A 55,779-nucleotide genomic window follows, 5' to 3' on the forward strand; every position below is an offset into this window, starting at 1 on the left:
CAGAAAACACAGCGCCTGCTCTTCGGTGTTCATGCGAACGCGGCCTGCCGAGAGCCGCACCATCGCCTGCGGCATAAGGATGCGGGCGGTGGCAATCATCCGAAGCATCTCCCAAATCGACACCCGTGGCTGGTCTTCCAGCGGTGTTCCTTCGACCGGCACTAAGGCGTTCACTGGCACCGATTCGGGATGCTGGGGCAACGTTGCCAGTGTATGCAGCATACCAATCCGGTCCTGGTCGGTCTCGCCCATGCCGATGATACCACCGGAGCAAACTGAAATACCGGCTTTGCGGGCGTGGCCGAGGGTGTCTAATCGGTCGTCGTAGGTGCGGGTGCTGATGATGTCGCCGTAGAATTCTTCACTGGTATCGAGGTTGTGATTGTAGGCATACAGCCCGGCATCTTTCAGTCTCTGCGCCTGACTTTCGGTGAGCATCCCAAGCGTACAGCACACCTCCAGGCCCATCTCATTCACACCCTGCACCATATCGAGCACCTTGTCGAAATCGCGGTTATCGCGCACCTCGCGCCAGGCTGCACCCATGCAGAAGCGCGTGCTGCCGGTGTCCTTCGCCCGTTGCGCGGCTGTCAGGACCTCGTCTACTTCCATCAGTTTATGCACCGCCACGGCGGTATGGTAGCGGGCGGCCTGCGGGCAATAGGCGCAGTCTTCGGGGCAACCTCCCGTCTTGACCGACAGCAGCGTACACACCTGCACTTCCTGCGGGTCGTGGTGCTGGCGATGGACGGTGGCTGCCCGAAAAATCAGGTCCAGAACGGGTGAATGATAAATCCCGGCAATTTCGGCGCGGGTCCAGTCGGTACGAAGCATGATGTTGGGCAATTGGTCAACCATTAATTTTATCGAATTCAGAACGTACGCAAAACACCCTCAAATTCCCTGAAGGAAACTCAACTCACCCGCAAGAAGCTCCTTTAGGGGTTGTGGGTTACAATTGCGTAAGTTCTGGGATTATCTCCCGTTTAGGTTGGCAAAAATGGTTGAAAAAAAGTCAACTTGTATACGGTTAGCAAAGGTTGCCGGTTCTCTGACAATTTTTGTGGAGTTAGGTGCATGGGTCGGTATATTCTCGGCCTGTGCGGACACCATAGCTGTCAGGTTAAGACACAATAGGCTGACGCACGAGCGGTCTGTGTCCTCACAGACCGCTCGTGCGTCAGCCAGATTTGCCTGCCGGATGTGCGGTCTGTGTCCTCACAGACCGTGGAAAAGCTAATCAACTCCTTAACCTGACGGCTATGGTGGGGACACAAACTGAAGATACACCAGCACAACCACAAAAATTGTCAGAGAACCAGGTTGACAACGACTGAGACCAAACAACTTGATTTGCAGGACTGTATTCTCCCGACGGGCAAAACCCACGCTAAACGGGCTGCTTATTTCAGAACAATCAGTCGCCTGCTGGCTTTCCGGGCGCCATCGGCCACCAGGCTATACACGTAGACGCCTGCGGGCAAATCCTCCCGACTGAACTGATAGCTCCCTTCCCGATTGGCCGACACGTCGATGCTTCGCACCAATTCGCCCTGTAGGTTGTGAATCTGGAGCAGGCAGTGCCGGGCTTGTGCGGGCAATTGAAAGGTAATCGTGGTTTTCTGACCGAACGGATTCGGATAGTTAGCCAGCAACAGACTCGCTGGTCTGGCTTCTGCCGCCCGGCGGGCCGCCGATTTGAACGTCAGCTTCCAGAGCTGATTAGTGCCTCCGGTAGCTGTCCGGCTAACCACGCTGGCGCCATACGTTGTGGCGGCACCCAACACGTCAAGCCGATTGCCGGGGGCACACTGGGGTTCGAGTTCGAAGGTATTGTTTCCTTTATCGATGAGTTTCCAACGCTGGGCGGTCGATAAATTACCCGGCCAGAGTTGAACTTTGGCGCCATCGGCCGGGCTGCTGCCGCTTACATCAAGTCGTTTCGACAGCGCATGTTGCGGCTCCAGCTCATAAATACCTCCGCTCACATTGGTCAGTTTCCAGGACTGGGAAGCCGCCCCATTCGCTGTCGCTATCTGAGCCTCCGTGCCATCCTCTATACTTGCCCCGCTAATGGTCAGCCGTTTACCAATCGCGTGCTGGGGTTCGAGTTCATAAATTCCATTCGCCAACGGAGCCGTCGTGGTTGTGCTCTCAGGAACGCTGAAAAGCACAGCAGCGGGAATCGTTTTTTTGGAGATACCTGGCCCTTCATACCCTACGGACAAAATCTGGCCGCCGGTACGTTCAAAAAAAGTGACCTCTATCGCATGCTTTCCGGCCCTTAAATAAGCGGCTCCAGACTTCTCAAGCGTTCCATGAAGGCCATCGTTATCAACGACCGTCGTGTTGCCGATGGCCAGACGGCTTCCATCATCGGATTGCGTAAAAAAGAAGTATTTTCCATCTGTTGGCAAATCGACGTAGCCTTTAAACCGAAAGGCAAAATCATCGTCCCGGTTTCTTGGGCTAAGGTTAAAATCAGGCGTTAGACCTGTTTTTACCGGCGTAAGCGTGGCAAAGGCGGGCAGCGTGGCATAAGCCCCCTCCACATACGTGTAGCTCACCCCGCCGGTCAAACCCGACACGACATCGGCGGAGCGGATATAAGTCGCCGTAATCGTTGTTGTAGCGGCTGGGGTGGTGAGTGTATGCGTGGCGGCTCCCCCATCAGACCAGGCGTAAAATGTATAGGCCGAACCGTTTTTTGACTGATCCAAAGCCTCCAGGCTTCGGGTAACCCCACTCACGCCCGTAAACGTAAACGGTGTGGTTACAAGTGCACCATCAAATTTTACAGTTAACCCGGCGGGCTCAGTGGCTAACGTAATCACCGACCGGATCGGATTCACATCAACGGTGCTGGTACTGGTCGCGCCGTTCGAGTCCGTTACGGTGAGGTAGATTCGGTAAAGCACATTTGGCGAGGTTTCGCCCGATACCGGTATGGTGAAACTTCCTGAACTGATGCCGGTAGTGGCCGCTAAAACCGGGTGAAAATGGCCGGGAGAATCGTAGTGATACAGATCCACTTTCCAGGTAAGCGCACTGGCAGGCAGGGGGTTGCCCTGGGCATCTGTACCCGTCCCGGAAAACTGAATCACATCGCCTGCCGTATAGGTTTTCCCCACCACGGGCGTGGTAATGGTGGCGGTCGGTTTTTGCGTACTCAGCACGGTCAGCGTGGCATTGTTGCTGGTAACACTTCCCGCCGTATTGCTGACCACTACCTTAAAGACAGCTCCGTTATCGCCTGGAGACACGGCTGGGATAACGTAGCTGACCGATGTGGCGCCCGAAATAGCGACTCCATTTCGCTGCCACTGATAGGCTGGCGCGGGTGTGCCGGAGGCCGACACCGAAAAGGTAACCGACTCGCCAACCGATGCGGTTTTGCTTAACGGCTGGGCGGCAATAACCGGCATCCCATTTCCCGTATACGTTACTTTCAGCAGAATTCCGTTATTGCTCGATGTATTGTCGGCATCGGAGCCGCCACCGATGCCAGCCCGCGCAAGGATGTACATACTGCCATCCTGCCCGGTTCGTATGGCTACAGGCCGGTTCAGACCGGTGGCAAAGGTGGCTAAGGACTTTGTGACCGGATCAATGGTTTTTATCCATCCCCCGCAATAATCCGCAAAAAAGTACTTGCCCACATATTGAGCCGGAAACTGAGCAGTCGGCGGGTTGTAGAACTCACCGGCCGTAATTGAACACCCCGAACTGTGGTTATAGGCATAGGCTGGATCCTGATAATTGGCCGGGGGCGTCTGGGTAGTTCTGAACCCTTCAATGCCGGGCCAGCCATAGTTCTTACCGGCTAAGCCCTGGTTGATTTCCTCATAACTGCTTTGGCCCACATCGTTAATAACGATGATTCCTGTACCCGGCTGAACGGCTATCCGGAAGGGGTTACGCAAGCCTAATGCCCAGATTGACCGGTTATTACCCGTTGTCGAACTGTAATACGGGTTGTCTGTCGGGATGCTTCCGTCAGGGTTGAGTCGAAGAATTTTGCCCTTGAGGGTAGTGAACGACTGCGAATTGGCCCCATTGGCATTCTCGCCAACGGTAATCAATAATTTTCCGTCCTTAAAAGCCATGGAGCCGCCGTTGTGGTTACCGGCCGACGATAAAGGGTCGATATTGAGCAGAACAACTTCACTACCGGCCAGGGCCACATCGCCACTGGCCGTAAACCGGCTCACCCGGTTGTTACTAACCGAACCACCGGGCGCTTTGTAGGTATAATACACATACACAAAGTTGTTGGCATTGAAGTTGGGGTCCAGCACAATTCCCTGCAGCCCCCGCTCATTAACATTGTCTACGTTGGGGATTGTAACAAAGGGAGTTGGTAACAACGCCCCATTTTTAACGATTCTGACCTTACCGCTTTTTTCGGTGATGAAAATCCGTCCGTCGGGGGCACTGTCCAGCCCTACCGGATCAAGACCGGTGGCTATCTGAACACTGGCAAAATTGGCCGGGAATGTTTGAGCAGCCGTTCGGTGCCCCGTCAGCAACAGAGCCACTGACATCAGGACTACTGCGAGCGGGTGGAATAAGGAAACCGACTGAACCGGGTAGACCAGCCTAATGCATGTAGAAAATAGAGTTTTCATAGTAACCTGATGTTAGTGAGCCTGTCAGTAAACGTTTAGTGTTAGCCTACGCTGACAACGCAACCCTCCAGATTAGCTTGATAGCTGCCAAAGGTCACCCTTAACGTACCTGTATAGTCGTATTGACCAGCGAGTGACTAAATTGTTACTATTTATCATTAAATAAAAATATTAGTCTTATTAATTATTTATTATTTAAAATTATTTCCTTAAAATTTCATTTTTTTGAATTTCTATTAACACCAACGAGCCTGCTTTGTCGGGTTTTCTGACCACTCCAGCCAAAGCGCCGGCCCAGTCTCTCCTATTTTTTAGAAGCGGCCGGCCGACACTCGGTTGGGGATGGTCAACTTTTTAGGCGTCGGACCTCATCCTGGTAGATTTTGTTGGCTTTAGCCCAAAAAATACCCGCGTCAGTTTAAACGGACGAATCAGGAGCAGGTAAATAGCCACGCAAGCCACTAAGGACGAGAAACTTACAACCAAAAACCCATCGTAAACGCCTAAGTTGGTTCGGGTTAGGACATAATAGCCAATCAGGACGATAACGGTCTGGTGCAGGATGTAGAACGGGTAAACGGCTTCGTTCAAATGCGGCAGAATGGGATGATTTATGTTTAGATATCGATAGCCGTAGGCAATGGTTGCCAGTACCGAAAACCACGTCAGACAGTCTGTATTAATTAGATAAGCGATTTCCCAGGCCAGAACATCAGGCCCTTCCGTATCGTACACCGCCCGAATGCTATAGAGTAGAACTGTGCAGATGAGCGTTCCCGTCAATAAAATCCGTCGCTGGTCGGTCAGGATTTGCCAGAAAGCCGGTCGGCTGATGAAGAGGTAGCCAAGCCAGAAAAGAAGGAGATTTTTGACGAAATATGCCCAGTCGTTAGTCAGTGCGTGGGTTTCATCCGGGAAGTAGGGTTTTAGCGTAATCTGACTGATAAAAATTACCACAGCCCCCAGCCACATTGCCCCGCCTGGTCGGGCAATTAATCGACCAATCCGGTCCGTGAAACGCTGGCCAGCCTCGCTTTTGAGCCAACGGAAAACCGGAATACTCAGCAGCGAGTAGAAAAATAAATAACAAATAAACCACAGGTGATGCCAGCTAAACGCCCCGCCCGTGCCGCCGTCGTGATACGACTGAAACTTGACTACTTCGGGATAAAACTCGGTATAACTCCCGGCAAAGCGGCCCCGAAACAGCCACTCAATGTAAATCTGGGGCGGCACAATCACGAACATGCCAAACACCAACGGCACAAATAACCGCCGGACGCGCTCACCGGCATACGTGCCAAAGGAGCGTTTTCTGAGGGCAAAAAATGTTCCTGCGCCCGAAATAAAAAACAGTAGCGGCATCCGCCAGCGGTGCAGCCAGCGCATGACTTCTTCCATCGGCTGGCTGTGTTCGGCACTTTTGATATGCCAGCCCCACGACACGTAGATCATGCCGGTATGGTAAAAGAGCAGCGTCAGAATGGCGATGACACGCAGCCAGTCGAGGTCGTAGCGTCTTGTGCCAGGAGCAGCGAGTGTGGAACCAGAAATGGGCGAATGGGGTGCAGGCTGCATAAGGTCGTCGTTTGATTTCATACGGCAAAACTGGCCCCAAACTACCCGAAAAGCCCTATTTCCCGATAACCGAGAAGTTCACGCCGACCGGGACGAATCCATTGATACTCAACTGCCAGGCTCTATAGGCTTTTTTCCTACCCTATTAGCCCGAAACTGGGCGGGCGTTTGGTCGGTGATGCGCTTAAACGCCGTATGAAAGGCCGAGGGGGAGTTGTAGCCGACGCGCTCGGCAATCTCGTCGATTTTGAGATGCATGGCCACCGGATTATTCAGCAGAATTTGGGCTTCGGCGATGCGGTAGGTGGCCAGCCAGTCGAAAAAATTTTGGCCCAGCCGGTCGTTGAGCAGTTGGGAGAGGTGGTGCGGGGTTGTATTCAGCCGTTCGGCTAATTTGGGCAGCGACAGGTCGCTTTGCAGGTACGGTTTTTCGGTTTTGAGCAATTGATTGAGTTTGGTCAGCATGGCATCTTCAACCTCTTCGGGCAACGTCGACTTTTCGTATTTTCGTTTCGTTTCGGCGGGTGATTCCGGCGCCACAGCCAGCGGATCGGGTTGAGGGTCAGGTATGGGTTCATTCCGAAAAAAATCGGAGCCGCGCATGACTAAGAAACTCGTCGCATAAATCGTAGCGGCCATGTACGTGGCCAGCAGGTAATCGCCCACATCATGATAAAACTGCGGTTTCACTACAATAATCAGAATCGGGACCAGCGCAAACACCCAGCTTAAAAAACGCATTGACTGGAACCTGGCGGATAACCCTAAGGCCTTATCCCGGCGGCTCGCGCTGCGAATTGCCAGCAGTGCCAGCACCGCATACACCACGCAACTGAGCAGTGTCATCTCATTAATGAAATCACGCAGGCCCGTTAAATCGTCTTCCCAATACGGCTGTTGTGACACATAGGGCAATTCGGGATGCTGAGAACTGACATACGAATTATACTTGAACTCAACCGGTTGATAAAGCCACGTCACTGAATTAAGCAGCCAGATGCCAAACGGCAGGAGGTGCCAGCCCCACCGGCCCGGCAATCGCTGCCAGAGACGACTGAAAACGAAGAAGTAAAACAACGGCCCCAGTACGAAATTGAACGGCTCGGCAAAATCGCCCGTCCAGAGTAGCCGAAACGTGTAGTTCGTGTAGTTCAGAAATATTTCGCCACTCACCGCCGACAGTGCCAGCGTAAACCAGCCCAGACATCGGTTGGCCACACTCCGCCCCCGCTCACCGGTGAGAAAGAAGCCGCCAAGAAAGATACCCTGCGCCACGCCTAAGAAAATTATGAGCGCAAACAGGTCGAGGTGAATGGGAAGAGTCTGCATCAGACGCGAATTGGATTACGCAAGATAAAAAAAAGACCTAAACGGTTTTGAAAACCTTTTAGGTCTAAACACCCGCAAACCAAATTTACTATCGAATATCGACTTCAAACGGCATCCGCATCTGAACGCCTTCCATTGTTTTGAGTTTCTTCAGGTACTTCACATACGGAGCCAGCTCGCCAAGCTGCGCCTGAATTTTCGCTTCCTCATCGCCCCCGAACGAGTTCATCAGTTGCTCGAAAAACTCCTTTTTACGGGGCTGATACCTCAGTTTATAATCGCCTTCTTTGAGCTTAGCCGTCTGAGCTGCCAGGTTGATGGCATCGTCTAAACCACCCAGTTGATCGACCAGCCCGATGGCTTTGCCCTGAGTGCCGGTCCAGACGCGCCCGCCCGCGATGGCCCGGATGCTATCAACCGGCAACTTACGACCGGCAGCCGCCTTGCCCGTAAATTCGGCATAGATTCGCTCTGTTGAGCGTTGGATGACTTGTTTCTGAAACGGTGTCATCTCGTGGGTAGCTGTCGGGAAATCAGCGTTCTCATTGGTTTTCACCCGGTCGTAGGTAACGCCGAGCTTGTCTTTAAAAAAGCCCTCGGTATTGAACAGCAGGGCAAATACGCCGATAGACCCCGTAATGGTGTTCGGCTGCGCGACAATTTTGTTGCAGCCCATGAGCATGTAATAGCCGCCCGAAGCCGCATAGTCGGACATGGAGCCAATAACGGGCTTCGCTTTTTTGGCCAGTTCCACCTCGCGGTACATCACGTCTGACGCCAGCGCGCTGCCTCCGCCCGAGTTGACGCGCAACACGATGGCTTTCACTTTGTCGTCTAAACGGGCTTTGCGGAGTTCGTCCACAATGGTTTCGGAACCGATGCTGTTGTCACCACTCTTGCCGGAGTTAATGTCGCCCGAGGCTATAATTACGGCAATCCGGTTTGAGCCGCTGCCGCTTTCGTCACTGTCTTTCTTTTCGGCGTCGACGTATTTACCCAGCGTCACGTAATTGATTTTTTTCTTTTCCTCAATACCCAACTGCTTGCGAATCAGGGTTTCCAGTTCATCCTGATGGCCCACATTGGTAATAAGTTTTGTTCGCAGGGCATCTTCGGGGGTCTGAATGGTGAGTTTGTCGGCATAGCGCTTGAGCGAATCGACCCGCAGGCCCCGGCTTTGCGCCACCCGCACCAGCATGTGGTCGTTTATCGAATTCAGAAACGAGGTAACCTGCAGGCGGTTGGGGTCGCTCATGTTCTCGCGGATAAACGGCTCAACGGCACTTTTGAAGTCGCCCACTTTAAAGATTTCGGGTTTCAGGCCGAGTTTATCCAGGGTGCCTTTAAAGAACGACAGTTCAGCGTTGAGGCCATTCCACTCTAAATCACCGGCGGGGTTGAGATAAATTTTATCGGCTACCGATGCGATGTAATACCCTTTTTCGTTCATTCCCTCCGCGTAGGCATACACAAACTTCTTCGACTGTTTGAAGTCAATCAGGGCGTTACGAACTTCTTCAAGCGAGGCCCAGCCTGCCATTGGGCCTTCGGTCTGAAGGTAAATACCCTTGATGTTATCGTCGTCTTTAGCTTCTTTGAGCGCTCGTTTTAATTCGACCAGCCCAATGGCATCACCTGTACCGCTCACCGGCCCAAAGCTGCTGAAGGGATTATCGGAACTTCGCTCCTCAATCGGTTTAACCAATTCCAGTTTTAAGACTGTATTTTCCTTAACAGTCGTCTTTTTGTCGGATGAGGACGAGATGGCCGTTCCGATTCCAATGAGCAGCAGAAACCCAATGAAGGAAAACAACAGCAGACCAATGATGGTGGCCAGAACGTATTTAAGAAACTGTCGCATGAATATGAACAAATAAGAATTTTTTTTAACAGGTTATTACAAAAATAGCCCGGAAATCTGTATTCCGGGCTACAAAAGTGTTGAGAGTATGATTAGGTTGATAAGTGGTAGAAAATGCGTGGAGCACGGGGCAGCGAGCAGGGATCCACTGTGTGCTCCACGCACCCCGCTTTTTCTACATCAGTTTATAGTCATTGATGGAGGTTTGAATAACTTCCCAGGCTTCGGACTGCCCGTATACGTTCGCCAGTTCCATCATGGCGGGTTCGTCGGGCAGGGTTTTATAGGTCAGGAAGTAGTGCCGCAACCGTTTCACGACGGCTTCGGGCAGTTGGGCAAGTTCGGTATATTGCCCGTACATGGCATCACCTTTCAGCACGGCAATAATTTTATCGTCGGCCTCGCCCTTGTCGATCATCCGAAAGCCACCGATGGGTATAGCCTGCAAAATCAGATCGCCGTGGGTGATTTCGCGCTCGGTCAGCACACAGATGTCGAGCGGGTCGCCGTCCCCTTTTTCTACCACCCGGCCCGACTTTTCGGTTGCGAGTCTGGCAATCTGGTCACCACAGAAGGTTTGAGGCACAAAGCCATAGAGGGCGGGCAGTACGTTGGAGTACTGCTGGGGGCGGTCAATTTTGAGGTAGCCTGTGGCCTTATCAATTTCGTATTTTACCGTATCGGTGGGTACAATCTCGATAAAGACGGTCACTTGCTTAGGCGCTAAATCGCCAATGGGAATGCCGTGCCAGGGGTGGGCTTTAAAATTACTTTTCATCAGGTTGTAACTAAAGATTTAATTGATTTATGGTAGTTAATTGGTCAAACACGCTTGGGTCTACTTACTCAATTCTTGCCTATACCGGCACTTTTTGTTCGGAAAAACCGACCCGTTCGGCAACGAGCGAATCGCCGGATTTACCCAGCGACTGCCGCACGAGCATTTCGCCAATGAAGCCCGCCAGAAACAACTGAACGCCGAGAATAATGGCAACCAAACCAAAGTAGAACAGCGGGTTTTCGGTCGCATTACGAAACTTGACGCCCTGCGAAATATGAATTAGTTTCTCAACGATAAGGTACACTGCCAGCACCGTACCAACAAAGAACGACAAGGTGCCAAAGGTACCGAAAAAGTGCATGGGCCGCTTGCTGAACCGATGCACAAAGGCAATCACAAGCACGTCTAAAAAACCATTCACAAAGCGTTCGATACCGAATTTAGTGGTGCCGTATTTGCGGGCACGGTGTTGCACAATTTTCTCGCCAATGCGGCTAAACCCGTTCCAGTTGGCCACAATCGGCAGATTCCGGTGCATATCGCCGTAGAGAGCCGGCGCAATGGTTTTCACCACTTTTTGCCGATACGCTTTCAGGCCACAGTTGAAATCGTGGAGTTGGACGCCCGAAATCCAGCGCGAAACCGAGTTAAAGAGTTTGGTTGGCAGCGTTTTGGTAATAGGATCGTATCGTTTCTGTTTCCAGCCCGACACAAGGTCGTATTTTTCCTCGGTAATCATCCGGTACAGTTCCGGTATTTCGTCGGGGCTGTCCTGCAAATCGGCATCCATCGTAATCACTACCTGCCCTCGTGCCGCCTGGAAACCCGTTTGCAGCCCCGCTGTTTTGCCGTTATTGCGGTTGAACCGAATACCGCGTACATGCGGATTCATACTGGCCAGCCGTTCGATAACGGTCCATGAATCGTCGGTACTGCCGTCGTCGACAAACAGGATTTCATAGGTAAACTGATGTTCCAGTACGACCCGAACAATCCAATCGTGCAGTTCGGGCAACGACTCTTCTTCGTTATAGAGTGGAATCAGAACGGTCAGTTGAAGCGTTTCGGTCATGTCTTTCTAAACGCACAGAGCGCAAAGATTATCGCAAAGTAGCGCAAGTTTTCAGAATATCAGGTAAAAGTCGTCGAGCAATGCCCGAAATTCTGCCGTGTAGTTACCGCCCGACTGGTTTTGTCCGTTGATTTCGTGAATGTTCAGTGTTTCTTCCACAACCTGCCTTTTTTCAAACGAAAACCCCGCAATCGTCCGAAAGACGGGCTTTTGGGCATGGTGCCGCACTGAAAGCCGCTGAAAAGGCCACAACCCCGCAGCCTGCGCCAAATCAGCCACTTTCCTGGCTTCGTAGGGTGGCAGCAAAACCCACCATTGCCCGTCGGATTTTAGCAATCGGGTAACAGCGGCAAGAAGCTCCGGGAGTGGCAGATCGTCGGTATGCAGGGCGCGATTCACCGCCGGGTCGGGCGAACGAAGATGGTGGGTGTAGAATGGTGGATTGGTGAGAATTCGGTCGTATAAAACCTCGCTACTAAACGCCTGAATTCGGTCGTGTATTACCCGCACGCGGTTGGTGAACGGGCTGGCGGCTACATTACCGGTAGCCTGGCCAACAGCGTCGTTATCCACCTCCACGGCATCGATTGTTGCCGTTGGATTTCGCTGTGCCGCCATGAGTGCCAGCAGGCCCGTTCCGGTGCCGATATCCAGCACGTTTCCCCCTATACCGACGTCGGCATAGGCACCCAGCACGCAGGCATCGGTGCAGACCTTCATGGCCGTGCGCTCTTGCCGGATGGTGAATTGTTTAAAGGAAAACACGCTTTTTGTGTCACGTTCTATGTATCGAGTTTCAGGTTGCAGACGCACAGTTGACCATAAAACCTGACACGTTGACCTTACTTCCGGCCAAAATCAGCGGGATTTTCACCCCAGACGGTGGTTTCCCATTTCAGAACCGGATTGGCGAATCGGTGGGTTTGAAGCCAGGTTTCGGCCCGGTCGAGGAGGTCGAAGAGTTCGGCATTGTGGGGCGTTTCTTCGAGTTTGGTATTGGCTTTCTTCTTGTTGACCCAGCCGATGGCTGTTCTCGAATCGGAGTAAACGGGAATATTGCTGCCCTTCTGGTGAAGCAAGGCCAATGCGTGAACAATAGCCAGAAACTCACCAATGTTGTTGGTACCGTCGGCATAGGGGCCTTTCAAAAACAGTTTTTGCTTCGTGGCTAAGTAAATCCCCTGGTATTCCATATCGCCGGTAGCGGTGTTCCAGGCCGCATCGACCACTAAACTATCCTGAATGGGGTCGCCCACCAAACCGACCAGTTTTCCCTGTTTACCAGTTGGTTTTGGCGTTTGGCCAATGTGGGTGTGGGGCTTGTCTTTAAAGGCTTTCAGGGCGGCTGGTTTGCTGTCGAACGATTTGAACAATGGTTTAGCGAACCCATCGGTTTGGGCTTTGGCCTCCTCCCAACTGTCGTACACGCCGGGCTTTCGACCCTGCCAGACAACGTAAAATTTAGTTTTTTTCTGGGGCATTGCAGCGTTTCTTTCCGCAAAAATAAACGACATAATCCAGAAGCTGTTTAGGATTCTCATTTTGACTTGCTCTCAGAGGGTGGCGCGTCATGCCGAACCGCACGGGCGGCCCCGTTGTTTCGGCATGACGCGCATGGAAACCACTTTCTGTAATCCTAAACAGCTTCCCATTTTCTGACCTTCGCTCGATGTCAACAAAAAAGGATTGCCGATGTCAGCAATCCTTTTTATCTATTTGTTCTATTTTCATCCCTCACTCATCGTCGCTCCTGGCCGACCAGAGCAAATACAACGCCAGCCCCACGACTACGCTCAACGTCATGATGCGCGCTGCGTGGAACGATACAGGGCTGGGCATATCCACAATCCCGTTCTCATCCGTCACAGCCGCTTGTTTCACATACCGCCCCTCCGACGGTATGGAGCGGGCGTCGAAATCGTGCGCCAGCCGGTTCAGGCCCAGTTCGAGGTCAAGCCCGCGCACCGATACGCCATGACCGGTTCCGGCGGCTGATGGATTGAGATTGTTCAGTTTAAGTACCGATTTTTTTGCGGCCTCCCAGTCGCAGGTGAAGTAAGCCGGTGGCCCATGAAACTCTTCACGCTGTGTCGCTACAGCCGTGAGTGCATTCTGGTTGGTCGTTACGAACGCATCACCCGCCAGAAGTGTGCGGTCTTTATCGCGGAACAGTGAGATGTGGCCCGGTGCATGACCCGGCGTATGAATAGCCCGCCAGTCGGGCAGTTCCGGTATCATGCCATTATCAGGAAGGGCTTTAATGCGGCCGCCAAAATCGTCGGGGCCAATCGGAAACAGAAACGAACTGTAGGCCATAGCCCCCCCGCCGATGGCCGGGTCTGGTGGTGGATAGCTCGACTTACCCGTCAGGTAAGGCAGTTCGAGCCGGTGAGCGTACACGGGCACGTCCCATTCCTTAAGCAGGCTTTTCAACGACCCCGTGTGGTCGAAGTGACCGTGCGTGAGCACAAGAGCCTGAGGTTTGTTGCCAGCGCCAAACAGTTGTTCAGCTTTCTTTTTAATCTGACTGGCATAACCCGGCAAACCGGCATCGACCAGCACCCAGGGATTCCCCTGGCCAGGTTCGCCAATAAAAAAGACGTTAACAAACAGTGTTTTCAGCCCGGCTACGTCGTGCGTTACGCCGTAGGGCGATTTGCTGGCAGTGTCAAGATCAACCGGTTCATCCAGTTCAAGTTCACTTTCCATCAGTGTTGAGTTTTAATGTCATTACTCAACCTACAGGCTGTATGGATTGTTTATTGAATAAGGTAAACGGTTTGATGTTTGATATTTCAGGTTGGCTGGCGCGTCAACAACTCTTGCGTCAGCCAACCTGAAACATCAAACAATAAACAAAATCTACTCATTACGAACGCTCTTCCCAGACCTGGGCTATGTGTACAATCACCTCAACGGCCTTCTGCATATCCTGCACCGACACCCACTCCTGCCGCGAATGAAACGCGTGTTCGCCCGCAAAAATATTAGGGCACGGCAAGCCCATAAACGACAGCCGCGAGCCGTCTGTACCCCCCCGAATGCTCCGTCGTTCAGCCGACAAACCCGCCCGGCGAATGGCTTCGAGGGCGTTTTCGACAACCGCTGGGTGCTGGTCGAGCATGGTTTTCATGTTGCGGTACTGCTCCTTCACGATCAGTTTCGCCGATGAGCCGGGGTAGTTGATTAGTACGTCGTTCAGTTGGTTTTGCAGGTACGTTTCTTTTTCCTGCAAGCCCACTTCGGTAAAGTCGCGGATAATGAATTCGAGTACGGCCTGATCCTGATTGCCTTCCATCCGCGTCGGGTGAACGAATCCTTCTTTAGCGTCCGTCGTTTCGGGCGAGAGGGCGTTTTTGGGCAGCGAAGCCAGTAAATCAGCGGCAATTTTCAGGGCGTTTTCGAGTTTTCCTTTGGCAAAGCCGGGGTGTGTACTAACGCCCTGAATGGTGATTTTAACGGCATCGGCCGAGAAGGTTTCATCTTCGAGCGTGCCGAGCGCTTCGCCATCGATGGTATAGCCAAAATCGGCATCAAGTTTCTGAATATCGACCTTTTCGGTACCGCGCCCCACTTCTTCGTCGGGCGTAAAGAGCAGCCGAATCCGACCGTGTTTGATTTCCGGATGCGTTAGCAGGTAGTGGGTCGCATCCATGATTTCGGCCAGGCCCGCTTTGTTATCGGCCCCCAGCAGCGTGGTGCCGCTGGCCGTAATGATGTCATTTCCAACCTGGCGGGTCAAATCGGGATGGTCGGCCACGCGGATAACCTGGTGGGGTTCATCTGTAGTCTGGCGTTCCGGGAGCCAAATATCCGAGCCATTCCAGTTCTGGTGGATAATGGGTTTCACGCCCGCGCCGGTTACATCGGGCGAGGTGTCGACGTGTGAACAGAAGCAAATCGTTGGTACATTAGTCTTTTCGGTATTGGCTGGAATGGTGGCGTAGACGTAGCCCCATTCATCGAGTTCGGCATCGGCAACGCCCATGTCGAGCAATTCCTGCACCAGCAACCGGCTCAGGGCCTTTTGTTTTTCGGTACTGGGGTTGGCCGTCGATTGCGGGTCCGACTGGGTGTCAATCTGGACGTAGCGCAGCAAGCGGTCAACGGCGCCGGTCCGACCGGTCCGCCAGTGCGGTTCGGTGAAATGGTAGTTTTCCATAGTTCTGTTTAAACACAGAGAAACGGAGGTTTACACGGAGAACATAGAGATTAATTGCTTTCTCTGTGTTCTTCATATAAACCTCCGTTTCTCCGTGTTTATATTAAAATTCCAGCCAAATCCGCCGGGGAGTAATTCACACTTTTGAGCGTTTTGTGGTCGGCATCGCGGTAAACCAGAAACTTGCCATCCGATTCAATAAAATGACACGGAACACCTTTGGCCTGATACTCCGCCACGGTTGCCTCCGCTTCGGCAACACTCCCGCAGGCTTTACTCATGTTCGAACGCTGCACCTCATTGAACAGGGCGTTGAATTTATCGCCCAGACCAAACTCCAGCACCGCCCCCGACAAAACGTACTGCAAATCGCAGAGGGCGTCGGCTACAGCTACAATATCGCCCTCGCCAATGGCCTCGCGCAGTTCATCGAGTTCTTCGGCCAACAGCGACACCCGCAGTTGACACCGGGCTTCGGATGGAATTTGGGGCGTCTCTAAAACAGGCGCATGAAAGGTGCGGTGAAACTCCGCCACCTGGTTTAATGAGTCGGGTTGCTGCATGGGTTAATGATTGAATGATAGAGTGATTGAATGATTGAATAGGTCGCGCATATATCTATTCAATCATTCAATCACCCTATCATTCACAATTAATTCTCTTCTTCGCTGGTGAACGAATAGAGGGTGTTGTCTAACGAAAGGGTATTGGCGTTGAAGTCGCGGATAAACTTTTCAATAACCTCATCGGTAATTTCTTCCACGTTCAGGCAAACGTCTAACGCAATGCCATAGTCGGACTGCATATCGACATCGACGTGTTCCTGTACCTTCACGGTTTCAGTTTCTTCGATCTCTTCGATGATTTCGGTCAGGGCCGTTTCGGCTTCTTCCTCCATCTCAGGCGTAATTTTGTAGCTGGGTTTGCGGTCTTCGGGCGGCACATAGTCCGGGAAAGTTTTCCGCACCTGCTCCAGGGCCATTTCATATACCAAACTGCTGTGGTGCAGCCGGAGCGTATAGACCAGCGTATCGAAAATCACCTCCTGGCCCTGATAGTGCCCCGGAAACTGAATATGAGCACATTCGCCTTCTTCCAGCACATCGAGGTCATCGTCTTCGACATAAACAAACGATTTGCCTTCCTGCCGACACTCGTCTTTGAGTGCGCTGATTTCTTCGGGGTCGAACCCTTCATTCTGGTAGTTTGCCATGCAACAAAAGTAAGGGTTACTAAACAATGTTCCATGCTGTATCGCTCACTTCTGCGGTCGTTTGCTTATCGGGCTGGGGCGATGGTCCGCTTTAGGAGGGCATTCAGGGTCATGTCCATGCTCATTTCCATAAAAATGTAATTGCCTGATACGGCCGAACCGGCCGTATCAGTAGTATGCACAGCCTCGACTATACTGATAAATTGATTCCCTTTTTGGGTGATGGCATCCATACCTGTCACCGTTTGCCGGATTCCAGTTTGGTCGGATTCAGTACTTTTGGCATCGGCAGCATAGAGTTCTTTTTAGCCTCCATTATTTTGAAATCCTCACAGAGTTCATACAAACTACGTCCTGGGGTGTCATGATTCGTTGGTTTTGCATAAACTGGTAGAATCGGGTCGGCAAGTGCTCTAAATTCTTTAGGCTGAGCAACCCCCATTGTATATTTGCCGGTGGCCGAAAAGGTTTTCCTGAGAAGGCAGATGGTTCCCACTGGCTTTAACCCTTGCATTGGAAATGACTTCCCGGTCGGCCAACCGTCTATACATAAACCAGGTAGCCGATAGTCAGCCCCTACCCGTATCCTTAGTATATATGAACTTCATGAAACACCTCACGACTGAGGCTATCCGTCAGTATTTCAATGCCGAAAAAGCGGAGAGCCTTATCTTCTTCGGGATGGGCGTGGCAGCCCTGGGGCTTGGCCTGTATTTTCTGCTGGTGCTAAAACGGCCCTTCACCAACGGCATGGCCTGGCCCCTGATGGCCGTGGCCCTCATTCAGCTCACTGTCGGCACCACCGTTTATCTCCGCAGCCCGAAAGACATTGCCCGCGTAGAAAACTACGTCATAAACGACCGCTCAAAAATCAGCGCCGACGAAATTCCGCGCATGGAAACCGTGATGCAGAGTTTCCAGACCTATAAATACATCGAGCTGGGCCTGATGGGGGTTGGTTTATTATTGGTGTTGTTCCAGCTTGGCCCATTCTGGTCGGGCGTGGGAGCCGGGCTGCTCATTCAGGCAGGGCTGATGCTCCTCGCCGATTATTTCGCCATGAGCCGGGGAACCGCCTATCTGGCTTATTTACATCATTTGGTTCAGTAAACCACTATTCACCACATCCACAGTTACCATGTACATCGGTAAAGATTTCCACCCGAAAATGCTCTGGCATTTTGCCAGAAAAAATTTGTTCCGCACCTTTCTGGTAAGCCTTACCGCCTGCCTGCTTTACAAAGTGGCGGGCCTGGAGTTTATTGGCATATCATTTCTGCCCATCGCCACCATCGGCACGGCGGTGGCGTTTTATGTCGGCTTCAAAAACAACCAGGCCTACGACCGGCTGTGGGAAGCCCGTCGGCTGTGGGGCAGCATCACCAATACCAGCCGAACGCTGGCCGCTATGGTCATCGCCATCATTCCCGACAAGGAAATTCAGCGCGAGTTTATGTATCGCCACATTGCCTGGATAAACATTCTGCGGCTGCAACTCAGAAAAAACATTCCCTGGGCCACCAGCAAAGAAAGCCTGCATCAGGACTACCTGTCGGAAGAAAACGAACTCGAAAAATTCGATGAGGGGCTGCGAAAAGTATTTATGGACATGGGCCGCATGGAATATTACGAATCGATGGCCGGAAAAAGTAATACCGCCATTCACGCCCTGAAAAAGCAAATTCACGAATTCGGCAGGCTGAAAAAAGCGGGCGTTATCGACGATTACGAGCATTCGGACTTTGTGAAGCAAATCGGCGAATTATTCAATCACCAGGGCGGCTGCGAACGCATCAAAACCACGCCCCTTTTCCGGCAATACAGTGTGTTCAGTCGTGTGTTCGTGATTCTGTTCATTTTTCTGCTGCCCTTCGGTCTGCTGAAGGAGATGGATAAATTGGGTGAATACGGCGTGTGGCTCACCATACCGTTTAGTATGCTCATTAGCTGGGTGTTTTTCACAATGGAACAGATTGGCGAATTCAGCGAAAATCCGTTCGATAACTCCGTAAACGACATTCCTATTTCGACCATTTGCCGCACCATCGAAATCGACATCCGCGAATTTCTGGGCGACGAACACATCCCCGAAAAGCTGGAACCCGTGGGAGATATTATGCTATAAAAATGGGGAAGAAATTCAAACAAACTGCTGGCCCCATTCGCAGATGCTGTTGAGTATTGGTAACACAGATTTACCAAAATCAGTCAATGAGTACTCAACCCGCAAAGGCATTTCATTGAACTGTTCCCGCGATATAAGCCCATCCGCTGCCAGCTCTTTCAATTGCTGAGAAAGCACTTTTTTTGAAATCATAGGTACTGTGGCGGCTAATTGCCCAAACCGGCGGCTACCAGTTGACAGGTAAAACAGGATAATGGGCTTCCAGCGTCCGCCTATTTTATCGACAGCAGCCGTTAGTGGACAAGTATAGGGATTTCCCGTAGTCTTCTTTTTTTCTGTGGTTACCATGTGGTAATCAGTATTCACTGGTTTCTAAATGAAACCATAAGACGAAAGTATACCTTTGTCTCATGATGAACAAACCACATTCTGTATTTTTTGCCCTCATCGCTTTTTTTCTGGTTTGCCCGGCCGCTACCGCACAAACGAAAAAAGCCATTGGTTCTACAACCGCCAACAAAAAACTCATGCTCGTAGTCGTGGATGAGTTGTTCAATAAAGGCGATACAACAGTGGCTGACAACTATTTCGTCCCTGAATTTGCCGAAGAAGAAAAGGCATTTACAAACTTAATCCGCACGGCGTTTCCTGACTTAAAAATCACTGTGGATATTATGATAGCCGAAAAAGATAGGGTCGCTGCCCGATGGATAGCGAGCGGCACGCACAAGGGTACATTCATGGGTGTTGGCCCAACGAATAAATCTGTAACCTGGAAAGGCTCCTGGTTCTGGACATTTAAAAACGGAAAAATCACCGACGGCATGGGTAAAGGCAGTTGGGATGCATTAGGTTTATTAAAACAACTTCAATCAAAATAAACAGCATGAACAAAGTCTATTCAGTCATTGAACGAACGGCAAAAAAACCGTTTATTTTCATCTTCATTGGGGCTTTAATTTTAGTCAACATTTTAATGAATACACCGGGGTTGCCCACCAGCACGCCATCGATGCAAAAAATATCGCCCACCTTTACCCCTTTTGACCTTCAGGCTGAAGGCTACACAGCCGAAAGTTTCACAACCGATTTGACTACCCTCGGTGCAGAAGGCAGAGACATTTACAGGAACTTTATGCTCTGCGATATTTTCTTTCCTGCCGTTTATGCGTTTACTTTTTCATCATTGATTTTTTTGGTTTTCCGTTCCAGAAAAAATGGGTTGCGGTGGCTATTTCTCATTCCGTTACTTACCGGCTTTTTCGATTACGTGGAGAACGCCTTTATCGCCATTTCATTTGCCGCTTATCCGTCGCCAGGCAGTTTATCGGTGACAGTGGCGAGTATGGCGACGCAGACAAAAATGGTATTCAACGCCTTATTGATTCTGGCTTTATTGCTCACGCTTGGCACCTGGGTTGCTGGATTGGTTAAAGAAAATAAGCACGAACGCACAACGCTATAACAAAGAACGGCTGAACTTATTTTTCCGAAAAATTATGGCCCTGTATTGAGTCTGAATACTGATTGGCAACGCCTAAATTTATGGCCATCAGTCGTCAATCCAGTCATCCCGACGACATCCCCAGTTCGACCATTTGCCGCACCATCGAAATCGACATTAGCGAATTCCCCGGTAACGAACGCACTCCCGCCAAACTGGAACCCGTGGGTGATATTATGCTGTAAAGAAACCAAACAAGACGATGAAACTAAGCGAGAAACGAGAAATCAATGCGCCCATTGAACAGGTTTACCGGCAGTTGGCCGACCCATTTGAGCAGGTCAGGTGGAACACCCTGTATCTGGACGTAGCCATCGAACCAAAAGGGGAAATCAGGACGGGTACCGTGATGACGGGCACGTTTAAAGGGTCGGGGAAAGCGACCGTGCATTTTGAAAACGTGGTGCTCAATAAAGAATTTACGCACTATTCAAAACTCCTGATTTTCGGCTTCATCAATTTGGGTGAGTTCCGGCATACCTATACCGTTGACCGACTTGGCCCTGACAAAACCCTGTTTACGCAGACCGTGAATTTTGAACCCAAAGGGTTGGGCAAGTTGATGAAAAATGTCGTGATGAATGGGTTCAAAAAGCGGCTTCCCGAAAGCTTTAGTGAGTTTAAACAGTATGCCGAAACAACGCAATCTTAATCGGCCCGCCAAAATCCCAATGTGCGCCTGGATATTAGATAATGTAGGATTTAGTGACTCACAACTGTTCGACCTTCGTTTTGCCCCCAGGCACACATGGCGTTGATTACGGGAATTAAGCTCTCGCCCAATTTGGTTAAACTATATTCAACCTTTGGCGGTACTTCATTAAATTCTTCCCGCTTTATCAGGCCGTAGCCCTCTAATTCTTTCAATTGCTCGGTCAATATTTTTCTTGAAATGGTAGGTATAAATAACGACAACTTGCCAAACCGCAGTTTACCCCCCATCAGGCAGTAAAGTATAATAGGTTTCCACCGGCCGCCAAGAATGCTCATGGTATGCACCACCGGGCAATCGGTTGGATTTTCAAAGATTCTTGATTGTTTCATGTCACTGTTACGTTTGTGTAACCACTTTTTTCGCCTATAATCAGCATTAGTTTCCAAAGGTAACTAATGCTGTATACTTTTGCCTCATCAAACTTTTGAAACTAAGAAAAATGTCAGCAGTAACATCAATTGCAGGTAAGTGGGAAAGTGCTGGGCACGAGGTACGCCCTAACCCCTGGGGCGGTGACTATTTTTTGCACCGGTACTTTTATAACACCGAAACCGAAGCCCACGGCACGTTGGTTTTTTACACCGATGCTACGTACACCGATAAGAACATCACCGTTGAGGTAATCGGGCCTTACCAGTTTTTAGGGCCATCGGCAAGCGTTGCCGGTGCAACAGAAACAGATTTCGACTTTACTAAAATCGCTGTTACGCCCCATTCGCAGGCTATGGTCGATATGCTCAACAGTATGCCCGCCGAGTATCTGCAACCCTGGAGGGCGGGGTTGCGGCAGGAAGTTTCGGTGGCCGGTCAGGGCATTATGGGTATGGTTATCGGCGAGTATAAAGAATATGATTTGACAAAAGTGGCTGGGGATTTATTGTACTACGGCGAACGGCCTGCCGATGGGTCGGCACCTGATACGGCAGCCAAACGCGCGGATTCGCTCCAGGTGCCGCTTAAAAAAGTAAACGAGTTCAGTGTGAATTTTTGAAATTGACCCAATAAGCATGAACAAAGTATTAGTCATTTTAGGTGCCGGTGCCGGCATCAGTCAATCGGTCGCGAAAGCGTTTGGCCGCCAGGGGTTTTCCATCGCCCTGGTTAGCAGAAATGCAGAAAAGCTTAACTCGTTTACCGAGGAGCTAACCAACGAAAACATTGTTTCTCAGGCGTTTACGGGCGATGTCAGCGATGAAGCGGCTATGCAGAAAACAGTGGCCGACATTAAAGCCGCGTTAGGCCGAATAGATGTAGTCCATTACAACGCTGCCGCCATGCGGATGGTGAATGTGCTGGATGAAACCGCCGAAACCCTGATAGCCGATTTTAAGGTAAACGTGGCCGGACTCCAAACGATAGCCTTAGTAACCCAGACTGAACTGGAAGCTAATGCGGGTGCCATCCTCACAACCGGTGGCGGTTTTGCGATGTATCCTTCTGCCGATTTTGCCTCGCTCTCAATCGGCAAAGCCGGGCTTCGTAATTTGTCGGAAAGCCTTTCGCAGGCACTCGGCAAAAAGGGCATTTTTGTTGGCACCCTTACCATAAAGGGCTATGTTACACCCGAATCGGAGGTGCACAATCCGGATAACATTGCCCGCCATTTCTGGAAATTATATGCCGATAGAACCGCCTTTGAAATACAACTCTAATCATGGCGGACCATGCATTTGCAGTAACTACTGTCCTAAAGATAAACTACAAAGAAGGCTGTAAAGATGAATGCGTGCAATGGATGCTGGAAACGGCGTCTATTGCACGCAATTTTGAGGGGTTTGTCGAAAAAAGTATTTGTATTTCGGCAGAAGTTGAAAGAGAATTGGTAAACATTTTCACGTTCAGCAATAATCAATATCTTCAGGCCTGGGAAAATTCAACAGAACGAATTCAGCAAACCAAAAAAGGTGAACGTTTTATTGAAGCGATACAGGCGAAGTCTCAACTTGCCGGATTGGAATTTATGTTTCCGGCGGTCAGGCCACCCAAAAAATGGAAGATGGTGCTGATAACCATTTGTGTTATTTTTATCCTGCTCAACACGCTAATTCCTATTCTTCAACAGGTTTTTGATTGGCTGCATATACCTGCACTTTTAAGAAGTCTTTTTGGTGTTGTGGTCATGGTCAGTCTGATGACGTTTCTACTTTTGCCGTTCCTGACTAAACTGTTCGGTCAATGGTTAGCTCGTTAACGTGATTGTGAAACATACCGTACTGTTAGTCTCACCATAGCGAATGATTAAGTCGGGATAGACGATGCCACCCAACGAATGGCTGAACTTATTTTTCAGAAACATTTATAGCCCTATATTGGGTCTGAATACCGGTTCGAAACGCCTGATTTTATGTCCATCATTCGTAAGTCCAGTAACCCCGACGACATTCCCGCTTACGACAAAGACTACTGGTGGGCAAAAACGCCCCAGGAACGGCTGGCGGCAGCGCTCAAGCTCATCCGGCGGGCCAAAGCCATTTATTATGCGAACCCGGCAAACCCACCGTTAGGCAATGGAAGACAGGTACTTAAATCTGATAAGCCTATTCAACGAGGAAAGCGTTGAGTATGTCGTGCTGGGGGGGCATGCCGTAATTGCCCACGGTTATCTACGCACCACCGCCGATATCGATATTTTCGTGCGGCCAAGTCCCGAAAACGCCGACCGGTTGCTAAAGGCCCTGTATCGGTATGGGTATACAAGTGGCGAGTTTGACCACGAGGACTTCACGAAGGTGCCCAGCTACCTGTCCTTCAACCGGTATGATGAATGGATTGACCTGATGACCTTCACGCTGGGCGTTACCTTCGATGAATGCTACCAGAACCGGGTTGTGCTGTTAATTGAACATGTGCCGACCAACGTAATCAGTCTGCCCGATTTGATTCGTAACAAACGGGCACTCGGCCGCCCACAGGACCTGCGCGATATAGAAAATCTGCCCGTCGACAGAAAATAATTGAATTTTTATTCGCTAAAGTTTGGTAGATGAATTTCTATTCACCTATCTTTGCGCTGTACTTCAACGAAACCGAATGCCACGCGCCAAAGACGACACCAAAATTGAAGCCATTCACGAAGCCGCCCGAACGCTGGTTCTCCGCACGGGTTTCAGCGGGCTGAAAATGGCCGACGTCGCCAAAGAAGCAGGACTGGCAACAGGTACGCTCTATGTGTATTACAACAGCAAGGAGGCCCTTGTAGCTGAGGCTTTTGCTGATACCAAACAGCGAATCGCTACGGGACTGCTGGGCGCGAAAGTCGTAGAGGGTAACTACTACGAATCGTTCCAGAACCTTTGGAAAGCCTATTTCAGCTATTGTTACGCCCATCCCGCCGAAATGCTGTTTGTGGAGCAGTTCATGTACAGCGGTTATCTGCCCGAAGATGCCCGAAAGAAGGCGAACGATTTCTATTTACCTCTTGACCACTTCATTGACGCGGGCAAACAAAGCGGTATCCTGCTCAACACCGATACCGAAATCATCAAAGCGCAACTGATGGGGTCCATCCACGAAATCATTAAATATTCGCTGCATAGTGGCCTGACTATTGACGCGCCACTCATGGAATTGTGTTGCAACATGGCCTGGAATAGTGTGCGTCGCTAATTTTTTTCACCGAAAAATGAATATTTATTCACTTTAGTTAACACATATCAAAAAATGAAAAAAACAGTTTTAATCACGGGTACATCGTCGGGCATTGGCCGGGCTGCCGTTAAAGAATTTTCGGATAAAGGCTGGAACGTAGCCGCTACCCTCCGCACACCCGCCAAAGAGGGCGAAATGCAAACCTGGCCGGGGGTGAAACTCTACGCCCTCGACGTCACCAAAACCGATACCATTCAGGCAGCACTGGCAGCCGTCAAAAAAGACTTTGGCCGTATCGACGTGGTGGTCAACAATGCGGGTTTTGGCGTGGATGGCGTGTTTGAAGCCATGACCGACGAAGTCATTGAAGGTCAGTTCAATACGAACGTGTTTGGCCTGATGCGGGTAACGCGGGAAGCTGCCAAACTGATGCGCGAACAGGGCGGTGGCACCATTGTGCAGATTGCTTCGATGGGCGGGCGGCTGGCGTTTCCACTCTACAGCATCTATCATGGCACCAAATGGGCGGTCGAAGGATTCACCGAAGCCCTACATTATGAACTTGCCCCGTTCAACATCCGGCTGAAACTTATCGAGCCGGGCGCTATTAAAACTGAGTTCTACGGCGCAGGTCGTCAGTTCATAAAACCCGATTACACAAAGGCGTATGACAGTTTCATCGAGAAAGTCGAGAAAGTGAACATGGAAGCGGGGGAAAAAGGCGAATCGCCCCGGAAAGTAGCCGAAGCCATTCTGAAAGCCGCCACCGACAACAATAGCAAACTCCGTTATCCGGTAGGTGCCCCGGCCCCCATGCTGCTCCGCCTGCGGAAACTCCTGCCCGAAAAGCTATTTATCGGCATCGTGAAGAGCAGCTATAAACTCTAAACCCAGCCATGAACCCACCCATCGTTTTTATACACGGCATGTTCATGAATCCCAAAAGCTGGGATAACTGGCGGCAGTATTTTGAAAAGTCAGGCTACGAAACTCACGCCCCGGCCTGGCCGTATCACGAAGGCGACCCCGCTCAGTTGCAGCGGCAAATTCACCCGTTACTCGGCAAACTAACGCTCGATGAAGTGATTAGTGCGATGGAAACGTATCTTGCTAAACTCCCCCAAAAGCCGGTTTTGGTTGGCCATTCGATGGGCGGGCTAATCGTTCAGGTACTGGTTGCCAAAGGGTTAGCTCAGGCCGGTATTTGCATCGACAGTGCCGCGCCCAACGGAATGCTCAGTTTTGAATGGAGTTTTTTAAAAAGCAACCTTCCCGTACTGAACCCACTGGCGGGTGACAAACCGTTCGTCATGGATGAGAGGCATTTCCACTACGCCTTTTGCAATACCCTGACGCCCGACCAGGCCCGGCAGGCGTTGGCCGATTTCGCGGTCCCCGAAAGCCGCAACGTGGCCCGGTCAAGTACGGGCAAAGCGGGCAAAATTGACGTCAGTAAACCACATGCGCCGTTGCTGTTCATCGCCGGGGAGAACGACCACATTGTTCCGGCCAGTTTGAACGAAAAAAACTACCGGGCCTACACCGATAAAACCAGCCGCACCGATTTCAAACTATTCGCCAATCGCGACCACTTCATTTGCGGAGAGCCGGGCTGGCAGGAAGTCGCCGGTTACGTTGCCAACTGGATACCGGAAAGCGCGGCCTAACGAATTAGCTTTCCCTCACTCACTCTTTAGCTATGAAAGCCAATATCTTAGTGTATGTTTCGTCGGCAACTGCCGTACCCTACCGCGAGGGCGGTTCGCACGGCGTAGGCGTTTTCCTGGGCGAACTGACCGAACCACTCGAACCGCTTATCGAAGCCGGGCACCGTATTCAGTTTGTTAGCCCCGACGGGCGCGGGCCACATATCGACAAGTCATCATTCCGGCTTATGTACTGGGGCTTTTCGAGCAAAAAACTCCAGCGTGCTCAGGCATTTTATGAGACGCTGAAACCGCTGGGTATCGAAACGCCCCGCAAACTGAGCGACATACTGGCCAATGCCAGCCTGCTCAATAGCTTCGATGTGCTGTTTGTGCCCGGCGGTCACGCGCCGATGACCGACATTCTGTACAAAAACTGGCTCACTGGCCCCGAACTCAATGCCGAAACGGGCCAGTTACTCCTGCACTTTCACGAAGCACAAAAGCCAACCGCGCTCATTTGCCACGCGCCCGCCGTGTTGGGAGCGGCTCCGGCAATTGACGGTAACTGGCTCTACAAAGGGTATAAAATGACCTGCGTGACGATGCTCAGCGAACGGCTGATTGAAGATATGCCGGGCTTTAAGGTCATGACGGGCCACATTCCCGATTACCCACAGCGGATTCTGGAACGGCTCGGTGCCGACATGCAACAGGTGAACATTCCGATGGTGAGCAACGTAGTCGAAGACCGCGAACTCATCACGGGTCAGGACCCGTATGCCGGTGTCGAACTGGGAAAGCGGTTACTGCCCAAAATTGAGACGTATTTGGCGGGGAAGCCTACCAGAGCTACGCCCCTACAGGGCTTTGTGTGATGGGGAATCCTTTATCAGACTACCAAAGCTGCGCCCCTACAGGGCTTAGCATGGAATGGGGATTCTGTTTATCTACCAAAGTTGCGCCCCTACAGGGCTTTATAGGGGTTGATTATTCCCTGGCTACCAAACCGGTGCCCCTACGGGGCTTGAGGGAACTGACTACAGAAGAGTTACCAATGTCAAATTCATAAAAAGGAATTATCCACCACTAAAGCCCCGTAGGGGCACCGGTTTGGTAGCCTGATAAGAAGCAACCCCATTACACAAAGCCCCGTAGGGGCGCAGGTGTCTGGTAGCCAGCAGAAAACATAATGTCGCACAAAGCCCCGTAGGGGCGTAGGTCTGGTAGCCAATAGAAAACACAAGGTCACACAAAGCCCCGTAGGGGCGCAGGTCTGGTAGAATGGCAATGAAACCCAAAACATTCACCCAAATTCCGATTCACGCCGTCTTTGCCGTAGCCCGTCGTGAAAATATTATCCTTGCACCCTGGCGCGACCGGCTGCACGAATACATAAGTGGCATTCTTGCGTCCGAAACAAATTATGCACTTGCTGTGGGAGGATGGAAAGACCACGTCCACATCTTCTTTGAAATGAAGACCACCCAAACCATCGCGGACGTATTGAAAATTGTAAAAAGCAAAAGCTCAGGCTGGGTCAATGACAATGGCTTTGTGAAGGGCCATTTCAACTGGCAGGATGGGTATGGAGCTTTTGCTCACTCAAGGTTGCAGAGACACAAGGTAATCCAGTATATCATGAATCAGGAAAGCCACCATCGGACGAAGACGTTCCGCGATGAATACATCGGAATGCTGGATGCACATGAGATTGATTATGACGAGCGGTATTTGTTTGAATTTCACGAATGACGTTCGACCAGACCTGCACCCCTACGGGGCTTGCGGGACAACATCTTTTATTGGCTACTACCAGACCTGCGCCCCTACAGGGCTTGGGGAACAAGGTCTTCTTATTGGCTACCAGACCTTCACCCCTACGGGGCTTGGGTTGAAACAAGGTCTTTTTATTAGCTACCAGACCTTCACCCCTACGGGGTTTGGGTGGAAATAACGGCTTTTCATGCACCCAAGCCCCGTAGGGGTGAAGGTCTGGTAGTAGCCAACAGAAAACAGAATGTCACACAAAGCCCCGTAGGGGCGCAGGTCTGGTAGCCAGCAGAAAACATAATGTCGCACAAAGCCCCGTAGGGGTGCAGGTCTGGTAGGTAGCCAGCAGAAAACAGAATGTCACACAAAGCCCCGTAGGGGCGCAGGTCTGGTAGATAAACAGAATCCCCATTCCACACAAAGCCCTGTAGGGGCGCAGGTCTGGTAGATGACAGCCATCCCATTCCACCAAAGCCCTGTAGGGGCTCAGCTTTAATACACGTAAAAAACTAATCATCACCTATTACTTTTTTCACAAATGAACCAGCAACAAATCATTGACGTCGTTCAGAAACAACGCGATTTTTTTAATTCAGGAAAAACCCTGGACGTCAATTTCAGGATTGAACACCTGAAAAAACTCAAAGCGGCTTTCAAAAAATACGAAAGCGAAATGATTGAAGCGGTGAAAACCGATATGGGCCGGGCCGACGTGGAAACCTATTTCATGGAACTGCACATGAATATGGAAGAGTTGGACTACGCGCTGAAACATATCAACGACTGGACCGACGATAAAAAAGTGAAAACGCCGACGTTGTTTTTCATGGCCGAGAGTCGACTGTATCCCGAACCGTATGGTATCGCTCTGATTATCAGTGCCTGGAATTTTCCGCTGTTGCAATTATTTTCGCCCCTCATCGGGGCCATAGCTGCGGGGAACACCGCCATTCTAAAGCCCGCCAGCGATAGCGCGGCCTGTGCGCGGGTAGCCACCAAAATTACCGAAGAATTTTTTTCGCCCGAATACGTCATTTGTCTCGAAGGGAAAAGCGAAATAACGACCATGCTGATGGAGGAAAAATTAGATTATATTTTCTTCACCGGTAGCCCAAAAGTTGGGAAAATTATTCAGGCCGCTGCGAGTAAATATCTGGTTCCCTGCACCCTCGAACTGGGCGGTAAAAGCCCCGCCATTGTTGACGAAACGGCGGACATCGACCAGGCGGCCAAACGAATTATCTGGTGCAAATTATTCAACACGGGGCAGATTTGCGTTACCGTCGACCATGTGTATGTGCATCGCGCAGTCAAGCAGGAATTTATGGCGGCCTGCAGGAAATACATCGTCCAGTTTTTTGGCGAAGATGCCAGCCAGAGCGACGATTACGGCTTTATCATCAACGACCGGAATTTCGACCGGCTGGTCACGTACCTCGGCAATGGTACAACCGTCTATGGTGGTAAATCGGACAAGGCTACGCGTTACATCGAGCCAACCCTACTGGACAATATCGGGGAAGACGACGCGGTGATGCAGGAAGAAATTTTCGGCCCTATTTTGCCCGTACTGGAATTTGACGACTTAGAGGAATTAATCAAAATTCATCAGCACAAAGAGAAGCCACTGGCCCTTTATTTTTTCAGTAAGGATGCCGGGAACAAGGCCAAAATCATTCGTCAGACTTCCTCCGGTGGTATCACCATTAACGATTGCATGGCAGACGGTGGCACCAATTCCCTGCCTTTTGGTGGCGTGGGTAACAGTGGCATGGGCAGCTATCATGGCAAGGCCACCTTCGATGTGTTTACGCATTACAAAGCCGTGATGGAAGCCCCTACCGCTCATATCCTGGACCTGCCGGTAAAATACCCGCCCTATAAAGGCAAGTTTGAGACGATTAAGAAAATGGAGAAATTCCATATTCTGTAAAATATCAATTCACTAATTATTAGTTAGTTAACGAAAATTTCAACAATGAAAACCAATCCCCAAATTACCCGCCTGCTGCTGGGCGCAGCTCTTTTATTTACTACGTCGCTCTCGTTCGGTCAGTCGGCGGATGCCATTCTGGGCAACTGGATGTCCGAAAAAAAGGACGCCAAAATAGAAATATACAAATCATCCAACGGCAAATACTACGGCAAGTTGTTCTGGGGTGCGCGCATGTATGAAGCCGACGGAAAAACGCCCCGATTAGCCAAAAACGGGAAGCCATTCAAAGACATGGTGATTCTGAAGGATTTTAGCTACGACGATGGCACCTGGGAACAGGGCACCATTTATGACCCCGAAGAAGATAAAACCTATTCCTGCAAAATAAAAAAGAAAGGCAATAACCTCGACATCAGAGGCTACGTCGGGATGTCATTATTTGGGCGAACCACTGTCTGGCAAAAAATCTAATTCCATGAAAAACATCCTTAAAATCAGTGATTTGCGCGAAGTTCAACAGCGCATTTCGTCCATCACGCCCGGCACCCAGCGGCAGTGGGGCACCATGACGGTGCAACAGATGCTGTGCCACACTACCGACCAGATTCGGCTGGCCCTGGCGCAGAAACCCGCCACCGAAACGGCATCGTGGTTCAACCGGAACGTGGCGATTCATATTGCCCTCATGCTGCCCAAAATTCCGAAAGGCATCACAGCTCCCATCGACATGGCACAGGATGCGGGCGGTCTCGGCACGAAACCAACCACCTTCGCCAACGACCAGAAACTACTGCTGACGGCCATAGACGAGTTTATCCAAAAACCGGCTGGGTACGTCTTCTCGGCACATCCCGGCTACGGTGCCCTCAATCGGGAGCAATACGGACGTTTCATCTACCTCCACCTCGACCACCATCTGCGGCAGTTTGGCGTGTAAGGCGCAGATTCGATATAACAAGTAAGCCATTGTTCTCATAAAGCCCCGTCGGGGCGCGGGTCTGGTAGCCGATACGAGGCCATTGTTCCCATAAAGCCCCTTTGGGGCGCAGCTATGGTAGATTTGAAATGGATTACGACAAACGGTTTTTGTTTGAATTATTTACAAACCAAAGCCACTATAGGGCTTTTACGGGATTTTGCCATTTCTCAACTACCAGACCTGCGCCCCCTACGGGGCTAAATGAAACCTGCTTCTTTTCATTTGTTACCAGACCTGCGCCCCGACGGGGCTTTATCGAAATAATGGCTTCTTTTCGGCTACCAAACCAATGCCCCTACAGGGCTTTATTAACGCTCCTGTAGAGCTTTTGTCAAACTTTATCACTGACACAAACCAGCTAATATCATCTCATGAAACAACTTTTGCGCGTCTTTAAGTGGACATTACTGTTCATCTTTACAATTCTTCTGCTATTTCTGACCTGGTTTTATTCTCGGTATGGCGGTAGTGGTGAGCCGTTTACCAACGTAGCGACACCAGCCCGCTGGCCACAGGATAGCCTGCATATCGTAGCGACGCTGCCCGAACCACCGGGCAATTTAGCAGTATCGAAAGAAGGTCGTATTTTCTGCACGTACCACGCCGAGGGTCGCCCGGAGGTGAAAGTGTGGGAGTTGGTCGACGGTAAACCCGTGCCGTTCCCGAATGAGCAATGGCAAAGCGACAAAAATGGGCCGGTGTTTCTGGATGCTATCTTTAATGTTCGCATCGACGCGAATAACCGCCTGTGGACCCTCGACCACGGCCAGAACGGGTTCAAGACCCCGCGCCTGCTCTGCTTCGACATCGACACCCGGCAACTCGTCACGCAAATTGACTTGCCGAAAGAGGTGGCGGGCAAAGGCTCCTACGCCCAGGATATGCAGATTGACACGGCCTGCGCCAAAATCTACATCGCCGAACTATCGGCGTTTGGGCAAACCCCGGCGTTGGTCGTTGTCGATATAGCGACAAAAAAGAGCCGTCGGCTGCTCGAAAACCACATCAGTGTAAAGGTTGAAGGCAATTATAACGTCGTCAACAAAGGCCGGGAAATGAAACCCGCCGGGCCGCTCTATCATTTCCACCCCGCCGTTGACCCCATTGCGCTGGACCGCAAGAACGAATACTTGTACTACGGCCCCATGAGCGGCAAAACGATGTACCGCATCAAATTAGCCGACCTGAACAACGAGCAGCTTTCGCCCGATGAACTGGCCGCTAAAGTCGAAACTTACGCCACCAACCGGGGTCAGTGCGACGGCATCACGATGGACAACGCCAACAACATCTACCTGACCGACATCGAAAACGGGGCCATCACGGTGCTGGATTCCAGCAAAAAACAGTTTACATTAGTGAGCCACCCAAAAATGCGCTGGCCCGATGGAATGAGCTTTGGACCAGATGGTTACGTGTACGTGGCCGACAGCGACATTCCCGATATGATGATGAAGAGCAAGGGCCACATGCGCGAAAACGCCCCCTATTACCTCTGGAAATTCAAAGCCTTAGCCCCGGCCAGAGCCGGACAGTAACGCCTTCGCCCCAACCGACATAATCTCATTACGTCGGTTGGGGCGAAGGAAAATCAAATCCGGTGAGTTAATGCGTCAGTACCGCCGACTGCGAACTTACCTGCCGACGAAAGAAGTACAGTACGGACCCGGCTACCACGATATGCATCAAGTTAAGCCACAGTGCAGTCGCCACGCTTACGTTTGGAATAGCGAGAAATGGATTAGCAAATGACAGTGCCAGCAGCACAACGGCAAGGATGGTAAACACCCGCAGCGGCTGCTTGGAAAACCGATTCAACAGAGCAAACACACCAGCCGCCACCAGTACCGGCACCACGGAGGAAATCAGAACAGGAACCAGCGTCAATGTTTGTGGCGGAGTGCCCACCTGTACGCCATCATGCAGAACGCCAGTTGCCCGGCCAATGGCATAGAGCAGTGCGTTCAGGGTGGCTCCGGTTCCGGCGGCTAAGACTATTGCCTGCCACCAGTTTAATTGGTTTGTTTTCATTTGTGATAAACGTTAGTTGTTTTAAACAATTATTAAAGTAAAAATTTTTAACTCTTCCTCAATTTATCTAATAGCTCGGATAGTTGCCCAGCCTCGGTTTCGGTTAGCCCGATGTGCGTTTCCGATGCGCCTTTAAGCTCCATACCAATACGCTCCAGCTTTTCCAGGCCCAACTCAGTAATACCCAGCAGCACCTGCCGACGGTTGGCTTCGTCGGCGCATCGGTGGATTAACTGTTTCTGAACCAAACGGTCGCACAGGCGGGTGAGGTCGGGGTTTTTGTCGAGCATTACTTCTTTTACATCCCCTACCGGCACCACCTGCGGATGCTTTCCGCGCAGAATCCGCAGAATATTGAATTGTTGCCGGGTGAGGTCGTGGGCTTTGAAAATAGGGTCGGTCTTATCGGCAAACCAATGATAGGTAAACTGCAGATTCACCATGGCCCGTTGCAGGGGCGAAGCAAAAACAGGTTGCCGAATTTCGTCCTCTAACTTCATGATACAAATCTATAAACAATAGTTGTTGTAAACAAATTAAATCAATGAACTGATTATTTTTCCGGCTTCCTGAATACCACATCGGGGTCGATGTCGGCTTCGCGCATCAGGTCCATGCCGTATTGCCGGATAAACTCGATGACTGGAATAGCCCGGCTTCCTTTTTCGGTAAGCCGGTATTCGACTTTGGGTGGCACCACCGCATAGACCGTCCGCGTCACGAACCCATGCGCTTCGAGTTCGCGCAGTTGCGTGGATAGCATCTTGTGGGAGATATGCGGCAGGTATTTTTTCAGTTCGCTGTACCGCAGCACCATTTTCTTGTTGAGCCGCCACAAAATGGGCATTTTCCACGTGCCGCCAATCTGATGCATCGCGAATTCGACGGGATTGTAATACGTCCGACCGTCGTGGGTAAAGTCCGGCATAGTTTCTATCCTGCTGATTATCAATTACTCTCTAAAAGGGTAGTATCACACAAAAAAGTGTATTTAGTAAAAATACTACTATTTGCTACCACATTTGCATCAAAGGGTGTAGGACAAGTTTAGTATGGGTATGATAAAACGTTTTTTTTGACAGGATTACAGGATTAACAGGATTTTTTTTTGCGACTATCCGGCTCAATACATCCTGTTAATCCTGTCAAAAAAAGAACTTGTCCTACACCCGCAACACAGGTTACGAAAATCAATAAATCAACAATAAAAAGTCATGAGCTTAAAAGACCCCAATATCGTCAGTGCCAAAACGCCCAAGCGCGTTGCCATCGTGATTGCTAACCCCGCTGTATCGACCACCACCGGCTGGCCGGTCGGTTTCTGGTGGAGCGAACTGAGCCACCCCTACTTAGCTTTTGAGGAGAAAGGCTACGAAATCGAACTATTCAGCCCCAACGGTGGACCCTGCGAAGCCGACGCCATGAGCGACCCCAACGATGCCAGCGGTTACTCATCAACCGACCTCATCAGCCAGGGATTCATCCACACACCCGCCCTGAAAGCATTAGTCGACAACACCAAACCCGTCGCCGACCTGAACGTGGCTGATTTCGACGCTATTGTGATTGCTGGTGGACAATCGCCGATGTTTTCGTTTGAGAACGCGACGGATTTGCACAAGAAGTTCGTTGAATTCTACGAAACCGGCAAAATCGCGGCTGCGCTCTGTCATGGCGTGGCGATTCTGAAATACGCCAAACTGAGCAACGGCGAGTACTTAGCGAAAGGCAAAACCGTAACGGGCTTCGCCAATGTGGAAGAAGATTTTGCCGACAACGCCGTCTGGAGCTACAATCTGCTGCCCCGCGATAAGCACGTGATGCCGTGGCGCATCGAGGACGAGATGAAAGCCATTGGTGCCAACTACATTCAGGCTGGGCTGTGGCGCGGGTTCGCCTTCCGAGACGGTAACCTGATTACGGGTCAGCAAAACTTCAGCGGTGCCGAAACTGCCAAAGTTATTATTGAGGCTTTGGGCGAATAAAGTAGATTTGTTGGGCCATCAGCGACTAATCACGTTACTCCAGTTCTGGCTGACAGTCTAACTCAGGTCCCTTACGTAAAAACAGGGCTTATTTTCACTCAAAACCATTTACAAACATGACAACCCAGGAAGTCGCCGACCGTTTAGTAACTCTCTGCCAGGAAGGCAAGTACGAACAGGCCCAGCGTGAACTCTACAGCCCCGATGCCAAAAGCATTGAGCCGGAAGCCTCGCAGGGCATGCAGACCGTGCAGGGGCTGGACGCCATTATCGAAAAAGGCAACCAGTTTCAGGCCATGATTCAGGAGTTTCACGGCGGCAGTGTCGGTGGTCCGTTAGTGGCAGGCAATACCATCGCCACCACCATTACGCTGGATGCCACCTTTAAGGATGGCAACCGGTCTACCATGAACGAGGTAGCTGTGTACACCGTGAAAGACGGCAAAATCGTGCAGGAGGAGTTTTTTTATTAAGCGATTGTGACCAAATCTTTGTCATTCCGACGAAGCCGGGCCGCCGGAGCGGAGAAATCTTAAAATATCCTGATATATAAGTAAGGACACCTTAAAATTCTTCCGCTCCGGCGGCCCGGCTTCGTCGGAATGACAAAAAAACATAAACACTTCATTAGTATGAACATTGCCATCATCGGTGCCGGGAATATCGGCGGTACATTAGCCGAAGGCTGGGCCAAAGCAGACCACCGCATTTTCTTCGGCGTTCGCAACCCCGACGAATTCAAAGCCGATGGACTGCTGGAGAAATACGACACCATCACGGCCCACACCATTGCCGAAGCCGCCGGGCAAGCCGACGTGATTTTGGTCAGCACACCCGCTAAAGTCGTGGGCGACGTAGCCGCGCAACTCGGCGACGCATCCCAAAAAATTATCATCGACGCGACCAATGCTGTTGGGATGCAGGGCCACGACCCGTTTCAGGTGCTGAAGGAAGTCACTGGTTCGGCCAACGTGGTAAAGTGCTTCAATTCAACGGGTTTCGAGAACATGAAAGACCCCCTTTATGCGGGTGTACTCATCGACATGTTCATGGCCGGGGGCAGCGCGGAGGCCAAAGCAACGGTGCGCCAATTGGCTTTAGACATGGGCTTCGGCGAGTGCTACGACGTAGGTGGCGACGATAAAGCCGCCCTGCTCGAACAGTTTGCCTTTTTCTGGATTAACCTTGCCTTCGGGCAAAAGTGGGGCCGCGACTTTGCGATTAAAGTCGTCAAACGCTGAAAATTCTGCCCAACGAAATAGCCCATTTTCATCACCTTTTATTATCTACTAAGTAGCCCTCAGTCAGCGGGTTAGGGGCTTTTTGTCGAATAGGTAACAAAGGAAAAGCCTGCTGATACGTCGCTTATGATTCTCAAACGCAATTTCAACCCGCTTCTCGTTCTTAAGTACAACGCCGAAGCCATCCTGATTGCACTGACCGTATCGGGAGCTGTGTATGCCCTGCACGCGATGGAAGCCATCGACCTGGCGTTGCCGTTTTCGATAGCGGCTATTATGGGGTCGGCACTGGCGATTTTCATTGCGTTTCGGAACAACACGGCGTATACGCGCTGGTGGGAAGCCCGTACCGTCTGGGGCGGCATCATCAACAACAGCCGTATTTTTGCCCGGCAACTTATCGCCAACGCCGATAATGCCATTGCCACTGGCAAAGCCTCGCCCGAAAAAGTAGCCGGGTTTAAGCAGGAAATGGTGCTTCGTCAGATTGCTTTTTCACACGCGCTGCGGCTGCACCTGCGTCGGCAAACGACTTACGATGAGTTTCGTCATTTGCTGTCGGTGGCTGAATTTGAGCGGGTTACGCGGGCCGGAAACGTGCCGAATATGCTCCTTCATCAGCAGGGTATTCGGATTAAAGAGGCCATGCGGGACGAAATTCTGGGCGCGTTCGACAACATCAGCATGGAACCAAATCTGGCGAGTTTCAGTAACTGGCAGGGCTCCTGCGAACGCATCAAAAACACACCTCTCCTGCGGCAGTATCATTATTTTACGAAGTTGTTCCTATATGCCTTCATGCTCATTCTGCCGTTTTGTCTCATTGCCGACCTCACCAAAATGGGCGTTGCCTATATGCTGGTGCCGGTTTGTGTGGTCGTCAGTTTTGTGTTTGCGGTGATTGGTCGGGTGGGTGAAGTAAACGAAGACCCGTTCGAGAATCAGATTACCGACGTTCCGCTGACGGCCCTGTGCAACACCATCGAACGCGACCTCAAAGAGCAACTCGGCGAAACCACTCTACCAACAAAGCTGGAACCGGTCGATGGGTATTTATTCTGATGTAATTTTTCGGACAGGATTACAGGATTAACAGGATTTTTTCACACGGATCGCCCAATTATACCAACAATCGCGCATTGGATTATTGCCGGGCTAACGTTTCGATTAACAGGATTTTTTGTACTGACGAAATTTACGTTTGATCGTGACTGAAAGGCCAAAATTGATAAGCAGACCAATTTCATGACCCGTACAGGTCAGGTAATTAACCAATTGTGGCTCGTGGCGCGGGTGTAGATTCTCGACCGCTTTCAACTCAACAATGATATAGTCTTCTACGAGTAAATCAGCAACAAAATCACCCACGATATAGCCCTCATACGATACTGGAATTGGGTGTTGGTTTGCTACCAAAAATCCACGCTTCTTCAATTCAATAATCATTGCGTTCTCATACACTTTTTCCAGATAACCTGAACCAAGTGTGTTGTGCACTTTATAAGCGGCAGCAATAATCTGTTCAGTTATGATTTTATCATCCATTAGCAAAGCAAGTATGGCAGGATTGACAGGATTACAGGATTGGCAAGATTAAATAAAATCCTGTAAATCCTGTAATCCTGTCAAAAAAATGCGTCCTGTTAAAAAAATGCGACTCCAACTGTATTTACTTTTCCTCATGACCACCCAACCCGCGCTGGCTCAACTTAACGAAAGCGACACGACGCTGTTTCAGGTGCGGGTTTCACTCACGGGCAATTCGCAACAGGGCAACGTGGAGGTGCTGAATTTGCGGAGCAAACTGGATTTCACCGTCGCGCCAACCCGGGATTTAGTGTTTAAATCACAGAATTCCAGTTTGTACCAAGAATTTTATTCGACCAAAGCCGACAACGACCTCTTCAGTCGGAACTATCTGTATTTCAGGCCATACCAGCGCGTGTATCCGTTCGCTATTGGCTACGTTTCAACCAATTTCCGACGAAAAATTGACCTTCGTTATTTTGTGGGCGCTGGGGCAACGGTACAGGTTTGGAAAACGCGGCAAAACGTGCTGAAACTGTCGGTTAGTGCCATTTATGAAGCTACGCGGTTCACAGTATCAGACTTTAACGAAACCATCTACAACGGCTCCCGAACCATTGCGCTCTGGCGCGGCACAGCCTGGCTGGGCGGCTGGCACTATTTGCTCGATAACCACCTCCGGCTTTATTATGATGCGTTTTACCAGCCTGCGTTTTCCGATGCGGCCAACTACCGATGGCAGGCTGATGTAGGTTTTGATTTTCCAATTTGGCGGGGGCTGGCCTTCAATGCACTCTACACCTACACCCATGAAAATGTGGTCGTTACCAAAATCCGGCCCGACGATAAACTGCTGACTATCGGCCTTTCCTATAACTTGCGAAGAAATCATCACCCGTAAATCCAGATGGCGCAGTTCCAGTTCGGCAGTTTTACCAAAGCGCGCGTTGAAACCTTCAGCGACGGGGTTTTCGTGGTGATTGTAACCCTGCTGGTGTTCGATTTGAAATTTCCTAAAATTGACGCGCCGACCAATGCCGCCGTCTGGCAGGGAATTCTGGTCACTATGCCCAAACTGCTGAGTTGGGTCAATAGCCGCGTCGGCGGTCCGATTTCTGATTGTGTGTGTCATCTGGATGAAACGGTCCGGCGTTCCGGCATCACCGGCTGATGGATATGTTTCGGGGTATCGACGCGGGTATTTTCTGGCTCAACAACATCCTGCTCATGACCTGCGCCCTGATTCCGTTCCCAACGAGCGTGCTCGGCGATTACCCCACAACGCCGGTGGCCGTTTGTTTTTATGGCGTATGCCTGGCACTTCCCGCGCTGTGTTTCAGTTTACTCAGGATGTATGTGCTGCGCCACCCGGACTTACTGAACAATGAGGTTAGTATTGCCGTTTTTCGACGGGGCATCTGGCTGTCGTTGATTTACGGTCCCTCGCTCTATTTGTTTGGGGCGGGGCTGAGCTGGGTCAGCACGAATCTGGCATTTGCCGTGTATTTTTTTATTCCTGTTTATTTCATTTTCCCTAAAGCTGTCAAAGCAAACTAAATCTTATCTCAACAAGATGCGCCAATCGGGCAGGCCACTAATGTAGCCCAATTGCTACCAAAGCTGACACCCCTACGGGGCTGAAGCCGATGGGGGTACGATAGGCTTCAGCCCCGTAGGGTGTAGCAATAGACCAGGCGTAACATCAGTTAGTAAGCCTGGCGTGTAAAAATTGACGTATTGAAAAATCAATCCTATAGTCTCCACCCGTTTCTGCTGGCGAAGGCAATTACCATTCCGCATCTCAAACGCCGTCGCCGGATTTGGGCCTTTCTGCCTGCCGACTACAACGACCGCCCGGACAAACACTATCCGGTTGTGTACGTTCACGACGCGCAAAATGTGTTTGAGGGCTGGAAAGCCCCTTACGGAACCTCCTGGGAGATGCACAACACCATGCGACGGCTGGGCTGGGAAGGCGTTACCGAGTCCATTATTATTGGCATCGAACACGGGCGGAAACGGCGGGTGCGGGAGTTTTTGCCCCTCACCCGCGAGGGCGATTTTGCCCTGGAGGGCAACGCCTACGCCGATTTTATTGCCAATACCCTCAAGCCGTTTGTGGATAAAAAGCTCCGCACCCTGCCGGGTCGGGAGCATACCGCCTTAGTTGGCTCGTCGATGGGAGGACTGATTACACTCTATACCGGCCTGAAGCATCAGGACGTGATTAGCAAATTAGGCGTGTTTTCACCGTCATTCTGGGCGGCTCCGGCCCTGTATCCGCTGGTGCAGCGCGTGGGGCGGCATTACCCCATGAAAATCTACCTGACGGCCGGGGCCAAAGAAGGCAGCAGCACGGCGCAGCGAACCGAACACATGTTCCACACGCTGAACCAATCGGGATTTCCAGTGCATGAACTCTATTTAGGCATTCGGCCCGATGGTCGTCACAACGAACTTTTCTGGCAGCGCGAATTCGCGACGTGCTATCGGTGGTTGCTTCACTAAATTTAGTCGACTGTTTGCTCATCTGACCCGCCTTCCATCCTACGTTTTTCTTCCAGCAGTTCGTCAATCCGAAGCACGTCGTATAAATCTTTTGGTCGCCGGGCCAGAATTTTGGTTTCGCGTAAATCGTTAATGTGGAGAAAATACGCTTTGTGGTCGCCCTCACTCGTCCATACCTTAGCCCGCTGACGGCACTCATCGTAATTCAGCCGAAAATGCACCTGAGTCAGTACATCAATGGGCCCTTCCGAAATACGAATAATCTGCGGTTGTGTAAAATCAGCCGCCCGCAATAAGGTTAAATCATCTTCATCGTAGCCTGCGTCCAGCAGCACATTCATGAACCGGTCCCGATTTTCATTGGTTGGCTGAAGCCAGACATCGGCATCCTGCGTAAACCGAACAATGCCATTGAATAGCAGCGCCAGCCCGCCGATTAGAATATACTCGACGCCGTGCCGCTCTGCCGAAGCCACAAAATTCAGAAAATCGCTGTTCTCTACATCCATGACGGGCGGGCTATTGTAATACGTTTGGCCGTAGGCGTCCGCTTTCCCATCAACTCAGCATGGAGTCGTCTCATAGCGACATACACCGTCCATAACTCCTCTGGTGACTTACGGGCATTTTCGCGAATCAGTTCCCGGTCCGGCTCGTTGAGGTCGTTATAAATGGTTATCGTTCGTTTCTTTTTCATAGCTGTCTCATTTCACAAACAACAGCCTGGGCTCCAGCAGTTGATTTACGCACTAACTAGTTCGTTTGATGACCCTACTAAAGTTAGTAGTTCTTGTGTTGGTGGAACTTCAGGTCCGCTTGCTTTTAGTTGTTCCTGAAAATGTTTAAACGATGATAACCCGTTAAGCACTTTCTGGTCTTCGTCAGATTTGAAAAAGGCGGTATGAATAAAGGTTTTTCCATCGGCACTCAGGCAAGCATTGTAATTGATACCCGGATGATTTAGTCGTTGTAAATCGTTCATTACAGCATTTATATTTGCCTGATTTTGTGCTGTAAATTCTGTTTTCGTTGTATAAATTACTTTTACGATCTTCATTTTATTAGTTTATTTAGTGTTGCTATTTAGTTCGGATTCTTTTTTCAGATCAGCCGCAAATTGCTCGAAGGACTGATCGAAGGAGGGAATCATTCTGGCAAACAGCGGAAAGAGTGGGCCGCCTATTTTTTCCGTCATGCAAAACAGAACTGATTTGTCGCCATTTTTAGCAAGTGTATATAGTCTATTGCCCATTGCATCCCCCCAGGCAAGCTTATTTTCAGGGTGAAATTGTTTCACTTTCAGCTTAAATGTTCGTTTGGGGTCAAGCGTTGATTTTAGGCTGATCTTTTCGTTGGCTGCTATGTTGCCCTCGATAGAAATAACCGTAGAATTCCATCTCGGATAATCAGATGCGTTGGTTAATAATGCCCAGACGATTGAGGGGGGGCTTTAATTTCGGTGCTTACCGTAGTTTCCCGGCTGAATAGTTTCCTTATGGTAGTAGCCTTACCATCTTGTGCGTTTACTGGGGTTGCCATAATCGGATTAAGTTGTGTTTACTATCTCTGAATACCTATTTCCAACCTTTGACGATTGAGGTAAACAAAACGATAGCCTAAGCGGTCATATTTTCCAGATATTTTTCCATAACTTTCCTATTATGCTCTAAATGATGAAGTTGTAATTCGGCAGCGTTGGATGTCAAGGGGTCAATTCCCTGAACTACCTTCACACGCAAGTCAAACAAATGCGCTTTGTCCGTTTTTCCGGCCTCTCTTACCATATCAATTTTTACGGCTTCCTCCTGAAACTTTTGCTTTGGGTTAAATAATCCATTCAACTCTGAGCATTGATGACAAATGCCCTGCTTATTGATCAGCGCACATCTGCCGTCAAAAATATGGATCATTTTTGACCGGCTCGTATGCAGATAATATTTTACCATTGCTTCGGTAATATCAAGAATCTGGCTGATCTCAGTGACCTTAAATTCATAGACTTCTTTCAGCAAAAGGCTTATCTGTTGCTCCAAAGGCAGGGATTTAGCGATGCAGGTAAAACAGAAAGCTATATGTTCTCTTATTTCAAACTGCCCATGCGGTGAAGTCGAGCGGATAGTCATCGCTTCCTGGAAGAATTTCGGATCAGAAAGTGCGGCTTCTTTTGTAATATCAGTGACATGCTCCACCCAGCGTTTTCTGGCCCGCAGATTATCTTTAGCGAGATTAGAAGCAATTGCAAATAGCCATGTTTTTAAGGAAGACTGTTGCTTAAATGTATCCAGTTTTTCAGTAGCCCTAATGTACGTATCCTGAACAATGTCTTCCATATCTGCCTTACTTGCAGTTATCCGCAAAATATAGGATTTCATTTGTCCGCTCGACAGTTGAAATTCCTCAGTTAGTTGATCTATCGTCATTAGAAGGGGATATAACCCGGCATCGGGTAAATCATAGGTAAGCTTTCCCTAAAAGTCATCAATCAGCCTCTTACTTTACAAACAACAACTCCCGGTACTTCACCAACGGCCAGTCTTCATCGTCCACGACTTCTTCGAGTTTGTCTACCTCGTAGCGAATCAGCTCAAAATGGTCTTTCACGTCGGTGGCGTAGAGTCGGGCGCGTTCGGCGGTGTCGGTCACGTTGTTGGCTTTCTTGCGCGACTCAATCATGGCTTCTACCCCTTTCTTGATAACGATAATGCGGGTCGAAATCTCGCGCAGGATGTCTTTGATGGGTTCAGCTTCGGCGTTCATACCCAACTCCACTAAATGGCGGGCGGTTTCGGCTAATTTATTCTGGTATTTAAGCGCTGTTGACACAATGTGGTTCATGGCCAGGTCGCCCATCACGCGCGACTCGATTTGCACATTTTTGATGTACTTCTCGAGTTCGATTTCATACCGGGATTCAACCTCGGCATGGCTCAGTACGCCCGTCCGCTCGAACAGCGCCAGCGATTCGGGTTGTACATACACACCCAGCGCTTCGGGCGATGATTTGATGTTCGACAAGCCCCGTTTGGCTGCTTCCTCCACCCACTCATCGGAATAGCCATTGCCCTCGAACAGAATCCGTTTGGTGTTGGTGTAGTATTCTTTCAGGATGTCGACAATAGCTAATTCTTTCTTTTCGCCCCGTGCCAATCGTCCGTCGAGGTCGGTTTTGAACTTATTGAGTTGGTCGGCGACAATGGCGTTCAGCACCGTCATGGTGGAGGCCGAATTGGCCGAACTGCCCACCGCCCGAAACTCGAATTTATTCCCTGTGAAGGCAAACGGTGAGGTTCGGTTGCGGTCGGTATTGTCACGCATCAGGCTCGGAATCCGGTTCAGGCCGAGTTTATAATAGACGTTATCGCCCTTGTTCACCGTCACTTCCGACTTTGTTTCCAGGTCGTCGAGCGCCTGCGTCAGCGACTCTCCCAGAAAGATGGAAACGATAGCAGGTGGAGCTTCGTTGGCGCCCAGCCGGTGTTCGTTTCCGGCCGAGGCAATGCTCGCCCGCAGCAAATCGGCATTGTCGTGAACGGCCTTGATAACGTTGACTAAGAAGGTTAGAAACCGCAGGCTTTCTTTCGGCTTGGTACTGGGAGCCAGCAGGTTAACCCCCGTATTGGTACCCATCGACCAGTTGTTGTGCTTGCCGGAGCCGTTGACCCCCGCAAATGGTTTCTCGTGGAAAAGCACTTTTAGGTTATGCCGCTCCGATATTTTCTCCATTAAATCCATCAACAGCGCGTTATGGTCAACGGCTAAATTAACTTCTTCAAAGGTTGGCGCTACTTCAAACTGACCCGGTGCCACTTCGTTATGGCGGGTGCGAACGGGCATACCGAGTTTCATCGACTCGAACTCGAAGTCGACCATGAAGGCGTTGACGCGGGGCGGAATGGACCCAAAATAATGGTCTTCCAACTGCTGCCCCCGCGCGGGTGCGTGCCCAAACACGGTGCGGCCTGCCAGTACTAAATCGGGCCGGGCGTAGAACAGGGCGCGGTCGACCACGAAATACTCCTGCTCCGGTCCGAGCGTGGGCGTTACTTTAGTAATATTCCGGTCGAAGTATTGGCAAACGGCCGTAGCGGCTTTGTCCAGCGCATTGAGGGCTTTCAGTAATGGTGTTTTGTAATCTAAAGCCTCGCCCGTGTAGGCAATAAATACCGATGGAATACAGAGCGTTTTGCCGCCCGCGCCATTATCCATCAAAAACGCGGGCGAACTGGGGTCCCAGCCGGTGTAGCCGCGAGCCTCGAACGTATTGCGTAAGCCACCATTCGGGAACGACGATGCATCGGGTTCCTGCTGCACCAGCGCGCTGCCCTTGAATTTCTCAACGGCTTTCCCATCTACTGTAATATCAAAAAAAGCGTCGTGTTTTTCGGCTGTTTCACCCGTCAGTGGCTGAAACCAGTGAGTATAGTGGGTCGCGCCTTTCGAGGTGGCCCACGATTTCATGGCTCCGGCTACTTCATCGGCAATGGCGCGGTCAATCTGGCCGTTGGTATTGATGGCTTCCGTTACTTTCAGGTAGGCCTCCGTTGAGAGCAGCGTCCGCATTACTTCGTTATTAAACGTATTGCTACCGAAAAAATCACCAACGCGCTCAGTGGGGGCAGTTACCAGTATAGCCTGGCGGCTTTGGGCAATTTCAAGCGCTTTAAACCGAAAATTAGACATTAGGTGATCTGTAGGTTTAGGATGAAAATTTAATCAAACATAGGGAAAAAAGAAGGAAAGGTACAGAGCCAGTAAGGTCAACAAAAAAGCCCGACCACTCGCGCGGTCGGGCTTCGGCAACTATATAGTTTGGCTTACGCCGTTTCCAGTACATCAGCCGATTTAACGGTTTTGATGATAACCGCTGCGACTTTGTAGGGATCAGCCGCCGAGTTGGGCCGACGATCTTCGAGCCAGCCTTTCCAGCCGCGCTCTACCGTAGCGATTGGAATACGGATTGATGCGCCCCGGTCCGAAATACCGTAGGAGAACTGGTCGATGGACTGGGTTTCGTGCTTGCCCGTCAGGCGTAGTTCGTTGTCGGCGCCATACACCGCGATGTGCGCTTTGATAATTTCCGGGGGTGAGAACGACTGGCAAATTTTATCATATACTTCTTTGCTACCCGATGTGCGGAGAGCCGTATTCGAGAAGTTGGCGTGCATACCCGAGCCGTTCCAGTCGGTAGCGCCCAGCGGCTTGCAGTGCCAGTTGATGGATACATCATAGGTTTCACCGATGCGTTCCAGGAGGTAGCGGGCTATCCAGATCTGGTCGCCGGCAGCTTTGGCACCTTTGGCAAAAATCTGGAACTCCCACTGACCCGTTGCCACCTCAGCATTAATACCTTCAACGTTCAGGCCAGCATCTAAGCAAACGTCAAGATGTTCTTCAATAATATTACGACCGTAGGCGTTTTGCGCGCCCACTGAGCAATAATACGGACCTTGTGGCCGGCTTGGAAAGCCTTCCTCGGGGAAACCAAGGGGTTTGTCAATGGACGTATCCCACAGGAAATACTCCTGCTCAAAGCCAAACCAGAAGTCATTATCGTCATCTTCAATGGTAGCCCGCCCATTCGATACGTGGGGCGTCCCGTTGGCATTCAGCACTTCGCACATAACCAGGTAGCCGTTCTTGCGCTGCGGGTCAGGGCAGATAAAAACGGGTTTCAGCAAACAGTCCGACGAACCACCCTCGGCCTGTTCGGTCGACGATCCATCAAACGACCAAAGCGGGCAATCTTCCAGTTCACCCGAAAAATCAGCTTCAATTTTCGTTTTGGACCGTAAGCTTTGGGTGGGCTTATAGCCATCGAGCCAAATGTATTCTAACTTCGCCTTTGCCATAATGTACAAGTGAGTTTATTGAATAGGGGTTTTGTTACGATACTTTTAGCAAATATAGTATGGCTTTACAATAACTTATTAATGCCAATAGGCACTTTAGCCATATTTTTTATTGGTTTTATGGAAAAATTATAATTAAAATTCGTTTGGTACAGTAAAACACAATATTTACTACAAATTTTTGGCGCTTAAGAATACAAGGCGAATTTTCTCAAAAAAGCATAGTTTCACTCATTTTCGGGTAAAAAAACTCCCTTTCCATACTATAAAGTGAAACTACAGGCGAAAAATCACTTGTTTGTTGTGCCCGAAGGTAGCTGCGGGCGGGCAGACGGATTAATTGAATCGAAACGTTCAGAAACGGCAGGCATAACGGCGTCGTGCCGGGCATTCTATACAGGCTTTTCATGACTTGACAAGAGAACGAATTGGCGGATTTCGCCTTAACCACCTCATACCGGCAGGTAATAGGTTAACTTCATCAGCTAATTGACTCGCTTAGGCAACCGCCAGTCGAAAGTAAAAAGCCACTCCGGGTTCTACATCGTTGTGCAGCCCAATGCTGCCCCCCATTGCCTGAATAAACTCTTTGGAAATAGCTAAGCCTAAGCCCGTTCCGCTAAACTGACCGGTTAAACCTGGGGCTTTAAAGTATCGGTCAAAGACGAGCTCGCGGTGCTCTGGTCGTAAACCCGGTCCGTAGTCACGAACGGTGAATTCAACCTGCTCACCCAGATGGCGGGCCGTAATGTCGATGGGCGACTGCTCCGGGCTATGCCGGATGGCATTCGACAGAAAGTTAATCAGCACCCAGGATGCTTTGTCCTGGTCGGCTTTAACGAAGGGTAACTCAGGTGACATCGTTAGCGCGAAATGGATCTGTTTCTGCTCTGCCTGCGTCCGCAGGGCATTGGTGGCCCCCTGCACCAAATCGGTTGGGTTTACGGATTGCATCTGAAGTTGTATTTGGCCGGATTCGACCTGTGCCATGTTGAGTAACTCACCGGTTAATCGTAATAACCGGTCGGCGTTTTCCCCTACATGGGTTATCATCTCCTGCTGCTCACCAGTCAACTTACCCAATCGTTTGTCTAACAAGAGCTTCAGGCTCATCTTGATGGCCGAGATGGGGGTTTTCAGTTCGTGCGAAACGGTAGCGATAAAATTGGTTTTGGCAAGGTCCAGTTCTTTGTAGGACGTAATGTTCTGCAAAACAATCATGTACCCAGCGTGAATCGTCTGGGTCTCACCGGTAGGCGTTACTTCGACTGCGTGAATCTGTTTCGAGAAGTAACTTTCCTTGCCTTTACCGATAGAACCGGGATCGTAAATTTTCAGTAGATTACTGCCCGGTTCCGTACCAGGCAGCCCGTTTGCCGATGATGTCTCCCCGCCCGCGAGGTCAGCCATAATCTCCTGAATCAGCGACCGTAGTAAATCATTGGATGTAGCTACGTCGGGGGCATATTTGCCGATTAATTGCTGCCTCTCCACGCCCAGTAAGCGTTCGGCTACTGGATTAATAAACAGAATCCGGCGTTTCTCGTCTAAGCCGATGATGCCGTCCGGCATGATTTCCACCAGTGTGTCGATTCGTTTTTTTTCAAACAGGACCCGCGCCAGATTTGAGTGTTCGTACTCATCCAGTTTTTGGGTCATTGAATTGAACGAACGGGCCAGTTCGCCAAACTCATCGCTCGAACGGACGTGCAGCCGCTCTTCAAAGTTGCGACTGGCCACCTGTTTGATACCCCGTGTCAGTTCCCGGACCGGGTTGGCAATGTAGCTGGGAATGTTGATGACGAACGAAAAAACAATGAGAACGCAAAAGGTGCCAATGGACCCCAGCCAGATCAGCGCATCTCTGGCGGTTTGTTCCGCCGTTTGGCTTTTTCGGATAATGGCCTGTCGGTTCAAATCATCAATAGCAAATAAATGCTGTCGGATGCGGTTGATCGTAATTGCATCAGTAGCCCCACCCCGCAGTCGATTAAATTCCCGGCGCACGGTGCTGGTGGCCTGCTGTTCACCTACTTCCGTAACGTTGGCTTCCTGTTTTTTAAGGTTCGTCTCAAAGTCAGTGAGCGCATCGGGATCGTCGAGCGTGGTTAACGCTTTCTGCATGTTGCTGACAAATTCCAGCGAAATGTAATTATCTTTCAGAATCGCCTTAGAATCCTCCGACAACTGGTTCAGATAAAAGGCTCCTAACCCGCCCAGCACCAGAATAATGGTAAAGAGAAAGAATAACGAGAGCGATACTTTGGTTTTGAGCGTCATGGTCAGGAGAGAATGATCAAGTCTGTGTCTGACTCCGAGAGCCGGTTCAGAAGCTGGTTGAAGGCAAACGTGCGGAGTATGATCTGAATCAGGTTGAAGTGGGGTTTACCAATGCAAACCGTTGTGACGTTCCGTTTTTGGACCTCTTCCATAATGCAGTTCACCACATCACTACCCTTCGCCTGAATCACCTCCGCGCCCAATTCGGTGGCCAGCTTAAAGTTATTGATAAGGTGTCGTTGTATATCCAGGCGAATGCGGTCGGGGTCTTCAGCCGGTGTTTGTACGTAGAGAACGTACCAGCGCGAATTAAAATAAGCCGCTAAACGGGCGGTTTTGCGAATCACCCGACGGGCAATGTCCGGGTTTGAGCTGATACTGGCCAGAAACCGCTCCGATCTGGCCTGCACGTTGGGCGGCAGCGAGGTTTCAATTTTTCGCTCGACGGCCGTAGCCACTTCAAGCAAAGCCAGTTCGCGGAGTTGTAGAATCTTCTCCGGCTGAAAAAAATTGGTCAGCGCCGTGGCTACTTTCGCCTTATCGTAGATTTTACCGTCTTTGAGCCGGGCAATCAATTCATCGGCCGTCAAGTCGATATTAACCACCTCATCGGCCATATGCAGGACTTTGTCCGGTACACGTTCCGTTACATCGACGCCCGTAATTTCATGTACGTCATCGTATAAACTTTCGATGTGCTGTATATTAACCGCCGAAATCACGTTGATACCGGCATCTAAGATTTCCAGCACGTCCTGCCAGCGTTTTTCGTTTTTAGAACCCGGAATATTGGTATGGGCCAGTTCATCAACAATGGCCAGCTCGGGGTGCGTATTGATGACAGTCTGTACATCCATCTCTTCCAGTTCACGCCCTTTGTAAAATAGTTTCCGGCGGGGAATAATGGGTAGCCCCACAATCAACGCCTGGGTTTCGGCACGGTTGTGCGTTTCGATAAAGCCGATTTTCACGTCGATACCGCTTTTCAACAGCGCATGAGCTTCCTGCAACATGCGGTAGGACTTGCCCACTCCCGCACTCATACCAATGTAAATTTTGAACTTGCCCCGGCGGGACTGTTGAATGAGCCGCAGGAAGTGTTCGGCAGATTGGTCTCGGTCGTCGGTCATAGCTCAGTTAATCAGAATTTCGGTTCGTGACAGCCGTCAGGATAAACAAAAAAGCACAAGCCAATCCATTGGCCACTATTCCAATTGATCAGCGATTACTATGGTTGGCCAGGACTATTAGGATAACCGCCACCAAATTGGCCCGAACGACAGGGTAGGCAGACTATTCCAGGCCAGCATAACCCATATCAACGGCATACCGATTATCAGGCCATTCAGTAGGGAATTGTGGTTTAGTTTCACGGATACAGCAGCCATTGTATGCCGATATAAGGAAGTAATCATACAATGGCCGAAGGCTTCTCAGCCGATCCGTTCAACGTATGATTTTCTACGCAGAAGCTGCCCCATTCTGTTCTTTTCGTTGCTGTAGCCCTTATATGAACGGACTCTGAGAAATTAAAACTTAAAAATCGCTGCCATACCCAGCGTTGACTGGCTCTTTACGGCTTTCCGATCGCCATCAATGAACTTGTTCTTACTATAGCTGTCCACCCGAAACTCAGGTTTCAGAAGCACATGCCCACTGCCGGTGATGATATTGCCCGTAATGGTGAGCGCATTAATCGTTACGCCACTGCCATCGGCTGCCAGCAACGCCCGTGCGGCACCCGCGTTATCAAAGTATTCATAGCGGGCACCCAAACTAAACTTCCCCGAAAAGGCATAGTTGGCATACCCGGCTATTCCGCCCCAGTTCGTTGATTTGGGCGTATATGAACCCGTTGCATACGGATTGCCCCCCTGCTGATAGCCTCCCTTCTGCCAGCCCGTTACGGCATTCAGGCCCAACAGAAACTTGTCGGTAATCTGGCAGGAGGTGGTCAGGTCATAGATCGCATACATACCCGTCGAATCTTTGCCATTGGCTTTTTTGTCGGCTTCGTTCGAGATGGCTGTGTTCAGATACACGTTCCAGCCTTTGGCCGGGCTGACGAATAACTGGGCAATGAAGCCCTTCGCGTGGTTGTTGTCATAAATTCGGTCGATGTTGTTGACAACGCCCACCATCAGATAAGCCCGGTCGCTGAAGGCATACTGCGCTTTCAGCCCGATGTGATAGAAGGGTCCGTTATTAAAGAGGTTTGAGAGCGAATAATTGTAGTTGACCGGCGCGTCGATTACTTCATAGCCAATGTGGGTACCGAACTGGCCAGCCGTGAACGTTAGTTTGGGGGAAGCCTTTAAGGTAAAATACAACTGTTTGATGGCCAATGAACTGGAGGTAGATGCTCCACTATTCAGCGAAAACACGTTGCCATAGTTGCCCAGGTCGGCAAACGGTCCGAAAATAAGGTCAATCACGGCATCGACGTTATCGGATGTATAAGTGGCTTTGCCCTGCACCAGACCGATACCGAACTGGCCTGCCCGCTGGTCGAAGGCCCGTGCACCCCCGCCCACGCCCGTGTTCAACTGGTCGAAAGGCTGGTTGAAGTTGCCAAAATAATATGTATCTAAGTAACCCGTAATCGCGAACTTACCACCAGCAGTGGCAACCGGAACAGTGTTAGAAACGACGGGGGTTGGCCTAGAAACAGCCTGCTTTGATGTAGCGGTTGTATCAATCACCTGAGCAAATGCGCTCAGTATGGGAGCGGCCATCAAAACCGATAAACTAAATAGTTTTTTCATTTCATTGTCGCCGTAGCGACGGTTTTGTTGGAAATTCCGAACAATAGCGTCTGGTTGGTTAATAAATCGAGGTACTTAATAGGTCAGGTACTCGGCAATGGGGCCAATGGACAGGGCTGGAAAGAAGCTTAACGCGCCGAGGATAATAATGACAGCGGTTAGCAGTAGTCCGAACGTCCACGATTCGGTTGGCAGCACCCCCATCGTAGGCGGTGTGTACCGTTTTTCAAACAGCAGCCCCCCAATGGCCAGTGGCCCGATGATGGGAGCGAACCGCCCGAAGAACATGACCACCCCCGTTGAGATATTCCAAAAGGGCGTGTTGTCACCCAATCCCTCGAACCCAGACCCGTTCCCGGCCGCCGACGAAACGTATTCATACAATATCGTTGTGAAGCCGTGAAAGCCGGTCGGTCGGGTGGTCCCGTTGCTTAGCCAGCCGATGTCGGGATTGACATTCTGAATCGCTACGGCCACGCCTGTCGCAGCCAAATACAGCAGGGTCAGGATGACGATGACGAATGTTGCAATCTGAATTTCGGGTATGCCCACTTTCTTACCCAGGAGTTCGGGCGTTCGGCCAATCATCAGACTGCCAATAAAAATGGCGATGATGATGTAGAGAAACATGTACAGAAAACCCGTACCCACCCCGCCGTAGAACGAATCCAACTGCATGCCCAGCAGCATGAACAAGCCCGAAAGGGGGGTGTAGCTGTCGTGCATAGAGGTGAGTGTACCCGCCGGAATAACGACGTTTACGCCACACCAGAAGGCCGACGCCAGCGTACCAAACCGCATTTCCTTGCCCTCTAAACTGCCTTGCGTCTGGTCAATGCCCAGTTGGCTGATTGCTGTGTTACCACCCAGTTCCTGCTGAATCGTCGGAATGGTCAGGACTAACCAGCAACCAGTCATGATCGTGAACAGGATAATGGCCAGCTTCCGGCGGTTCAGAAAATAGCCCAGGAAGACGACAAACGCCATCGGCAGCAGAAACACGTTGATCAGGTTCAGGATGTAGCTGGCGAAGTTGGGGTTCTCGAATGGGTGCGCCGTATTCGCCCCGAAGAATCCCCCGCCATTCGAGCCGAGGTGCTTGATAGTCAGCATGGCCGCTACTGGCCCGGTCGATACCGTTTGCTCCGCACCTTGCAGAGTTTTAATGACCTGATACGGCTCGAACGTCATTGGAACGCCCATAAACAGTAGTAAAACAGCCCCGATTAACGACAAAGGGACAAACACCCGTGTGATCGACCGCACGAAATCCTGATAGAAGTTGCCCACGTTTGTGCTGGTTATATCCTGCAACGACCGCACCACCACCACGCCAACGGCCAGACTTGTTCCCGCCGATACGAATTGCAGAAACGTTAACACGGCCATCTGGGTAAAATAGGTTGCCCCGCTCTCGCCCGAATAATGCTGTAGATTGGTACTGGTCAGGAAACTGATCGCTGTATTAAAGGCCAGCGTCCATTCCATCGATGGAATGTTGGCTTGGTTCCAGATGGGAATGTCCGCCTGTACCAACAGTAGCACGAAGGCGTAAATCAACCAGATTCCGTTAATGATGAGCATAGTCACCGCGTACTGCCGCCACGTCATCGGCTGAGCGGGGTCAACGCCCCCAAGCTGGTAAATCAACCGCTCCAGCGGAGCCATAAAGTTGAACGGCGGTCGGATGGCTGCACTTTCGCCGTCGCGGTAAGGTTTCCTCTCAAAGACCTGGTTGAGGTAACGGCCAACCAGAATAGCCAAGCCAACGGCCACTCCGAAGAGCAGCACCAGACCAATCCCTTGCGTAATCATAATAGTCTCTGATTATTAACCGGGCCAACCGGTTAACAACCGGACGAACCGGCTATGATTTACTTAAGTTGGTCAAGCGCTACGTTCAGGGCTAACACATTCACTTTTGAGGGGCCGAAGATTCCCAGCAGTGGACCTTCCGTTTGTTGGTCAACCAACTGCGTCAGTCGCTCGGTAGATAAGCCGCGTACTTTGGCAATCCGGGCAACCTGAATTTTAGCGCCGGCAGGCGACAAATCCGGATCGAGACCCGAACCCGAAGCCGTTACTAATTCAGCCGGAATATCTGCTTTGTTCACGCCGGGGTTATGTACCAGGAATGTGTCGATACGAGTCTGAACGGTTTTCAAATAATCGGGGTTGGATGGCCCTTTGTTCGACCCGGCCGACCCGGCTGCATTGTAATCCACTGCCGACGGGCGACTATTGAAATACCGATCTTCAGTGAATTTCTGGCCAATTAGTTTATACCCAACCACCCGGCCATTGACCATAACGGTTTCGCCTTTGCCCCCACCCGGTGCCAGGCGGGCAATGCCTGCCACAACCAAAGGATAAACGACGACTAAGATAACCAGCATGACAAGCGTCAGGCGAATGGCGGGTCCAATAGGTGTTTTCATGGTTTGTTTTGTTAGGCTGATTCGTCAGCCAGATAAAAAATCAGACAAATAACCCGACGGCTAAATCAATCAGTTTGATGCCGGCAAATGGCGCAACAAGCCCTCCTAAGCCGTAGATAAACAGGTTCCGGCGGAGCAGCGACGAAGCCCCAATCGGCTTGTATTCCACCCCGCGCAGCGCCAGCGGAATCAGCATTGGAATGATGATGGCGTTAAAAATTACGGCCGACAAAATTGCCGATTCGGGTGAGTGCAGCTTCATGATGTTCAGCGCCTGCAAGGCTGGAATCGACAGGGTAAACAGAGCCGGAACGATGGCAAAATATTTGGCTACGTCGTTGGCAATGCTGAAGGTGGTAAGCGTACCCCGCGTGATAAGTAGTTGCTTACCGATTTCAACGACCTCGATTAGCTTGGTCGGGTCGTTGTCTAAGTCCACCATGTTGCCCGCTTCTTTGGCCGCCTGCGTGCCGGAGTTCATGGCCACACCCACGTCGGCCTGCGCCAGTGCGGGCGCATCGTTGGTACCGTCACCCATCATGGCCACGAGTTTACCGCCCGTTTGCTCGTGCCGGATGTAGTTCATTTTGTCTTCCGGTGTGGCCTGGGCAATGAAGTCATCAACCCCCGCTTTTTCGGCGATGAATTTGGCTGTCAGGGGGTTGTCGCCTGTTACCATTACCGTTTTCACACCCATTTTCCGGAGCCGGTCGAAGCGTTCGGAAATGCCCGGCTTAATGATGTCCTGTAGTTCGATTACGCCCTTAACTTCCTCATTTTCAATCACGACTAAGGGCGTTCCCCCGTTCGCGGCAATTTTCCGGGACTGTTCCTCCGTTTCGTTTGGAAATGGATTTCCAGCCCGTGTCACGATGGTCCGAATGGAGTCGGTTGCGCCCTTGCGGATGCGCGCGCCGGATGGCAGATCAATGCCCGACGAGCGGGTTTCAGCCGTGAACTTAATGAGTTTGGCGCCGGTCGTGTTCAGATTCCGGGTAACATCGGTCCCCCAATCTCCAGTACGGGCCAGTTCAACAATGGATTTTCCTTCCGGTGTTTCATCGGCCAGCGAACTCAGGGCCGAAATCCGAATCATATCGGCCTGGTTAATGCCCGGCGCGGGGTAGAAATGGGTGGCTTTCCGGTTGCCAATGGTAATCGTACCGGTCTTATCCAGCAACAGCGTGTCGATATCGCCCGCCGTTTCAACAGCCCGCCCCGACTTGGCAATCACGTTGGCCCGCAAAGCCCGGTCCATACCGGCAATGCCGATGGCGGACAACAGCCCGCCAATGGTGGTTGGAATCAGGCAGACGAACAGCGAAATCAGGGCCGCAATCGTGATGGGCGTGCTGGCATAATCGGCGAAGGGCTTCAGCGCCACACAAACGATGATAAAAATCAACGTAAAACCCGCCAGCAAAATCGTCAGGGCAATTTCGTTGGGCGTTTTTTGGCGGGTAGCTCCCTCAACGAGGGCGATCATTTTGTCGAGAAACGATTCGCCGGGCTGGGTCGTCACCTGCACTTTGATGCGGTCGGAGAGTACTTTTGTGCCCCCTGTAACGGACGATTTATCGCCCCCGGCTTCGCGAATCACCGGAGCCGATTCGCCCGTAATGGCCGATTCGTCGATGGTCGCCAGCCCTTCGACTATCTCGCCGTCGGATGGAATAATGTCGCCAGCTTCGCAGAGGAAAACGTCGCCTTTAACGAGTTGGGCCGATGAAATGATTTGTTCTTCATCGAGTTTGTGTTCGCCCACCGGGCGGATAACTTTGGCGGGCGTTTCCTGGCGCGTTTTGCGGAGCGACTCAGCCTGTGCTTTTCCCCGTGCTTCGGCAATGGCCTCGGCGAAGTTGGCGAACAGCACCGTAATCAGCAGAATAAGCGTAATGACCAGGTTGTAGCCCAGCGAGCCCTGCGTTTTATCGCCGGACAGGCCGATATAAACCGTCACCAGCACCATAATCAACGTGCCAACTTCAACGGTGAACATCACCGGATTCTTAATCAGAATAGCAGGGTTCAGTTTAATGAACGACGCCCGAATTGCCGTTCCTACAAGTTCGCGCTGGAACAGGCCTGGAGAGGCTGATTGCTTTGCCATTTTTGGTATCTGTCTTGAACTTTACTTCCGCTGAAAAACTGATTTTGTCGATTATAAAAATCACAGTCAATCAAATCATCAGGGGACTTACAGTTCTAAATTAGTTAAGTGAGAAATACTCGGCCAATGGTCCCAGCGCGAGCGCGGGAAAGAAC

Annotated in this window: 63 protein-coding genes and 1 pseudogene (2 of these 64 running past the window's edge); 28 read left to right on the top strand and 36 right to left on the bottom strand. The window is 50.7% G+C overall.

Translation table 11 applies throughout. From position 1 onward, the window contains the following. The 15 genes from bioB to ACYVI1_RS21425 all read right to left on the bottom strand — a co-directional run. Window positions 1-858, bottom strand: partial view of a biotin synthase BioB gene (gene bioB / locus ACYVI1_RS21355; RefSeq protein ID WP_460912831.1) — the 5' portion only. 162 nt of this gene lie to the left of the window's left edge; only the first 858 of its 1,020 coding nucleotides appear in the window; it begins with the start codon at window positions 856-858; its stop codon lies beyond the left edge, outside the window. A 545-nt stretch (window positions 859-1,403) separates the two neighbouring features. Further along, entirely contained in the window at window positions 1,404-4,628 is a 3,225-nt protein-coding gene (locus tag ACYVI1_RS21360; protein WP_460912832.1) for a PQQ-dependent sugar dehydrogenase, read from the bottom strand. A 354-nt stretch (window positions 4,629-4,982) separates the two neighbouring features. Further along, complete coding sequence (locus tag ACYVI1_RS21365) at window positions 4,983-6,206, bottom strand: acyltransferase family protein (RefSeq protein ID WP_460913060.1); 1,224 nt, start codon at window positions 6,204-6,206, stop codon at window positions 4,983-4,985. A 108-nt stretch (window positions 6,207-6,314) separates the two neighbouring features. Then, entirely contained in the window at window positions 6,315-7,535 is a 1,221-nt protein-coding gene (locus tag ACYVI1_RS21370; RefSeq protein ID WP_460912833.1) for a helix-turn-helix domain-containing protein, read from the bottom strand. 88 nt (window positions 7,536-7,623) lie between these two features. Continuing rightward, window positions 7,624-9,396 (bottom strand): signal peptide peptidase SppA, encoded by a 1,773-nt coding sequence (gene sppA / locus ACYVI1_RS21375; RefSeq protein ID WP_460912834.1) that lies wholly within the window; start codon window positions 9,394-9,396, stop codon window positions 7,624-7,626. 175 nt (window positions 9,397-9,571) lie between these two features. Beyond that, complete coding sequence (locus tag ACYVI1_RS21380; RefSeq protein ID WP_460912835.1) at window positions 9,572-10,174, bottom strand: inorganic pyrophosphatase; 603 nt, start codon at window positions 10,172-10,174, stop codon at window positions 9,572-9,574. Window positions 10,175-10,253: 79 nt separating this feature from the next. Continuing rightward, window positions 10,254-11,249 carry a glycosyltransferase family 2 protein gene (locus ACYVI1_RS21385; RefSeq protein WP_460912836.1) on the bottom strand — a complete coding sequence of 332 codons (996 nt, stop codon included), beginning with the start codon at window positions 11,247-11,249 and terminating at the stop codon, window positions 10,254-10,256. A 51-nt stretch (window positions 11,250-11,300) separates the two neighbouring features. Continuing rightward, the gene (locus ACYVI1_RS21390; RefSeq protein ID WP_460913061.1) at window positions 11,301-12,014 is read right to left on the bottom strand and encodes a tRNA1(Val) (adenine(37)-N6)-methyltransferase; all 714 of its coding nucleotides are present in this window, start codon (window positions 12,012-12,014) and stop codon (window positions 11,301-11,303) included. A gap of 77 nt (window positions 12,015-12,091) precedes the next feature. After that, window positions 12,092-12,730 (bottom strand): ribonuclease H1 domain-containing protein, encoded by a 639-nt coding sequence (locus ACYVI1_RS21395; protein WP_460912837.1) that lies wholly within the window; start codon window positions 12,728-12,730, stop codon window positions 12,092-12,094. Between the two features lie 253 nt (window positions 12,731-12,983). Further along, on the bottom strand, window positions 12,984-13,958 hold the full coding sequence (locus ACYVI1_RS21400) for an MBL fold metallo-hydrolase (protein ID WP_460912838.1): 975 nt from the start codon (window positions 13,956-13,958) through the stop codon (window positions 12,984-12,986). A 160-nt stretch (window positions 13,959-14,118) separates the two neighbouring features. Continuing rightward, complete coding sequence (gene pepT / locus ACYVI1_RS21405; RefSeq protein ID WP_460912839.1) at window positions 14,119-15,411, bottom strand: peptidase T; 1,293 nt, start codon at window positions 15,409-15,411, stop codon at window positions 14,119-14,121. Between the two features lie 98 nt (window positions 15,412-15,509). Then, complete coding sequence (locus tag ACYVI1_RS21410; RefSeq protein ID WP_460912840.1) at window positions 15,510-15,974, bottom strand: pyrophosphohydrolase domain-containing protein; 465 nt, start codon at window positions 15,972-15,974, stop codon at window positions 15,510-15,512. A gap of 89 nt (window positions 15,975-16,063) precedes the next feature. Further along, window positions 16,064-16,624, bottom strand: coding sequence for a hypothetical protein (locus ACYVI1_RS21415; RefSeq protein WP_460912841.1), 561 nt, complete (start codon window positions 16,622-16,624; stop codon window positions 16,064-16,066). A 65-nt stretch (window positions 16,625-16,689) separates the two neighbouring features. Beyond that, window positions 16,690-16,866, bottom strand: coding sequence for a SnoaL-like domain-containing protein (locus ACYVI1_RS21420; RefSeq protein ID WP_460912842.1), 177 nt, complete (start codon window positions 16,864-16,866; stop codon window positions 16,690-16,692). Beyond that, complete coding sequence (locus tag ACYVI1_RS21425; protein ID WP_460912843.1) at window positions 16,863-17,138, bottom strand: hypothetical protein; 276 nt, start codon at window positions 17,136-17,138, stop codon at window positions 16,863-16,865. The genes ACYVI1_RS21420 and ACYVI1_RS21425 overlap by 4 nt, the downstream gene beginning before the upstream one ends. Before the next feature lie 92 nt (window positions 17,139-17,230). Here ACYVI1_RS21425 and ACYVI1_RS21430 point away from each other — a divergent pair, with 92 nt between their 5' ends. Continuing rightward, on the top strand, window positions 17,231-17,734 hold the full coding sequence (locus tag ACYVI1_RS21430; protein WP_460912844.1) for a hypothetical protein: 504 nt from the start codon (window positions 17,231-17,233) through the stop codon (window positions 17,732-17,734). A 28-nt stretch (window positions 17,735-17,762) separates the two neighbouring features. Beyond that, on the top strand, window positions 17,763-18,749 hold the full coding sequence (locus ACYVI1_RS21435; protein WP_460912845.1) for a bestrophin family protein: 987 nt from the start codon (window positions 17,763-17,765) through the stop codon (window positions 18,747-18,749). A 15-nt stretch (window positions 18,750-18,764) separates the two neighbouring features. Here ACYVI1_RS21435 and ACYVI1_RS21440 read toward each other — a convergent pair whose 3' ends face one another. Beyond that, window positions 18,765-19,097: a winged helix-turn-helix transcriptional regulator gene (locus ACYVI1_RS21440; RefSeq protein ID WP_460912846.1), complete on the bottom strand. Its 333-nt coding sequence runs from the start codon at window positions 19,095-19,097 to the stop codon at window positions 18,765-18,767. A 62-nt stretch (window positions 19,098-19,159) separates the two neighbouring features. Between ACYVI1_RS21440 and ACYVI1_RS21445 the strand changes: the two genes are divergently transcribed. The 4 genes from ACYVI1_RS21445 to ACYVI1_RS21460 all read left to right on the top strand — a co-directional run bounded on the left by ACYVI1_RS21445 (window position 19,160) and on the right by ACYVI1_RS21460 (window position 20,905). Continuing rightward, window positions 19,160-19,630 (top strand): ester cyclase, encoded by a 471-nt coding sequence (locus tag ACYVI1_RS21445; RefSeq protein WP_460912847.1) that lies wholly within the window; start codon window positions 19,160-19,162, stop codon window positions 19,628-19,630. A gap of 5 nt (window positions 19,631-19,635) precedes the next feature. Then, complete coding sequence (locus tag ACYVI1_RS21450; RefSeq protein WP_460912848.1) at window positions 19,636-20,214, top strand: hypothetical protein; 579 nt, start codon at window positions 19,636-19,638, stop codon at window positions 20,212-20,214. Window positions 20,215-20,294: 80 nt separating this feature from the next. Beyond that, complete coding sequence (locus ACYVI1_RS21455) at window positions 20,295-20,438, top strand: hypothetical protein (protein ID WP_460912849.1); 144 nt, start codon at window positions 20,295-20,297, stop codon at window positions 20,436-20,438. A gap of 17 nt (window positions 20,439-20,455) precedes the next feature. Next, on the top strand, window positions 20,456-20,905 hold the full coding sequence (locus tag ACYVI1_RS21460; protein WP_460912851.1) for an SRPBCC family protein: 450 nt from the start codon (window positions 20,456-20,458) through the stop codon (window positions 20,903-20,905). A 50-nt stretch (window positions 20,906-20,955) separates the two neighbouring features. On the opposite strand, the gene ACYVI1_RS21465 is transcribed toward ACYVI1_RS21460, so the two are convergent. Further along, window positions 20,956-21,297, bottom strand: coding sequence for a winged helix-turn-helix transcriptional regulator (locus ACYVI1_RS21465; RefSeq protein ID WP_460912852.1), 342 nt, complete (start codon window positions 21,295-21,297; stop codon window positions 20,956-20,958). A 110-nt stretch (window positions 21,298-21,407) separates the two neighbouring features. Here ACYVI1_RS21465 and ACYVI1_RS21470 point away from each other — a divergent pair, with 110 nt between their 5' ends. From ACYVI1_RS21470 to ACYVI1_RS21535, 14 genes and pseudogenes are all read left to right on the top strand, one after another. Then, window positions 21,408-21,959 carry a hypothetical protein gene (locus ACYVI1_RS21470; RefSeq protein WP_460912854.1) on the top strand — a complete coding sequence of 184 codons (552 nt, stop codon included), beginning with the start codon at window positions 21,408-21,410 and terminating at the stop codon, window positions 21,957-21,959. A 16-nt stretch (window positions 21,960-21,975) separates the two neighbouring features. After that, window positions 21,976-22,620: an SDR family NAD(P)-dependent oxidoreductase gene (locus ACYVI1_RS21475; protein ID WP_460912855.1), complete on the top strand. Its 645-nt coding sequence runs from the start codon at window positions 21,976-21,978 to the stop codon at window positions 22,618-22,620. A gap of 2 nt (window positions 22,621-22,622) precedes the next feature. Beyond that, the gene (locus ACYVI1_RS21480; RefSeq protein WP_460912856.1) at window positions 22,623-23,159 is read left to right on the top strand and encodes a hypothetical protein; all 537 of its coding nucleotides are present in this window, start codon (window positions 22,623-22,625) and stop codon (window positions 23,157-23,159) included. A 153-nt stretch (window positions 23,160-23,312) separates the two neighbouring features. Next, window positions 23,313-23,528, top strand: a complete 216-nt coding sequence (locus tag ACYVI1_RS21485; RefSeq protein ID WP_460912857.1) for a hypothetical protein — start codon at window positions 23,313-23,315, stop codon at window positions 23,526-23,528. After that, window positions 23,476-23,922: a DUF6036 family nucleotidyltransferase gene (locus tag ACYVI1_RS21490; protein WP_460912859.1), complete on the top strand. Its 447-nt coding sequence runs from the start codon at window positions 23,476-23,478 to the stop codon at window positions 23,920-23,922. Before ACYVI1_RS21485 ends, ACYVI1_RS21490 begins: the two co-directional genes overlap by 53 nt. A gap of 76 nt (window positions 23,923-23,998) precedes the next feature. Then, entirely contained in the window at window positions 23,999-24,574 is a 576-nt protein-coding gene (locus ACYVI1_RS21495; RefSeq protein WP_460912860.1) for a TetR/AcrR family transcriptional regulator, read from the top strand. Between the two features lie 54 nt (window positions 24,575-24,628). Next, window positions 24,629-25,444, top strand: a complete 816-nt coding sequence (locus ACYVI1_RS21500; protein ID WP_460912861.1) for an SDR family oxidoreductase — start codon at window positions 24,629-24,631, stop codon at window positions 25,442-25,444. 8 nt (window positions 25,445-25,452) lie between these two features. Further along, on the top strand, window positions 25,453-26,223 hold the full coding sequence (locus ACYVI1_RS21505; RefSeq protein ID WP_460912862.1) for an alpha/beta hydrolase: 771 nt from the start codon (window positions 25,453-25,455) through the stop codon (window positions 26,221-26,223). Between the two features lie 32 nt (window positions 26,224-26,255). After that, entirely contained in the window at window positions 26,256-27,080 is an 825-nt protein-coding gene (locus ACYVI1_RS21510) for a DJ-1/PfpI family protein (protein WP_460912864.1), read from the top strand. A gap of 412 nt (window positions 27,081-27,492) precedes the next feature. Further along, window positions 27,493-27,957 (top strand): IS200/IS605 family transposase, encoded by a 465-nt coding sequence (locus tag ACYVI1_RS21515; protein ID WP_460912865.1) that lies wholly within the window; start codon window positions 27,493-27,495, stop codon window positions 27,955-27,957. A gap of 544 nt (window positions 27,958-28,501) precedes the next feature. Then, window positions 28,502-29,908: pseudogene (locus ACYVI1_RS21520) on the top strand (aldehyde dehydrogenase family protein); the annotation flags it as partial. 45 nt (window positions 29,909-29,953) lie between these two features. Then, window positions 29,954-30,382, top strand: a complete 429-nt coding sequence (locus ACYVI1_RS21525; protein ID WP_460912867.1) for a DUF2147 domain-containing protein — start codon at window positions 29,954-29,956, stop codon at window positions 30,380-30,382. 4 nt (window positions 30,383-30,386) lie between these two features. Beyond that, entirely contained in the window at window positions 30,387-30,848 is a 462-nt protein-coding gene (locus ACYVI1_RS21530; RefSeq protein WP_460912868.1) for a DUF1569 domain-containing protein, read from the top strand. Between the two features lie 413 nt (window positions 30,849-31,261). After that, window positions 31,262-32,428, top strand: a complete 1,167-nt coding sequence (locus ACYVI1_RS21535) for an L-dopachrome tautomerase-related protein (protein WP_460912869.1) — start codon at window positions 31,262-31,264, stop codon at window positions 32,426-32,428. A 67-nt stretch (window positions 32,429-32,495) separates the two neighbouring features. On the opposite strand, the gene ACYVI1_RS21540 is transcribed toward ACYVI1_RS21535, so the two are convergent. Genes ACYVI1_RS21540 through ACYVI1_RS21550 form a run of 3 tightly spaced genes read right to left on the bottom strand, consistent with a single transcriptional unit; the run spans window position 32,496 to window position 33,849 of the window. Further along, the gene (locus ACYVI1_RS21540) at window positions 32,496-32,921 is read right to left on the bottom strand and encodes a DUF6069 family protein (protein WP_460912870.1); all 426 of its coding nucleotides are present in this window, start codon (window positions 32,919-32,921) and stop codon (window positions 32,496-32,498) included. Between the two features lie 47 nt (window positions 32,922-32,968). Continuing rightward, entirely contained in the window at window positions 32,969-33,421 is a 453-nt protein-coding gene (locus tag ACYVI1_RS21545; RefSeq protein WP_460912871.1) for a MarR family winged helix-turn-helix transcriptional regulator, read from the bottom strand. A gap of 53 nt (window positions 33,422-33,474) precedes the next feature. Beyond that, window positions 33,475-33,849 (bottom strand): winged helix-turn-helix transcriptional regulator, encoded by a 375-nt coding sequence (locus tag ACYVI1_RS21550; RefSeq protein WP_460912873.1) that lies wholly within the window; start codon window positions 33,847-33,849, stop codon window positions 33,475-33,477. A 286-nt stretch (window positions 33,850-34,135) separates the two neighbouring features. On the opposite strand from ACYVI1_RS21550, the gene ACYVI1_RS21555 reads away from it, so the two are divergent. From ACYVI1_RS21555 to ACYVI1_RS21570, 4 genes are all read left to right on the top strand, one after another. Next, entirely contained in the window at window positions 34,136-34,906 is a 771-nt protein-coding gene (locus ACYVI1_RS21555; protein WP_460912875.1) for a type 1 glutamine amidotransferase domain-containing protein, read from the top strand. 116 nt (window positions 34,907-35,022) lie between these two features. Beyond that, entirely contained in the window at window positions 35,023-35,379 is a 357-nt protein-coding gene (locus ACYVI1_RS21560; RefSeq protein WP_460912878.1) for a SnoaL-like domain-containing protein, read from the top strand. 159 nt (window positions 35,380-35,538) lie between these two features. Continuing rightward, entirely contained in the window at window positions 35,539-36,147 is a 609-nt protein-coding gene (locus ACYVI1_RS21565) for an NADPH-dependent F420 reductase (protein WP_460912879.1), read from the top strand. 126 nt (window positions 36,148-36,273) lie between these two features. Further along, the gene (locus ACYVI1_RS21570) at window positions 36,274-37,209 is read left to right on the top strand and encodes a bestrophin family protein (protein ID WP_460912880.1); all 936 of its coding nucleotides are present in this window, start codon (window positions 36,274-36,276) and stop codon (window positions 37,207-37,209) included. Between the two features lie 105 nt (window positions 37,210-37,314). Here the strand turns inward: ACYVI1_RS21570 and ACYVI1_RS21575 are convergent, their stop codons facing one another. Beyond that, window positions 37,315-37,692 carry a GxxExxY protein gene (locus ACYVI1_RS21575; protein ID WP_460912881.1) on the bottom strand — a complete coding sequence of 126 codons (378 nt, stop codon included), beginning with the start codon at window positions 37,690-37,692 and terminating at the stop codon, window positions 37,315-37,317. A 106-nt stretch (window positions 37,693-37,798) separates the two neighbouring features. On the opposite strand from ACYVI1_RS21575, the gene ACYVI1_RS21580 reads away from it, so the two are divergent. The 4 genes from ACYVI1_RS21580 to ACYVI1_RS21595 all read left to right on the top strand — a co-directional run bounded on the left by ACYVI1_RS21580 (window position 37,799) and on the right by ACYVI1_RS21595 (window position 40,182). Beyond that, window positions 37,799-38,575 (top strand): DUF481 domain-containing protein, encoded by a 777-nt coding sequence (locus ACYVI1_RS21580; RefSeq protein ID WP_460912882.1) that lies wholly within the window; start codon window positions 37,799-37,801, stop codon window positions 38,573-38,575. Window positions 38,576-38,581: 6 nt separating this feature from the next. Continuing rightward, window positions 38,582-38,845: a TMEM175 family protein gene (locus ACYVI1_RS21585; protein ID WP_460912883.1), complete on the top strand. Its 264-nt coding sequence runs from the start codon at window positions 38,582-38,584 to the stop codon at window positions 38,843-38,845. Further along, a complete protein-coding gene (locus tag ACYVI1_RS21590) occupies window positions 38,845-39,231 on the top strand; it encodes a TMEM175 family protein (RefSeq protein ID WP_460912884.1) in 387 nt (128 codons plus the stop codon). Before ACYVI1_RS21585 ends, ACYVI1_RS21590 begins: the two co-directional genes overlap by 1 nt. Before the next feature lie 180 nt (window positions 39,232-39,411). After that, a complete protein-coding gene (locus ACYVI1_RS21595; RefSeq protein ID WP_460912886.1) occupies window positions 39,412-40,182 on the top strand; it encodes an alpha/beta hydrolase in 771 nt (256 codons plus the stop codon). Between the two features lie 2 nt (window positions 40,183-40,184). Here the strand turns inward: ACYVI1_RS21595 and ACYVI1_RS21600 are convergent, their stop codons facing one another. The 15 genes from ACYVI1_RS21600 to kdpA (ACYVI1_RS21670) all read right to left on the bottom strand — a co-directional run. Continuing rightward, window positions 40,185-40,691 (bottom strand): DUF6036 family nucleotidyltransferase, encoded by a 507-nt coding sequence (locus ACYVI1_RS21600; RefSeq protein WP_460912887.1) that lies wholly within the window; start codon window positions 40,689-40,691, stop codon window positions 40,185-40,187. Beyond that, window positions 40,682-40,879 (bottom strand): hypothetical protein, encoded by a 198-nt coding sequence (locus ACYVI1_RS21605; RefSeq protein ID WP_460912888.1) that lies wholly within the window; start codon window positions 40,877-40,879, stop codon window positions 40,682-40,684. The genes ACYVI1_RS21600 and ACYVI1_RS21605 overlap by 10 nt, the downstream gene beginning before the upstream one ends. Window positions 40,880-40,924: 45 nt before the next feature. Beyond that, window positions 40,925-41,239 (bottom strand): hypothetical protein, encoded by a 315-nt coding sequence (locus tag ACYVI1_RS21610; RefSeq protein ID WP_460912889.1) that lies wholly within the window; start codon window positions 41,237-41,239, stop codon window positions 40,925-40,927. A gap of 9 nt (window positions 41,240-41,248) precedes the next feature. Then, on the bottom strand, window positions 41,249-41,479 hold the full coding sequence (locus tag ACYVI1_RS21615; protein WP_460912890.1) for an SRPBCC family protein: 231 nt from the start codon (window positions 41,477-41,479) through the stop codon (window positions 41,249-41,251). A 319-nt stretch (window positions 41,480-41,798) separates the two neighbouring features. After that, the gene (locus ACYVI1_RS21620; protein WP_460912891.1) at window positions 41,799-42,554 is read right to left on the bottom strand and encodes an RNA polymerase sigma factor; all 756 of its coding nucleotides are present in this window, start codon (window positions 42,552-42,554) and stop codon (window positions 41,799-41,801) included. Window positions 42,555-42,672: 118 nt separating this feature from the next. Next, window positions 42,673-44,862: a glutamine synthetase III family protein gene (locus ACYVI1_RS21625; RefSeq protein WP_460912892.1), complete on the bottom strand. Its 2,190-nt coding sequence runs from the start codon at window positions 44,860-44,862 to the stop codon at window positions 42,673-42,675. A 134-nt stretch (window positions 44,863-44,996) separates the two neighbouring features. Then, window positions 44,997-46,031, bottom strand: coding sequence for a glutamine synthetase beta-grasp domain-containing protein (locus ACYVI1_RS21630; protein ID WP_460912893.1), 1,035 nt, complete (start codon window positions 46,029-46,031; stop codon window positions 44,997-44,999). Window positions 46,032-46,529: 498 nt separating this feature from the next. Further along, window positions 46,530-48,311 carry a sensor histidine kinase gene (locus ACYVI1_RS21635; RefSeq protein WP_460912894.1) on the bottom strand — a complete coding sequence of 594 codons (1,782 nt, stop codon included), beginning with the start codon at window positions 48,309-48,311 and terminating at the stop codon, window positions 46,530-46,532. Window positions 48,312-48,313: 2 nt separating this feature from the next. Beyond that, on the bottom strand, window positions 48,314-49,441 hold the full coding sequence (locus tag ACYVI1_RS21640; RefSeq protein ID WP_460912895.1) for a sensor protein KdpD: 1,128 nt from the start codon (window positions 49,439-49,441) through the stop codon (window positions 48,314-48,316). Between the two features lie 117 nt (window positions 49,442-49,558). Continuing rightward, on the bottom strand, window positions 49,559-49,726 hold the full coding sequence (locus ACYVI1_RS21645) for a hypothetical protein (RefSeq protein ID WP_460912896.1): 168 nt from the start codon (window positions 49,724-49,726) through the stop codon (window positions 49,559-49,561). Window positions 49,727-49,840: 114 nt separating this feature from the next. After that, entirely contained in the window at window positions 49,841-51,076 is a 1,236-nt protein-coding gene (locus ACYVI1_RS21650; RefSeq protein WP_460912897.1) for a porin, read from the bottom strand. 75 nt (window positions 51,077-51,151) lie between these two features. Then, window positions 51,152-52,891 carry a potassium-transporting ATPase subunit KdpA gene (gene kdpA, locus ACYVI1_RS21655; RefSeq protein ID WP_460912898.1) on the bottom strand — a complete coding sequence of 580 codons (1,740 nt, stop codon included), beginning with the start codon at window positions 52,889-52,891 and terminating at the stop codon, window positions 51,152-51,154. Between the two features lie 59 nt (window positions 52,892-52,950). Then, entirely contained in the window at window positions 52,951-53,514 is a 564-nt protein-coding gene (locus tag ACYVI1_RS21660) for a K(+)-transporting ATPase subunit C (protein WP_460912899.1), read from the bottom strand. A gap of 40 nt (window positions 53,515-53,554) precedes the next feature. Next, window positions 53,555-55,624, bottom strand: a complete 2,070-nt coding sequence (kdpB, locus tag ACYVI1_RS21665; RefSeq protein WP_460912900.1) for a potassium-transporting ATPase subunit KdpB — start codon at window positions 55,622-55,624, stop codon at window positions 53,555-53,557. A 100-nt stretch (window positions 55,625-55,724) separates the two neighbouring features. Continuing rightward, window positions 55,725-55,779 carry the final stretch of a potassium-transporting ATPase subunit KdpA gene (kdpA, locus tag ACYVI1_RS21670; protein WP_460912901.1) on the bottom strand. Its footprint extends 1,658 nt past the window's final position, so the window shows 55 of its 1,713 coding nt (coding positions 1,659-1,713); its start codon lies beyond the right edge, outside the window; its stop codon occupies window positions 55,725-55,727.

This window comes from Spirosoma areae (assembly GCF_054781775.1).

Bases quoted from the DNA above. Each gene is read 5' to 3' on its own strand.
- ACYVI1_RS21360 (WP_460912832.1), bottom strand. From the start codon at position 4,628: ATGAAAACTCTATTTTCTACATGCATTAGGCTGGTCTACCCGGTTCAG.
- ACYVI1_RS21365 (WP_460913060.1), bottom strand. From the start codon at position 6,206: ATGCAGCCTGCACCCCATTCGCCCATTTCTGGTTCCACACTCGCTGCT.
- ACYVI1_RS21370 (WP_460912833.1), bottom strand. From the start codon at position 7,535: ATGCAGACTCTTCCCATTCACCTCGACCTGTTTGCGCTCATAATTTTC.
- sppA (WP_460912834.1), bottom strand. From the start codon at position 9,396: ATGCGACAGTTTCTTAAATACGTTCTGGCCACCATCATTGGTCTGCTG.
- ACYVI1_RS21380 (WP_460912835.1), bottom strand. From the start codon at position 10,174: ATGAAAAGTAATTTTAAAGCCCACCCCTGGCACGGCATTCCCATTGGC.
- ACYVI1_RS21385 (WP_460912836.1), bottom strand. From the start codon at position 11,249: ATGACCGAAACGCTTCAACTGACCGTTCTGATTCCACTCTATAACGAA.
- ACYVI1_RS21395 (WP_460912837.1), bottom strand. From the start codon at position 12,730: ATGCCCCAGAAAAAAACTAAATTTTACGTTGTCTGGCAGGGTCGAAAG.
- ACYVI1_RS21400 (WP_460912838.1), bottom strand. From the start codon at position 13,958: ATGGAAAGTGAACTTGAACTGGATGAACCGGTTGATCTTGACACTGCC.
- pepT (WP_460912839.1), bottom strand. From the start codon at position 15,411: ATGGAAAACTACCATTTCACCGAACCGCACTGGCGGACCGGTCGGACC.
- ACYVI1_RS21410 (WP_460912840.1), bottom strand. From the start codon at position 15,974: ATGCAGCAACCCGACTCATTAAACCAGGTGGCGGAGTTTCACCGCACC.
- ACYVI1_RS21415 (WP_460912841.1), bottom strand. From the start codon at position 16,624: ATGGCAAACTACCAGAATGAAGGGTTCGACCCCGAAGAAATCAGCGCA.
- ACYVI1_RS21425 (WP_460912843.1), bottom strand. From the start codon at position 17,138: ATGCAAGGGTTAAAGCCAGTGGGAACCATCTGCCTTCTCAGGAAAACC.
- ACYVI1_RS21430 (WP_460912844.1), top strand. From the start codon at position 17,231: ATGAAACACCTCACGACTGAGGCTATCCGTCAGTATTTCAATGCCGAA.
- ACYVI1_RS21435 (WP_460912845.1), top strand. From the start codon at position 17,763: ATGTACATCGGTAAAGATTTCCACCCGAAAATGCTCTGGCATTTTGCC.
- ACYVI1_RS21440 (WP_460912846.1), bottom strand. From the start codon at position 19,097: ATGGTAACCACAGAAAAAAAGAAGACTACGGGAAATCCCTATACTTGT.
- ACYVI1_RS21445 (WP_460912847.1), top strand. From the start codon at position 19,160: ATGATGAACAAACCACATTCTGTATTTTTTGCCCTCATCGCTTTTTTT.
- ACYVI1_RS21450 (WP_460912848.1), top strand. From the start codon at position 19,636: ATGAACAAAGTCTATTCAGTCATTGAACGAACGGCAAAAAAACCGTTT.
- ACYVI1_RS21455 (WP_460912849.1), top strand. From the start codon at position 20,295: ATGGCCATCAGTCGTCAATCCAGTCATCCCGACGACATCCCCAGTTCG.
- ACYVI1_RS21460 (WP_460912851.1), top strand. From the start codon at position 20,456: ATGAAACTAAGCGAGAAACGAGAAATCAATGCGCCCATTGAACAGGTT.
- ACYVI1_RS21465 (WP_460912852.1), bottom strand. From the start codon at position 21,297: ATGAAACAATCAAGAATCTTTGAAAATCCAACCGATTGCCCGGTGGTG.
- ACYVI1_RS21470 (WP_460912854.1), top strand. From the start codon at position 21,408: ATGTCAGCAGTAACATCAATTGCAGGTAAGTGGGAAAGTGCTGGGCAC.
- ACYVI1_RS21475 (WP_460912855.1), top strand. From the start codon at position 21,976: ATGAACAAAGTATTAGTCATTTTAGGTGCCGGTGCCGGCATCAGTCAA.
- ACYVI1_RS21480 (WP_460912856.1), top strand. From the start codon at position 22,623: ATGGCGGACCATGCATTTGCAGTAACTACTGTCCTAAAGATAAACTAC.
- ACYVI1_RS21485 (WP_460912857.1), top strand. From the start codon at position 23,313: ATGTCCATCATTCGTAAGTCCAGTAACCCCGACGACATTCCCGCTTAC.
- ACYVI1_RS21490 (WP_460912859.1), top strand. From the start codon at position 23,476: ATGGAAGACAGGTACTTAAATCTGATAAGCCTATTCAACGAGGAAAGC.
- ACYVI1_RS21495 (WP_460912860.1), top strand. From the start codon at position 23,999: ATGCCACGCGCCAAAGACGACACCAAAATTGAAGCCATTCACGAAGCC.
- ACYVI1_RS21500 (WP_460912861.1), top strand. From the start codon at position 24,629: ATGAAAAAAACAGTTTTAATCACGGGTACATCGTCGGGCATTGGCCGG.
- ACYVI1_RS21505 (WP_460912862.1), top strand. From the start codon at position 25,453: ATGAACCCACCCATCGTTTTTATACACGGCATGTTCATGAATCCCAAA.
- ACYVI1_RS21510 (WP_460912864.1), top strand. From the start codon at position 26,256: ATGAAAGCCAATATCTTAGTGTATGTTTCGTCGGCAACTGCCGTACCC.
- ACYVI1_RS21515 (WP_460912865.1), top strand. From the start codon at position 27,493: ATGAAACCCAAAACATTCACCCAAATTCCGATTCACGCCGTCTTTGCC.
- ACYVI1_RS21525 (WP_460912867.1), top strand. From the start codon at position 29,954: ATGAAAACCAATCCCCAAATTACCCGCCTGCTGCTGGGCGCAGCTCTT.
- ACYVI1_RS21530 (WP_460912868.1), top strand. From the start codon at position 30,387: ATGAAAAACATCCTTAAAATCAGTGATTTGCGCGAAGTTCAACAGCGC.
- ACYVI1_RS21535 (WP_460912869.1), top strand. From the start codon at position 31,262: ATGAAACAACTTTTGCGCGTCTTTAAGTGGACATTACTGTTCATCTTT.
- ACYVI1_RS21540 (WP_460912870.1), bottom strand. From the start codon at position 32,921: ATGAAAACAAACCAATTAAACTGGTGGCAGGCAATAGTCTTAGCCGCC.
- ACYVI1_RS21545 (WP_460912871.1), bottom strand. From the start codon at position 33,421: ATGAAGTTAGAGGACGAAATTCGGCAACCTGTTTTTGCTTCGCCCCTG.
- ACYVI1_RS21550 (WP_460912873.1), bottom strand. From the start codon at position 33,849: ATGCCGGACTTTACCCACGACGGTCGGACGTATTACAATCCCGTCGAA.
- ACYVI1_RS21555 (WP_460912875.1), top strand. From the start codon at position 34,136: ATGAGCTTAAAAGACCCCAATATCGTCAGTGCCAAAACGCCCAAGCGC.
- ACYVI1_RS21560 (WP_460912878.1), top strand. From the start codon at position 35,023: ATGACAACCCAGGAAGTCGCCGACCGTTTAGTAACTCTCTGCCAGGAA.
- ACYVI1_RS21565 (WP_460912879.1), top strand. From the start codon at position 35,539: ATGAACATTGCCATCATCGGTGCCGGGAATATCGGCGGTACATTAGCC.
- ACYVI1_RS21570 (WP_460912880.1), top strand. From the start codon at position 36,274: ATGATTCTCAAACGCAATTTCAACCCGCTTCTCGTTCTTAAGTACAAC.
- ACYVI1_RS21575 (WP_460912881.1), bottom strand. From the start codon at position 37,692: ATGGATGATAAAATCATAACTGAACAGATTATTGCTGCCGCTTATAAA.
- ACYVI1_RS21580 (WP_460912882.1), top strand. From the start codon at position 37,799: ATGCGACTCCAACTGTATTTACTTTTCCTCATGACCACCCAACCCGCG.
- ACYVI1_RS21585 (WP_460912883.1), top strand. From the start codon at position 38,582: ATGGCGCAGTTCCAGTTCGGCAGTTTTACCAAAGCGCGCGTTGAAACC.
- ACYVI1_RS21590 (WP_460912884.1), top strand. From the start codon at position 38,845: ATGGATATGTTTCGGGGTATCGACGCGGGTATTTTCTGGCTCAACAAC.
- ACYVI1_RS21600 (WP_460912887.1), bottom strand. From the start codon at position 40,691: ATGGATGTAGAGAACAGCGATTTTCTGAATTTTGTGGCTTCGGCAGAG.
- ACYVI1_RS21605 (WP_460912888.1), bottom strand. From the start codon at position 40,879: ATGAAAAAGAAACGAACGATAACCATTTATAACGACCTCAACGAGCCG.
- ACYVI1_RS21610 (WP_460912889.1), bottom strand. From the start codon at position 41,239: ATGAAGATCGTAAAAGTAATTTATACAACGAAAACAGAATTTACAGCA.
- ACYVI1_RS21620 (WP_460912891.1), bottom strand. From the start codon at position 42,554: ATGAAATCCTATATTTTGCGGATAACTGCAAGTAAGGCAGATATGGAA.
- ACYVI1_RS21625 (WP_460912892.1), bottom strand. From the start codon at position 44,862: ATGTCTAATTTTCGGTTTAAAGCGCTTGAAATTGCCCAAAGCCGCCAG.
- ACYVI1_RS21630 (WP_460912893.1), bottom strand. From the start codon at position 46,031: ATGGCAAAGGCGAAGTTAGAATACATTTGGCTCGATGGCTATAAGCCC.
- ACYVI1_RS21635 (WP_460912894.1), bottom strand. From the start codon at position 48,311: ATGACGCTCAAAACCAAAGTATCGCTCTCGTTATTCTTTCTCTTTACC.
- ACYVI1_RS21640 (WP_460912895.1), bottom strand. From the start codon at position 49,441: ATGACCGACGACCGAGACCAATCTGCCGAACACTTCCTGCGGCTCATT.
- ACYVI1_RS21645 (WP_460912896.1), bottom strand. From the start codon at position 49,726: ATGATTACTTCCTTATATCGGCATACAATGGCTGCTGTATCCGTGAAA.
- ACYVI1_RS21650 (WP_460912897.1), bottom strand. From the start codon at position 51,076: ATGAAAAAACTATTTAGTTTATCGGTTTTGATGGCCGCTCCCATACTG.
- kdpA (WP_460912898.1), bottom strand. From the start codon at position 52,891: ATGATTACGCAAGGGATTGGTCTGGTGCTGCTCTTCGGAGTGGCCGTT.
- ACYVI1_RS21660 (WP_460912899.1), bottom strand. From the start codon at position 53,514: ATGAAAACACCTATTGGACCCGCCATTCGCCTGACGCTTGTCATGCTG.
- kdpB (WP_460912900.1), bottom strand. From the start codon at position 55,624: ATGGCAAAGCAATCAGCCTCTCCAGGCCTGTTCCAGCGCGAACTTGTA.